Origin of the sequence: Shewanella sp. LC6 (genome assembly GCF_006385735.2) — a bacterium.
GTDB classification, from domain to species: Bacteria; Pseudomonadota; Gammaproteobacteria; order Enterobacterales; family Shewanellaceae; genus Shewanella; species Shewanella xiamenensis.
This window is the reverse complement of the sequence record NZ_CP043902.1, coordinates 2,320,147-2,377,817: the sequence shown is the minus strand read 5'-3', so window position 1 is coordinate 2,377,817 and position 57,671 is coordinate 2,320,147. Positions and strand designations below refer to the sequence as shown.

Genomic DNA, 57,671 nt, shown 5'->3' with positions numbered 1-57,671 from the left:
GCAAATTGAAGGCGTAAAAACCACGCGAGTAGCGGGCCATGAAGACGTGCCCCGTGAACCCATCATTATCGAAAAAGTGACGATTATTGAATGACTTTATCTAATCGGTAAAATTGTTTTGCGTGACTGAGCAATGGTCCAGCAATAACGCCACCATTCCTTGATAAATAACGCTTTGGTTTTAAACTCGAGATAGAAAAAAGGAGCAATCAACCGAAATGGTTAGTTGCTCCTTTTTGTTCATTACTATCTGATATTACAGACAAAAGCTGCTTGAATGGTATTAATCCAGATCTTTAAGCGGCCACAGCACGATATGGTCTTCAATATCCTTAATCCTGCGCTCATCTACCACTTTGCCTTGAATCGACATGCCTGCAAGGTGCATGGCTTCCTTCGACCCCGTAAGTAATGGATGCCAGCTTGGTAAGTCTCTGCCAGATGCCAAACGGCGATAGGCGCAGCTATCGGGTAGCCAGGTGAGTTCATGGACATTTTGCGCAGTAATCACAGTACATTGGGGAACATGGCTAAAACGGTCACTATAATGTTTGCAGCTGGCACTTTGGTGATCGAGTAATAGACAAGCCGCATTGGTGTAATACAGCTCTTCAGTTTCATCATCAATCAATTTGTTTAAACAACACTTACCACAACCATCACAGAGGGACTCCCACTCCTGCGACGTCAGCTCGGTTAACGCTTTATTCTGCCAAAATGCCATGTTTACGCTTATCTTCATATAAAAATCCGCTCAATGCGGGCCATTTTACACCAATTTACAGGGGATGCTTAATTCTCTCCGATACATTCACCACAAAGATGCCTAAATAATCGCACTCATCTAAATAATTCACCGCTTGCCAGCGCATTAAGGCACGGTAATTGTTATAGACGAAAGACCTTGATGACTCAGCGCCATAAGACATGTGAGACGAAGGCATGAATATTTTGATGATTGGGCAAATCACTATTATCGAGATGCCTTACCCCAATGGTTGCCACTTACTAGGGCGTGTTGACATTTAAGGGTTATTTTTGCAGCAATTTGGCTGGCGTTTATGCAAGGCAAAGTCCGTGCTATGTAGTTGTTCTACATCAACGGACGATAACGCAGCAGAAACGTCAGTCAAATGCTGCCCGAAGGGTTCGTCAGGCAAGCTCTTGCTCTTACTTTCTGTCATAAGAGCTGCTCGTCATTTGAGTAGAATAACTACACATCATTCCTCGTTTTGCGAGCACGAGCTTGCCAGAACAAACAAAATCTAATCTCGAAACGTCAACACGCCCTAATGTCTGCGGCTGCTTAAATTTAAGAGGAGAGCATTAAAGAAGGAGACTTGCCCTTACGAATTAAGGGCAAGAGGAGCTTTCTATATGCTGCAACAGATTTAAAGACTGTCTTTGGCATTTACCCTGTGCACAGTTACAGACTAGTCTTGAATCCCAAGGCTTTCTCTGTGCTCGGCCAATAAATTAACCTGCGGTGGCGGAATTTGTAAATAAAATCCCTTTTCCTTGAGTGCTGCTCTGACCTTATGAATATCGGCGATACCGAGTGATTCACGCTTAGCAATCGGGAATACCATCACTAACTGAGGCACACCAAACATATCTAACAACGCCTGAGGAACGTCGTCGAAACAGTCCCTTTTGTTTACAAATAAGTAAGTGTCAGCCTTTCGACTACTTTTATAAACCGCACATAGCATAAGAGTATAAATATCCAATAGTTCAAACTTGCCAGTCAATGGGGCACACTATAACATGGTCGCCTAGTAATTTAATTGCAAATCAGCGAACCGACTGATGATTTCTGGAGAATAGTGCCGGGATGTCAAAACCTAGCTTAGAGTTAAAAGGCGCTTCTTTTACTCTTTCAGTGCTTCATATTAATAACAGCGATTTAAATGCTGTCATGGCTGAATTAGATAGCAAATTGGCACAAGCTCCCCAATTTTTTCTGGGTGCCCCTTTAGTCGTCAATCTCAGCGCCATTCAAGATAACGATTTTAATTTACAGGGCTTAAAAGAGTTATTACTTTCCCGCCAGTTAGTTATTGTAGGAATTACTGGTGCAACTAACGTCCTGAGCAACCAAGCTAAAACACTCGGACTTGCCATAGTCAAAGCGGGTAAACAAAGCGTCGCCCCCCCACCAGCACCGCGTCAAACTAAGATTTTGAAGCAAAATATCCGCTCAGGTCAGCAGGTCTATGCAAAAAATGGCGATTTAATCATATTTGGTGCGGTAGGTAATGGCGCAGAAGTCATCGCCGATGGTAGCATTCATATTTATGGTGCGTTACGAGGAAAGGCCATGGCGGGCGCAGCTGGCGACAGCAGTGCGGTAATCATTGCTCATTCCCTCGAGGCAGAATTAGTTTCAATAGCAGGGCAATATTGGCTCGCTGAAAATCTACAACAACATAGCTCAGATAAAGGCGGCTGCATTCGCTTAAATGGCGAGTCGCTTATCGTTGAATCATTGCCCCTCTAAATGGCACAAAAAAGGATAGAGAGAAACATGGCACAAATTATTGTTGTCACTTCAGGTAAAGGTGGTGTTGGTAAAACCACATCCAGTGCGGCGATTGCAACTGGACTTGCACTACAAGGGCATAAAACTGTTGTTATCGATTTCGATATAGGCTTGCGTAACTTGGATCTGATCATGGGCTGCGAGCGCCGCGTCGTCTATGACTTTGTCAATGTCATCAACGGTGAAGCGAATTTAAATCAGGCACTTATCAAAGATAAACGCTGTGAAAAACTGTTTGTACTGCCAGCCTCGCAAACTCGTGATAAAGACGCCCTAACAAAAGAAGGCGTGGGCCGTGTGCTTGACGATTTAGCCAAAGAATTTGAATTTATTATCTGTGATTCCCCTGCAGGTATTGAGCAAGGCGCGATGATGGCATTGTATTTTGCCGATATCGCCATTGTGACGACCAACCCTGAAGTAAGCTCGGTTCGCGACTCTGACCGTATTCTAGGAATGCTGCAAAGTAAGTCACGCCGCGCAGAACTCAGTTTAGAGCCGATAAAAGAGTACTTACTGTTGACTCGTTATTCTCCAAGTCGGGTAAAATCGGGCGAAATGTTAAGTGTTGACGATGTAAAAGAAATCCTTGCCATTGATTTGCTTGGCGTTATCCCTGAATCACAATCCGTACTCAAGGCATCAAACTCCGGAGTACCTGTGATTATCGATCAAGAAAGTGATGCAGGCGCCGCTTATAGTGACACTGTCGCGCGTTTATTGGGTGAAGATGTCCCAGTACGCTTTATTACGGAAGAGAAAAAAGGTTTCTTACAACGGATATTTGGTAGCTAATTATGTCTTTACTCGACTATTTCAAAAGCAAGAAAAAGCCTAGCACCGCGGTAATGGCAAAAGAGCGACTACAAATTATTGTGGCCCATCAGCGTGGACAACGCGATACACCTGACTATTTCCCGCAGATGAAGCAAGAAATCATCGCCGTGATCCGCAAGTATGTGCAGATTTCGGATGATCAAGTTTCAGTGCAATTAGATCAGAATGACGATAACTTGTCGGTACTCGAACTTAACGTGACGTTGCCAGACAGATAAGTCGAGCGTTGGCGTCATCCTCAAATGGGGATGACGCTTTCTGCTGCGCCTTTCTCCTACCCCCATGCTTTAGCTGGGGTAAAATCAAGGCCTAACATCTTAAATGCAAATTTAGGCATCAAATCTTAGGTCAAAACCGAAATGTTAAAAGCAAAATATTGGCGCCTAATCTGTAAAACTTAAACTTCAAGCTTTGCCAATGACTCGGCCGCAATGTCTCCGCGCCAACCGCTTAATACTGTCGGTAATTCCCCTTGTTGTTTATCCCAACGCCATTGTAAATACTCATGAATATGACGTTTGGAGCCCAGCATTTCCATCGGAATAGCATGCTGTTCGCACAGTTCGGTTAAACAGGTTTTAATGGTCTTAAAGGCGGATTTATAACCCGGTTTAAGCGCTAAAACATCAACTAGCTCCGGCAGATTGTTTAAGTCAGCAGTCTGCATTACCCGTAAAATATCTTTACCGTGGATGCGTTTTTCCTGCTCAGTTAAATCGTTCAATTTAAACAAATCACTTATGCTTTTAGGCTGTTTTTTCGCTAGCGCAATCAAGCCATGATCTTTAATCACAAAGCCTAAGGCTAAATCCCGTGCCAAAGCTTTTTCTAAACGCCATTTAGCCAGCACTTTAAGGTAAGCCAATTGAGGCTCGGTTAATTGAAATGCGTTTTTTACTTTAAGGTATGCAGTCTCGACATCGGGAGGAGCTAAACGCCCTTCAGTCATCCGCTCACCTTCTTCATAAAGCCAATCTAAACGGCCTTGCGCTTTAAGCTTGTCGGCGAGTTGCGGATAAAGTTGATAAAGATACAACACATCATTGGCGGCGTAGCTAAGTTGCGCCTCGGTTAAGGGACGACGTATCCAGTCGGTGCGTGACTCGCCCTTATCAATCACTTCACCTAAGCAGGTTTCGACTAACTTGGCATAACCTAAGCCATGGCCCATACCGCATAATGAAGCCGCAATTTGGCTATCAAATAAGGGCGTAGGTTGGCGCTGGCCATAATGGGCGAAGACTTCTAAATCCTCACTGCAGGAATGTACTAGCTTGATAATGTTTGGATTATCTAACAAAGCCCAAAATGCACCGAGATTGGGTAAAGCCACAGGGTCAATCAAAGCTAAGGTGTTACCATCATAAGCTTGGATCAGGCCAAGCTTAGCGTAATACGTACGTGTGCGCACAAACTCGGTATCTAATACCAGTACTGCGCTCTGTTGATATTGAGCGACGAGGACATTGAGGCTCGCTTCGTCGCTCACATAGTGAAACACTGACAAATTCTTCTCCAGTTCCTGTGGGATAATCACATCCATAAAAACAAAAGCCGGCTTATTGCCGGCTTCAATCTTACGCGCGCTTGACTTCGTCTCTCAGTTCTCGTCGCAAGATCTTACCCACATTGGTTTTAGGTAACTCGTCCCTAAATTCTACCAGCTTCGGCACTTTATATCCCGTTAAATGCACTCGGCAATGCTTAATGATGTCTTCAGCGGTTAAAGATTTATCTTTCGCCACCACAAACACCTTCACTAACTCGCCACTCGCATCATTAGGAACCCCTACTGCCGCAACTTCTATCACCTTAGGATGTAAAGCAACAACCTCTTCCACTTCATTGGGGAAGACGTTAAAGCCAGAAACTAAAATCATGTCTTTCTTACGATCAACAATATAGAAGAAACCCTGTTCATCCATATAACCAATATCGCCCGTGGCGAGCCAGCCGTCTTTATCAATCACTTTGGCTGTCTCTTCTGGACGCTGCCAATAGCCTTTCATGATCTGTGGGCCTTTGCCAAATAGCTCACCTGTCTCGCCTTGGGGCAACACATTACCCGCATCATCACGCACTTGAATGAGTGTAGATGGCGCAGGAAAACCGATAGAACCGTTATAACCGTCTAAGTTATAGGGACAGCATGTTAACAGGGGCGAGGCTTCAGTTAACCCATAACCTTCAAGTAAACGGGTTTTAGTGATGCTCTGCCATTTATCGGCCACGGCTTTTTGCACGGCCATACCGCCACCAATGGATAATTTGAGGCGAGAAAAATCCAGCTCAGCAAAATCACTACTATTCACTAAGGCATTAAACAGGGTGTTAACACCTGTCAGGGCGGTAAAAGGATATTTCTTGAGTTCAGCCACAAACCCTGGAATATCCCGAGGGTTAGTGATTAAGAGGTTCTGACTGCCCTTATGTAAAAACAGTAAGCAATTCACTGTTAAGGCAAAAATATGGTAAAGCGGTAATGCAGTTACAACAAATTCAGTACCATCCCGCAGTGCCGGAGAATAAGCACCGTTGGCCTGCAACACGTTTGCCACCACATTACTGTGGGTTAACATGGCGCCCTTTGAAACCCCAGTCGTACCACCAGTATATTGCAAAAAGGCAAGGTCACCCCCAGTGATTACGGGTTTGACATACTGCATTCTGCGACCTCTTGACAAGGTTTCGCGCATCGAAAGGGCATGGGGTAGATCGTATTTAGGCACCAGTTTTTTAATATATTTAACAACAAAGTTAACTAAGGTGCGTTTTGGCGCACTTAGTTGATCGCCTAAACTAGTGATAATGACACTTTTCACGGGCGTTTGATCGACCACTTCTTCTAAGGTGCGGGCGAAGTTAGACACCACAACAATGGCTTTGGCGCCCGAGTCAATCAACTGATGTTTGAGCTCTCGCGGGGTATAAAGTGGGTTAACGTTAACCACCACCATACCAGCACGTAATACCCCAAATAACGCAATAGGATATTGCAACAGATTGGGCATCATCAGTGCGACACGATCGCCCTTTTGTAGCTTCAATTCATTTTGTAAATAAGCAGCAAAAGCACGGCTACTTTCTTCAAGTTTACGGTAAGTTAGCGTGGCCCCCATGTTGATAAATGCAGGTTGATCCGCATACTTAGCCACCGCGGTCTCGAACATATCGATAAGCGATGAATACTGATCCACATTAATCTCAGCAGGCACATCTTTTGGTAAATGTTTAATCCAAGGCTGATCCACTACTTTCTCCTAAATCCCCACAACTGCGGACACGGTACCCTTACTACCGCTAATACTCGACAAATACCGAGTTAAAATACCGACTTACATTTTATTGTTATTGATTTACCCGGATAAATCATACGGGCGTTTTAATTTTGATCATCATCACATAAAAGAAACAAAAAACCTAGTGTCTTTTTTATGTTAGTAAAAGCAATTATTCGACAAAACGTTGGATTAACTGACTAACCGCTTGCGCATTATCCATATGCACATGATGGTCCCCCTCAAGCATATGTTCAGACAAATTGCTGAACCATTTCCTTGCTTTAGGTAGCGCCGTATGTAATTGGCTAAAACCTTGTTTGCCGCAGATGAGTAAGGTAACCACCGAAATATTTTGCATTAAAGCATCAACCTGCTCAAAGGTCAGTCGCATTGGCGAGTCGAGCCTTAATCTTGGATCACTTCGCCAAACAACTCCATCAGAAGTCGCTTGCATATTGCGGTCAAGTAATAGTCGACACCACGGTTCGGCCAATCCGGTTAAATGCACTCTAGCCTTAACTGCCGTTTCCAGACTATCGTAGACTCTCATCCGTTTATGTTTTTGCGCTAAAAATTTCTCATGTTGGTAAAAGCTTTTCCTCAGCCGCGATTTGGTTTGGGTTGCTGACTCATATAAGGGGCTTAAGGCCTCAATTAAAATCAGCTTATTAACCTTTTCTGGAAATGCTGCCGTATACGCAGAGGCGATAATCCCCCCTAATGAATGCCCAATAATAGCCAGTGGCTTTTGTGGCAAAATCGCCAGTAACGCATCGAGATCGTATAAATAGTCAATCCAGTGTAATGGGTAATGTCCCGGCCGATGCGCCGAAAAACCATGACCGGGCCAATCTATGGCAAGAATTTGGTAATCTGACAAATACTCAGCGAGAGGCTCAAAACTGTTGGCATTGTCTAACCAGCCATGCAACGCGAGCAATAATGGCTTATCTTTCGCTCCCCATAATCGACCACTCAGCTTGATATGGGGTAACACAAACTCGACTTGATTTTTGGGGGCGAAAGATTGCCACATATTGCCTCTAATGTCAGGTGATTAGCGGGATTTTTTGACAAATTTGAGCGTCATGCGATCACTCTCACCAATTGCTTGGTATTTTTCTTTATCTGTATCACCTAAAGCAAAGGAAGGTGGCAACGTCCATACTCCCTTGGCATAGTCCTTAGTGTCTTTCGGATTGGCGTTGATTTCGGAGCTTTCGGCTAAGGTGAAACCGACCTTTTTGGCCAGCGCGATCATCTCGTCTTGATCCATATAGCCCGTGCTCATATTCATGCCTTTATTGGCTCTATGTTCGACGACGCCAAATACACCGCCATCTTTAAGCACTTTGTAAGAAGCGGCAAACACGTTTTCGAGCTGGTCGCTTGAAGCCCAATTATGTAAGTTACGGAAAGTTAATACCAAGTCAGCACTGCCATCGGCACCTAAATTCATTTTGGCTGGAGGGTCGAGAACCACCATTTTCGCATTACCAAATAAGGCTTTATTGGCCGTCATCCAAGTATCGAATTTCACGCCGGCATTGGCTCGATAGCGATTACCAGGGGTGTCCGTGCTGGGGGTAGTTTCGAAACTGGCGGCAATATATTGTCCCTTAGGCGCAAGATAAGGGGCAAGGATTTCAGTGTACCAGCCATTACCTGGCCAAAGTTCAATCACGGTTTGTGTTGGGGTTATACCAAAAAATGTAAGGGTTTCTGCGGGGTGACGATAAATATCGCGGCTAGCGTTTTTGGCTTGGCGAAAATCACTTTTAATGGCTTTATCTAATGCTTCATCTGCATTGGCCATACCGGAACAGAGACCAGCAATCAGCATACTGGCGATGAGTGTGACTTTTTTCATAATAATTCTCCTTGGATACCGAAGACTTAAGCTAGCAGTCTATATAAAAAAATCCAAGAATTAGCCGCATAAGTTGACCATTTAGGCTGTAAATATTTGTGATGCCATAGGAGCATTAATGTGCGATGTATTAACGAGAGATGGCGGAATCCACCCGCCGCCAAGCCATATACAAGGCGCAGATACTGCAAAACAACCAAATGGCGACCCAAATCCACGCTGGTATCCATGAACGATCAGCCAGCAGCACCGCATCGCCCTGCCCTTCGAGTCCGAGCAATACCGTTGGGCTTGCCAGCGCATTGAGCATGATCATCAAACCAATAATGCGTAAAAATTGCGTGAGGATTTTATTTTTGCTGAGTTTTAACGGCAGTAACAACACTATCGTCAGTACCGCTAAAATGGCTAAGGTGAGCAAATCTCGCCCCCACAGCAGGCCACTTAGCACCACTAAACCGCCTAAAAACGCAAAGCTTAGGCGAATGCCCTTAGGCCAAGTCGCCAACAGATAAATAAGGTATCCCCAACAGGCTGCGCCAAAATAGCCCGCAAATCCAATCACCAGTGGCGAGCCACCTTGGCTAAAGCAAAAACCCGCACCATTGGGAAAGAGTTGAATATGACTCACTATGCCGCCACTGAGCACTGTCGCGATCCCATGGGACAACTCGTGGAAATAGCTCTCTAACCACTTAAAAGGTACACTCAGATAAGGAATGCGCGTCAAAATGAGGGCCAGCATCAGCTCGATGATAAACAAACCACGGCTCGGAAGGCCGCCAGTTAAACGAGGTGTAAAACGGGATTGAGAAGACACGGACGCACTATCAGGCATAAATATCCACACCCACCATCTGCTGAATCTCTTCACGTTTGGCGGCATGTTGCGTTTGTAGGTATTGGGCGATAGCCCCTTGATGTCCTCGGGTACTTTGCTCGTATTCGAGTTGGGCACCGAGTCTGGATTGTAGGTTTTGTGATGATCCTTCATCGGTATCGTCAAAGGCTAAGGCAGAAACCGCATCGAGCTCAATCACAGGGCGCGGCGCTTCCGTGGGCGACATTCCCTGTATGATCGCGGGGCGATTACTCGCAACCGCTTGTGTCAAACTCGTTTGAAGCGAATTTACCTGCATCGAAATGCCCAGTTAATATCCTAGTAGTCCTAGTTAGTATTATTAGGCTGTTGTGACAAACGCCTAACTAAGATTTGATGTCTACATCGTGAACCAATGCAGACAGTTTAGATTCTAACGTATCATGGGGAATAATGAACAGTTTATTCACGTCCCGGTAACTTTTTCCATGTCACAGTATCACGAAGATATACAGGCTCGAGTTCATCGACACTGGTGGTTAATCCCGCTTTGATACCCGCTTCGGCCAGCGCTAACATGGCTCGGGCATCGGGATACTTCACCGCCGCTAAGGAGGTAATGCCGCTGCCTAGAGCTAATAACTCGGGATAAGCATCAAACCCAGAGCCACAGCCGACAATGGCTTTATTAAGATCGAATACCAGCTCGACCTGCTCTGGCGCGCTCACTACCTCTTTACCGACTAATGTAGCAATGCCATCGACGGCAACAAATTGGCCCCAATACACTTCTCCCATGCGCGCATCGATACAACAGAGCACTTGCTCGGCAGCGTGCTCAGCAATCGCCATTTGTGCCATGGCCGCTAAGGTGGAAATGCCGATAACGGGTAAGTCTAACCCTAGGGCTAAACCTTGAGTCATGCTGGTGCAAATACGGATCCCCGTAAAACTGCCTGGCCCACGGCCGTAGGCAATCGCATCCAGTTTATCTAAGCCGACATTGGCTTGTTTTAATACTGCTTCCACCATGGGCAATAAACGCTGACTATGCTCCCGAGGCGCATCGGCTAACTCAGCAAAAACCTGTCCTTGATAATACAGGGCAGCCGAACAAGCTTCGGTACAAGTGTCGAGGGCGAGAATACAAACAGAGTCTTGGGGTGTTGTCATATAAAAACCGCGCTGTGGGTATAGTTGGGCAGAAGAATAGCGACTTATTAAAGCCCTGCACTATACCAAGTGTAAATTGGCGCAAATGATAACATCAAATAATCGAAAGCAAAGGCTTTAAAACGGCGGCTAATGGCTCGATTGGCTTAGCGCTGGGTTTGTGATCGCCATCACTAACTCAACAACCTCTTCGGCCTTGGTCCAAATACAGGGAAACTTTTGCCCTATTTTAGGTCTGAGCAAACAGTGCTGAAGCTTTTGTCTCACTTAATCAAGTTCACTAAAGCACCAACAAGTACAACCTAAGCATCGTTTTAACTCTCTCCCTTTGACGCGAAACTTCGCGTGATGCTTTTACACTGTTAATAAGGAAATTCAATGAGCAGTACACAAGAAAAATCCCTCAAACCTCTTCGCCGTTTAAGACGCCTACGCCGCACTGAAGCCATGCGTGATCTCGTGCGTGAAACCCAGATTTCCCTAAGCGACTTAGTTCACCCACTTTTTATTGAAGAGCACATCAACCAAGCCGTACCCATTTCAACCTTACCGGGGATCTGCCGTCTGCCCGAAAGTGCGCTTGCCGATGAAATCCAAAGGCTTTACGCCCTAGGGATCCGCTATGTGATGCCCTTTGGTATTTCCCACACCAAAGATGCACAGGGCAGCGACACTTGGGATGACAATGGCTTACTCGCACGGATGATCCGCACCATCAAAACCGCCGCGCCAGAGATAATGGTGATCCCCGATATTTGTTTTTGTGAATATACCGACCATGGACACTGCGGCGTATTGCACCATGACGAAGTCTGTAACGATCAAACCGTGGCTAACTTAGTCAAACAATCCATTACCGCCGCCAAAGCCGGAGCCGATATGCTGGCGCCATCGGCGATGATGGACGGCCAGATAAAAGCCATTCGCCAAGGACTGGATGAGGCAGGATTTGAACACATTGCCATTTTGGCCCATGCAGCCAAATTCGCCTCCTCCTTCTATGGGCCTTTTAGGGCCGCGGTGGATTGTGAACTTAGTGGAAACCGTAAAGGCTACCAACTCGATTACGCCAATGGTCGCCAAGCCTTGCTCGAAGCGCTGCTCGATGAAGAGGAAGGCGCGGATATTTTGATGGTGAAACCCGGCACGCCCTATTTGGATGTGTTAAGTCGCCTAAGACAAGAAACCCACCTTCCCTTAGCGGCTTATCAAGTCGGCGGCGAATATGCCGGCATTAAGTTTGCCGCACTGGCGGGCGCCCTCGATGAGCGCGCCGTCGTCACCGAAACCTTTATAGGGTTAAAGCGTGCCGGCGCCGATTTAATTGTCAGTTATTACGCAAAACAATATGCCGAGTGGTTAGCGCAATCCCGTTAATGCACTGAGTCTTCAGCCTATCAGGCAAGCAATTAACGGAAACGCCACCCTAATCGGTGGCGTTTTTTATCCGTCATTTTGGTCGCACATTAAGCCTATGCTTGTAGCTCTGCAAAGAGGGCTCTTACCTTTTCAACCTTTGGACGCACCACAATTTGGCAATAGGGCTGCTCGCCATGCAGGGCGAAGTAATCATTGTGGTAATCCTCCGCGGGATAAAAAGACTCAAAGGCCACCACTTGAGTGACGATCGGCGCATCAAATACCCTTGCCTCGGTTAATTTGGCAATCATGGCATTGGTTTCTTCAATCTGCGCCGCATCGTGGGCAAAGACGACGGAGCGATACTGCGGCCCTTTATCATTACCTTGGCGGTTGAGCGTGGTGGGATCGTGACTCTCAAATAACACCTGCAGCAGCGTTGTAAAGCTGATTTGTGCGGGGTCAAACTCGATGTGCACCACTTCGGCATGCCCAGTTAATCCCGAACACACCGACTTATAATCGGCATCGCTAGCATCCCCACCTGAGTAACCAGAGCTGACATTCAGCACGCCCTTCAGGCTCTTAAAAATCGCTTCAACACACCAAAAACAGCCCGCACCAAAGGTGGCAAAGGCCGTTTTATGCGTTAATGTTGTCACCTCATCGGCCGCTTGAAACACCATGGAGACAGAATTAACGCAGTGACGAATATTCTTTGGCGTTAAATATTCTCCTTCAAACACATGGCCTAAATGACCGCCACACTGACTACAGACGATCTCGGTACGGCGACCATCGGCGTCAACATGACGACTCACAGCGCCCGGAATTTCATCATCGAAGGCTGGCCAACCACAGTGGGCATTAAACTTATCTTCTGAGCGATACAAAGGTGCATGGCATTTTTTGCACAAATACACGCCTTTGGCGTCATGTTGATAATACTCACCGCTAAAGGGACGTTCAGTGCCCTTTTCTTCTATGACATAGCGTTCAAAATCAGTCAGTTTGTTCATAAAAGTCTCCTTTAGCTCCTAAGGTATTCGCCTGCATAAGACCGTTTATTCCTTAGGTTTATTGCGCCTCGGCCTGAATTGGCTTTTTGGCATAGTAGCCGCTTTAGTCGATAAAATCCTGTTGATTGAGCCATTGCTTAAATAACTGGAGGAAAATTCAGCAGTAATCTCAGTCCATCGTCTTGAGTGTTTGCACCAAGCAAAGTGCAAAGCTACACTTGCTGCGGGTCAATTCTCTACCCAAATGCTTTCTATTTTGGCCGCTTTGCACTAGGGCTTAGCGCACCATACCGATAATGAGATAAGTGGCAATGACTCCTTACCTTTATCCTTAGAAAGTGTTTGGTTAACAACCATATATAACAAGTAGAAACAATATGAAATTAGAAACCATTGATTATCGCGCAGCCGATAGCGCCAAACGCTTTGTCGAATCCCTACGTGAAACGGGCTTTGGTGTGCTCTCTAACCACCCTATCGATAAAGAGCTGGTCGAAAACATTTACGCTGAGTGGCAAGCCTTTTTCAATTCTGACGCTAAGAACGAGTTTATGTTCAATCGTGAAACCCACGATGGCTTCTTCCCCGCGTCGATTTCTGAAACAGCAAAAGGCCACACGGTTAAAGACATCAAAGAGTATTACCACGTGTACCCTTGGGGTCGTATTCCAGATTCACTGCGTTCCAATATTCTGGCTTACTATGAAAAAGCTAATGCGCTGGCCGCTGAACTGTTAGAGTGGATTGAAACCTACTCGCCAGACGAGGTTAAAGCTAAGTTCTCGATTCCGCTGCCAGAAATGATTGCCGACAGCCACAAAACCCTGCTGCGCATTCTGCATTACCCACCGATGACGGGCGATGAAGAAATGGGCGCTATTCGCGCAGCGGCCCACGAAGATATTAACCTTATCACTGTGCTGCCCGCGGCCAACGAGCCAGGGTTGCAAGTCAAAGCCAAAGACGGCTCTTGGTTAGATGTGCCAAGTGATTTTGGCAATATTATCATCAACATTGGTGATATGTTGCAGGAAGCCTCGGGTGGTTACTTCCCATCAACCTCACACCGCGTAATTAACCCAGAAGGCACGGATAAGACTAAGTCGCGTATTTCACTGCCCTTATTCTTACACCCTAAACCTTCGGTCGTGCTGTCTGAGCGTTATACCGCCGACAGCTACCTAATGGAAAGATTACGCGAGCTAGGCGTACTTTAAGCAATACATGCTCAAATTCGCATCAAGATTAAGCAATTAAGCGCCTTCGGGCGCTTTTTTTATGACATTCGTCGCCTTCAAGGTAGAATAAGCGTCTTTAGGTCATTTAGAACAAGGCGCTATCATGGCAATTCAATGGTATCCGGGGCACATGCACAAGGCACGCAAAGAGATCGAAGAGGCTATGCCTCAGGTCGATCTAGTAATTGAGGTGCTGGACGCCCGTATTCCCTACAGTAGTGAAAACCCCATGGTGTCAAAGCTTCGCGGCGACAAACCTTGTATTAAGCTACTGAATAAATCCGACTTAGCCGATCCCGACATTACCGCCCAGTGGATTGAATATCTTGAGCGTGAACAAGGGGTAAAAGCCACAGCGATTACCACATTGCAACCGGGTATGTTAAAAATGCTGCCGGATCTTTGTCGTAAGTTAGTACCGAGTCGCGATAAAACTGAAAAAGATATTCGCACTATGATCATGGGGATCCCAAACGTGGGTAAGTCCACCATTATCAACACCTTAGCCGGTCGCGTTATCGCCAAAACCGGTAACGAACCCGCCGTCACCAAAACCCAGCAGCGCATTAACCTGCGCAACGGTATTGTGCTCTCGGACACGCCAGGGATTTTATGGCCTAAGGTTGATAACGAAGCTAGTAGCTATCGCCTTGCCGTCACGGGTGCCATTAAAGATACCGCTATGGAATACGAAGATGTGGCGCTGTTTGCCGCAGGTTATTTCTTAAAGGCCTATCCGAAGGAAATTTGCGAGCGTTATAACATCAGCGAGTTACCTAAGGATGATATGGCGTTACTCGAAGAAATCGGCCGTAAACGTGGCGCCCTGCGTCCCGGTGGTCGCATCGATTTGCATAAAGCCTCGGAAGTCGTATTACACGATTACCGCTCAGGTCGAATTGGCCTGTTATCCCTTGAAACGCCTGCGATGGCTGAAATCGAAAAAGCCGAAGTGGAACGCATTCTGGCTGAAAAGGCCGCCGAGAAAGCCGCGAAGCTAGAAGCTGAAAAACTGAAACGCTCTGGCAAACGTCATAACGTTTAATATTAGGTTGAACACTCTTAAATATCAGTGAATTCCATTGGTAAATGCTCTACCGCCCCGTTAATGGGGCGGATGTTCATTAAAGATAACCAGTGGTCATTTTTATCATTAGCGCGACCAATCGATTTTGCCATATAGGACATTCTTTAAGACATTCAGAATTAAATTGTTAGTTCTAGGGCGTGTTGACGTTTCGAGATTAGATTTTGTTCGTTCTGGCAAGCTCGTGCTCGCGAAACGAGGAATGATGTGTCGTTATTCTACTCAAATGACGAGCGGCTCTTATGACAGAAAGTAAGGGCCAGAGCTTGCCATTTCTGCTGCATAATCGTCCGGTAAAAAAAGTGAGGCTGTCCATAATTGAACAGCATCACCTTAGCTGTGCATGCGTTAAGTGTTAGCTTGCTTGGTTTTGTTTTTCTCTGCAGCTTGTTTGCGCAGTGCTTCTTTCTTTTGTCGACGGGCTTCAATCACATGATTCACATCACTACCAATATGAGCCTCATTACGGGATTTAGCTAAATTCACTTGGCGTTCACGTTCAACAAAACGCTTTCGCTGCTCCTCAGAAATCTTATCAATACAATGTGGGCAACTCACGCCTTGCACATAAGCTGGGGATAGTTTTTCCGCTTCAGTGATTGGCATACGACAAGCATTGCATTGATCGTATTGGCCTTTCTTTAAATCATGGTCGACCGCCACACGATTATCGAAGACAAAACATTCGCCTTCCCACAGGCTTTCTTCCTGTTTGACTTCTTCAAGGTATTTAAGGATGCCACCTTCGAGGTGATACACTTCTTCAAAGCCTTGCTCTTTTAAATAAGCGGTTGATTTTTCGCAGCGAATACCGCCAGTACAGAACATCGCCACTTTTTTATGCTTGGCAGGATCGAGATTCTGCTTAACATACTCAGGGAATTCTCTGAAGGTTTCGGTCACGGGGTTAATGGCATTTTTAAAGGTGCCGATTTGCACCTCATAGTCGTTACGGGTATCCACTAGGATGACTTCAGGATCGGAAATCAGCGCGTTCCAGTCCTGTGGCTTAACGTAAGTGCCCACCACTTTAAGCGGATCGATACCCTCGACGCCCATGGTGACGATTTCTTTTTTCAGCTTCACCTTGGTGCGGTAGAAAGGCATTTCGTCGTCAAAGGATAACTTGTAAACGATGTTTTCAAGGCCATTTTGGTTATTCAGCCAAGCCAGCAGTGCGTCGATAGCCGCTTGAGTGCCGGCCACAGTGCCGTTAATCCCCTCACTTGCCAGCAACAATGTGCCTTTAATCTCGGCCTGTTCCATCATGGACAGGAGTGGCTCACGCAGCGACTCAAAATGCGGTAATGAAACAAACTTATATAAAGCACAAACAACAACATTAGACATAACACCCTCAACTGCTGGCTGGAACTTAATTTCCAGTGCATTAACCAATAATCACCCAAGCCTAAGCTAGGTCGCAAAAATAGGGCGAAATTCTACCTGAGTCACAGTCGGATAAACACAGACAAAAACCAAGGTCATTGCTTATTTACAGGCAAACGGTGGAAAAATCAGTAATAAACGCAGTATTTCTGTTTTAAAGTCACTACTATTGCCAACTTTTAACCCACAGTCGTGACTAAATCGTTTTTATCATTGCATTAAGGAATAAGACTATGCCCTTACCCATACTCTACAGTTTTCGCCGCTGTCCTTATGCTATGCGCGCTAGACTTGGGCTATTGCTCGGCCAATGCCAAGTGGAAGTGAGAGAAATCACCCTTAAAGCGAAACCCGCAGAGATGTTAGCCATCTCCCCCAAGGGCACAGTGCCCGTATTGCAGCTCCCTACTGGAGAGGTGATTGCTGAGAGCTTGGATATTATGCTCTGGGGACTGCATAAGGCTGACTCGCCAGCCGCACAGCAGTTACTCGGACAAACCACCTCAGCGCAAAGCCTGATTAATGAGCTTATTGTGCAGAATGATGTTGAATTTAAACCTTGGCTGGATAAGTACAAATATGCAGATCGGTATCCTGAATACTCGCAGGCGGATTATTTCGCCAAGGCCAGCACTTTTCTGGTACGGCTCGAAGCACAGCTTCAGCAACATCCTTATCTTATCAGCCCTGCGTTAAGCCTTGCTGATTTTGCCATTGTGCCTTTTATCCGCCAATTTACTGCGGTGGATGCCAAACGGGATTTGAACGGTGATTTCCCACGGCTTATGGCATGGTTAACTGAGCTAACAAGCACTGACATATTTCAACATGCCATGACTAAATATGTGATCTGGCAGACTGGTAATACCCCAAATTACTTGTTAGGAACGTCTATAAGTAAATAAGAATTAACGTTTATTTTTATATACCCTATAGAAATCGGTAAAATGTTCACGTAAAGTAGCTCTCACTTAGGTAAAGTGAGTAAATCCTTTTTAACATTTTATGCTAAATCATCACGATGAATTACAGGGATAAAGTACTTGGATAATACGGATATTATAATCATAGCGATGCTCATCGGTTTAGCCCTACTGCATTGCTTATTCGCAGCTCGAGTATTTAAGAGCCAAGTTAACCTCAGCACTAACAAAAAATGTTTATGGTGCCTGCTAAGCTTATTTTTAGGACCCATAGGCTACTATGCCTATCATGGTTTAATCCCTTTAGATAAACTGCAAAATGACTAGAACGGGTTGATGTTTAAGCGTTAGATGTTGCGCAAGCTCGCGAAACGAGGAATGACGCGTAGTTATGATACTCAAATGACGAGCGGCTCTTTACGCCACAACCATCATACTTTTGAGGCATCAAGTATAAAGTGCATAACTCTATGCACTTGAACAATAAACCAAAAAGCGCGGTAATGTCCGCGCTTTTTCGTTAAAATAGCATCCTATAAATGACTATGAAGTAGCACATCATCCTCAGGCGCTTTTTTGATAACAGGTGCTTGGCCTTCTGCTAGCGCTTGCTTGTAACTTTGGTTCATTTTCAGCGCAAGATATAAATCTGGCCGAATTAAAATGCCGCCTTCGCCTGACGGGATCCCCGCCTGTTCAAACCAGCCAAGCATCTGCCTTTTACGCCCCGCCAAGACTAAACGTATCCCACGCTTCTTCAATAATTGATGGAGATCTGCAAGCATGGCCATCACACTTAAATCCAAGTGGGTAAAACACGGCACGGCATCAATAATGATGCAATCGACGGGTTCAGGCTCACGGATAAACTTCTCCAGTAACCGACGTTTAAAGTAAGTGGCATTGAAGTAGGTTAAGGGTGAATTAAAGCGGTAGATAAACACCCCAGGCACAGACTTAGCCTTGCCCGAATCATCTACACTGCGGATAACCCCTTTATGATCAAGCCCTAACACTTGATCCGTTGGCCGCATCACAGTCGCTAAAAACTGGAATAAACCCAGTAACACCGCCAAGGTAATCCCAGGGATAACGCCAATAAACAGTACTGAAAACAATGTGGTACAAGCAAGCAAGAAGGCTGAGCGGTCTCTGACGCGCAGATTCCACAGCGCCTTTAAATCAATCAATGAAATTGAGGCAATCACCAACACGACCCCAAGCGCAGAACTGGGGATATATTTCAATGGTGCAGTAAAAAACAACGCGACGATCGCAATCAATAACGCCGCGATGATTGATACAAGCTGACTTTTACCGCCGTTAGCATCATTGACAGCTGTACGCGAATCAGCACCGCTGACCGCAAAACCTTGTGATAAAGCTGAAGCAATATTGGCAATGCCGAGGGCTCGAAACTCCTTGTCCGCATCGATATCATAGCCATTTTTAGCCGCAAAACTGCGTGCAGTAAGCATCATACTCACAAAACTCACCATGGCTAAGTTAAGCGCAGGCACAACTAGTTCACGGGCAATACCAATATTAAAAACCGGCGCTTGAAACGAAGGTAAGCCTGCACTCACCTCGCCCACCACATTGATATCGAAGCTGGTTAAGTTAAAGGCCCAAACCAAAAATGCAGCCATTGCCATTGCACACATTGAAGCAGGCCATTGTGGACGATAACGTTTTATTAAGGCATAGGTGGCTAAGGTCACCAATCCCATCAATAAGGTGGGCCAGTGTGTTTTGGTGAGATAGGAAGGCGCACCGGATAAGCGCTCAATCAAATAACGCTCATCGAAGGTGAAACCAAAAATCTTTGAGAATTGACCGACGATAATAGTGATCGCCACACCATTAAGTAACCCCATTAAAATCGGTTTTGAGAGAAAGTCCGCCAAGACGCCAAGGCGAAAACGGCTGGCGATTAAACACCAAAAACCGGTCATGGCCGTCATGGTCATCACGAGTTGCCAGTGCTTCATGCTGTCGCCAGCAGCAAGTGGCGTCACAACTGCGGCAATCACGGCACAAGTCGCGGCATCGGGACCAACGATTAATTGTCTAGAAGTACCAAACAATGCATACACTAACATTGGCAACACACAGGAGTATAAACCGACAGCGGCATTAACCCCTGTAAGTTGTGCATAGGCAATGGCTACAGGTAAAGCGACCGCCGCCACGGATAATCCGGCTCGAACATCATCCCTGAGCCATTGCTTCTCGTACTGCAGCATCTGCGCCAAACCAGGCATAAATGATACTAAACTGGGAAACTTCACGCGCTAACCTCCATATACTCCCAAGTCAATTGCTAACTTGTTATGGTTAGATAACTCACCTTATATCGGTGCAATACCCACGGCACCAACTTCTTCAGTTTATTTAGGTATATAAAACCGTTATCTAAAAAAGCCATCAATATTATGTTGGTTATGGCATAAAGCCAATCATTAAGCGAGTCAGTATCCCAGAATATTTAAGCTTTTAGCCTAATGAGCTCTGCTTACCGCAGGATCATAGGTAAGGACACCAACAATAAACTGCCCATAAACCAGTTAAAATGGCGTCGACGTTTATCCGTATTCAGTTTTTTACTGATTGTTGCACCAACAAACACCCAAGTGAAGGACGCGGGAAATCCCACCAGATTAAACACTAACACGCCTAGTAATGCACTGAGCCAAAAACCATCGCCCCCTAAGGTAAACGCACTACAAAGGGTAATGGTCGACATCCAAGATTTAGGATTAATCCACTGAAACAGCGCCGCCTCCATCACACTCATCGGCTGACGCCCGTCATCCAAATGCGCCGCCTTAACAGGAGTGGTGACTAATCGATAGGCAAGGTGCAACAAATATAGTAACGCTGCGTACTTTAGCACTTGATGCAACACGGGAAACGCCTCGAATAAAGCGCCAAGACCCAATAACACCGACAGATGCAAAGAGGTCGAACCTAAGCGGATCCCTGCAATATGTGGAATGGTACGCATCACCCCGAAATGAGCGCCGGAGCTGGCGAGTAAAATATTATTCGGCCCCGGAGTCATGGTCATGGTTGCACAAAAAAGTGCCGCTGAGGCCATTAAAGTCCAGAGTTGTGGATCATTAAAAAGTTGAATATCCATAAACACCTAAATTGCATGCATACAATGTTTGACAATAAAAGATACAATAAATAATATAGGGAGATTAGCGGAGATCAATGGATTTATTGTTATGGGTACAATTTGGACGCCGGATCTAGAAGCATTTATAGGTCCTAAATATCAACGTCTGGTCAGTGCGATCGAACAAGGCATTTTGTGTAAGACCCTGCCCCATGGCACAAAACTCCCACCACAGCGGCGTTTAGCCGATGCACTTGGAGTGACCATAGGCACTGTCACTCGGGCCTATGCTCTAGCGGAGCAACGCGGTTATGTGGAAGCGCGTATCGGTGATGGTACCTATGTCAACGCCTCTCCCGTGCCAGAGCTCAGTCATTTGCAGCTCAATATGGCAACTTGTCAGCAACCGCTGACGGATCAAATAAGTACGCTGAGTGATTGCCTAAGCCAACTGGCTAAGGATCCAGCGAAACTGAGTCAACTCCTTGGCTATCGCGCCAGCCCCTTAGATCAACATCAACAGATATTTCACCACTGGCTTTTACAACGCGGTATTGAACAGCAACCCGAGCAACTGATCTTTACACATGGTGGGCAACAGGCCATTTTTGCCTGCCTTAATGCCTTCCTCACCAAGGGCGAGGTGCTACTGCACGAGCAGTACAGCTATCCCGGTGTGCGTATTTGCGCGAAACAATTGGGTATCAATAGCATTGGCGTGCCATTAACCGCTGACGGAGTCGATCTGGCAAGATTCGAGGCTTTAGTACAAATCCATCAACCTAAATTGGTGTACTTAACCCTCAACAATCAAAACCCCACCTGCATTCAATACAGTGAGCAACAGAGAGAAAAACTGTTGGCACTCGCGGAGCAGTACCAGTTTTATATCATTGAAGATGATGTGAATTATTCTCTCCCCGAGGAATGGCACCCTCCACTGTGGCAGTTAGCACAGACGCTGAATGTGCCGAGGGTCATTTACATTTCAAGCCTTTCTAAGCTGTTTTCAGGGGGCTTAAGGCAAGGTTTTATCCTAGTACCCGAGCCGCTTATCGCACCATTGCGCCTCGCCATTCATAGCCAATGTTGGATGGTTTCACCGCTCAATGTGGAGCTCGCCTGTCAGCTGATTAAGCGTGGGCACATCACGGCCAATCGCGATGCAATTATTCGCGCGCGTCAGCAGCAATGCATAGCACTGGGCGACAAGCTGGGGTTAACTCAGCGCTGGCGGGGTTTAAATGGCTGGATCCAGTTACCCGAAGACATTAAAGCCCATCATCTGGTGACCGCCTTAGCAGCTAAAGGTGTACTGATCCGCAATGGGGATGACTTTAACTGTCATGATAACTTTATCCGTTTAAGTTTAGGTGGCGCCGAAAACGATACCCAATTCCAGCTTGCGCTCGAATGCATCGAATCCACCTTTAGCGCACTCAAGCAAAACGCCTATTCAGTCGTTTAACCTTGCATTTTTATCGCGAGAAAGAAGCAAAAAGAAACGCCAGAGTGATGCTCTGGCGTTTTAAGCTTACTTACAAGCATTTAAGATGTTGAGATCTAAAGTTATCGCACCTTGAACACAAGCTATGGCTATTGCACCTTGATTTGGTACACGCTGGTTGTGCCACTGACTTCATTACCAATGATCAACAGAGGCTGACCATTAGGACTCTTCTCGGCACTCACAAACTTCATGCCTTCTGGCCCTAAATCGCCCGCTAAACTGGCATCACCTTTCACTTCACCTGTATCTGTATTAATGCTGAAACTCGAGTCAAAATCACGGTTTACTACATAATCCACAAAATGCACGTCAAAAGGATTTGTCACGTCGTACATCATAAAACCAGAGGTACGTTCAAGCCCGATAAAGGCATAGCGTTTTTGGCCAATTTTGCCTAGAACTAAGGCTTCTGGCTCGGGTCCTTTATCATCACTGCGGCTATCGCCTTTGTTTTCTTCATTGTTATTGTTGAAGTTATTGCCTAACAAGGCTGCGGTGAACCGCTCAAAATCGCTGCCACTGTCAAACACCTGTTGACCATCGGCGGTCCAGATTGAGAAAGAACGCGCGCCGAAGCTCACAATTTTGTCATAATCGCCGTCGTTATCGTCATCACCCATACTCTTAGTCACTTTCAAACGGGCTAATTGGGTCTTATCTTTTGCGGCAGCAAATTGTGGATGATTAGGATCTAAAGTTAAGTCACCGGCACGGGCTTCCTCCGAAAACCCAGCATAATCACGGGAATCTCCTTCGTTTGCGGTAACAATAAAATCAGCATTATTCCAACGGTAACTCGCAATGGTATCGGGTTGATACATGCCATACACGCCCGCATAGGCCTGAAGGTTGACCATATCGTCCTTGTCACTTGCATCAATTTTATTCACATCAAGACCATAATCCTTCAGTCCTAAGGGTAAAATTTTCGTTACTTTGGCATTGGCGATATCAATCACCGCGATGGCATTGTTCTCCTGCAAGCTCACAAAGGCTCGGCTGTTATCGGGGCTGACACTAATATACTCAGGCTCCAAATCTTGCGCGACAGTGGCCATAGGGCCATTGATTTTAATGTCCTTGGTGATTTCATTATAGCGAGCATTGCCCTGATTAAACTCGGTGAATGTCACTAGCGTCGCCGTTGCTGCGGGTTTACCATCCGCAATGGCGATAATGGCTACACTACCCTCAGGATCGATACTATAGTCTTGATTTGGTTCACCTTCATTCGCAACGAGTACCGTTTTGCCATCATGACTAAAGACTACGTTATCTGGTAATGCACCGACTTCAACCGCGCTGAGATACTGCGGTGTCTCATTGCCATTGAGTTGGTAGAAAGCCACATAGCCATTGGCTTGAGTCTTATTGCCCGCTGCATCGCCGCGCTCAATGGCCGCCGCTAACAAGTTACCATAAATACTGACACTGTTAACGCTGCCCATAAAACTCAAGCCCACATCTTTGGCGACATCCAGTTCGCCGAGCTTATCAAGATTATTCAAGGCTAATGGCGCAGTTGCCTCAGCAGCGTTGCCAAGTAAGTTGGCATCGATAATGTCGACTTTACCGCTTCTCGCATTGACCACAAAAATACGCTGAGAAGCACTGTGGTATTCAACAATCTCAGCAGCGCTCAGGCCATAAACGCCCGTTTGATGACGACCAATAAGCTCCGCCTTGACTCCAACTGCTTGGGGTTGGCAAATAAATTGCGTTTGCGCCGCATCGATTTCAGTCTCTTCCAACTTACCATTACGATTCGCATCAAGCCCGGTATCGATACGTTGACCACCGGCGGGGCAGTTTGCATCACCAATAGAGAGTGGAGTCACGTTCACTAATGAATTTAAGCCGTTATCCCCCTGCTCACCATTGGTACCGTCATCACCATTACAGGCACTAAGGAGTAAACTTGCCAGTATCGCACCAGCCAGCGGCAGTCGTTTTGTGTTCATTGCTTCATTCCTGAATGTGTTGTTATAAGTCGTAGGGTTAAACTAAAGCCCAATAAACTAATTCGCATTCAAGACGGTTAGATGACATATAGATGACGGTGACGTGACAATCCCAGTCGAAGGAATGACGCTCAGGCGTACATTGGTGCATCAATGCAATAAAAAGGCAGTAAATCGATTTTGGTTACAATTTAAGTGTAAAGATATCGTCATCGAGATTGGCTTATTCGCCTGAGCGTTTTACTATGTTATGGCTTAATATCCTTATACTCGATGACAAGACCAATCACTCAGTTCAACTGTTGGTTGGGTCTACGCTGGTCACTCATTTCTCCCCTATACTCCTCCAATGCTCATGGCACGATATGCTATGTCAATCGAGGCGAAATGAGTCGCCAATAAGCAAAATTGTTACCCTACAATTTTGATTTTCGAGTGACATAACACTTTATATCGCCTTCTTTCGCCACTCGAGGTAACTGTGGACCTACAATCGTCAAGTAATTCAACCACACAGCGTAATATTCCCCATTTGGCCTTGCTTATCCCAATGCTTGCCGCCATTGTCGCGATCACGCCGCTCGCGATTGACATGTATTTGCCCGCTATGGCAACACTCGCCCATAGCTTTCATACCGATATCACCTTAGTGCAACAATCCTTGAGTGTTTACTTAGGCGGCTATGCCCTCGGCATGCTGTGCTTTGGGCCGCTTGCTGACCGTATTGGCCGTCGTCCCATGGTGATTATGGGACTATCAGGTTTTATGTTAGCTAGCCTGTTGTTAGGCTTAGCCGAGCAGATTGAAGTGTTTTTGGGCCTGCGCTTTTTACAAGCTTTTATCGGCGCAGCGGCCACAGTGGTTGTCCCTGGGTATATCAAAGAAGTCTATGGTGAAAACACGGCTAAAGGTATGTCTTATGTCAGTTTAATCATGATGTTAGCGCCATTATTAGCCCCCAGTATTGGTAGTCTTATCCTCGAACTTGGCGAATGGCATTTGATCTTCTTTATCCAATCAGCCTATGCCCTGTTATTACTGATGTTGGTCATTACGCTGCTGAGAATGCCCAGCGATAAAGATCAAAGTAGCCGCAGCCAAAAATCTTTTTTGGGCGCCTATGCCACTGTGTTTTCACGCCCAGGCGTCAAAATGAATATTGCCAGCGGTGTGCTCACCTCCTTTGCCTTTTTCTGTTATTTAACGGCATCGCCCTTTGTCTATATGGAGGTTTTTTCATTAGATAAATCCTTATTTGCCCTACTCTTTAGTACCAATGTGGGCGCTCTGATGCTGGCAAATATCATCAATACCCGAATTGTGGGCCGTTATGGCTCGTTAAGGATGTTGCACGTGTCGACTTTCTTAGGAGCGCTCGCAGCTGCAGGTTTACTGGGAGTGAATTTATTGGGTTTCAGTTACCACTTTACCGTGTTGATGCTTATTCCACTGATGGGTTCTCTTGGCATTATGTCTGTTAATGCTGATGCCATTGTGTTAATGAAATTTAAGCAGGAAACAGGCACTGCAACGGCGGTGATTGGCACCTTAAGATTCGGCTTTGGCGCCCTTGCAGGACCATTACTCGCGCTGTTTTACAATGGCACCGCAGTGCCCTTCTCGGCATTAATGTTGACGGCGGTATTATTGGTGGGATTCTGTCAATTTAACCGACAGACTCATCAAGCCAAACCAAAGCAATAATCTGCGCCTTTATGCCGCGTAAGCGAAGCAATCATAGTTTTCATCGCTTTTGTGGTTGATTTGTAACAAATTAAGCCTTCCCTAAACAAACGGCGCTCAGGTGCCGTTTTTCATTATAAACCACCTAACCCATTCTAATTAAAGTGATTAAATAAAATCACCCCACACAAAAACTCCCGTTTCATAAGCATTTATCGCGCCTAAACATGAAATTGTCTCAAGTTGGTTATTTTTTACAGAAAACCCTTGAAATGTGTTCTTTTTTGAATATGATGAAATTCTGTTCATTGCAACAGCTGCTGCATCCAAAGGGATGAGCACTTGAAATCGATGATTTCAAGTTCAGCAAACGGAGTCTGAATTACCCTTCAGGCTTATTTTTAGAGCGATTACCGTCGCTGTAACAAGATACTGTTTACCGTAACGGTACTATGCAATAGGAGTTTCACATGGAGAAGTTATCCGGCGCCAGCATGATTGTGCGTTCCCTTATTGATGAAGGGGTAAAGCACATATTTGGTTATCCTGGCGGCTCAGTGTTAGATATCTACGACGCCCTGCACCTTATCCCCGGTATTGAACACATCCTGGTTCGCCACGAACAGGCCGCCGTGCATATGGCCGATGGTTATGCCCGCGCCACGGGTAAAGTGGGCGTAGTACTCGTGACCTCAGGCCCAGGAGCCACCAATGCCATTACTGGCATCGCCACTGCCTATATGGATTCGATTCCATTAGTGGTGTTATCTGGCCAAGTGCCGAGCAATCTAATCGGTAACGATGCGTTCCAAGAATGCGACATGATTGGGATTTCACGCCCAGTCGTCAAACACAGCTTTTTAGTCCAAGATCCCACTCAAATTCCTGAGATCATAAAAAAAGCCTTTTATATTGCCTCCACGGGTCGTCCTGGCCCCGTCGTGGTAGACTTGCCCAAGGATTGCCTCAATCCGGCATTACTGCACGACTATATTTACCCCGAGAGCATAAAAATGCGCTCCTATAATCCAACGACATCGGGCCATAAAGGTCAAATTCGTCGAGGATTACAGGCATTATTAGCAGCGAAAAAACCCGTGCTTTATGTGGGTGGCGGCGCGATTATTTCTAGCAGTGAAAAGCAGATCTTAAGCCTAGCAGAAAAGTTAAATATCCCCGTTGTCAGCACCTTAATGGGCCTTGGCGCCTTCCCTGGAACCCATAAAAACAGCTTAGGTATGTTGGGGATGCACGGTCGCTATGAAGCTAACATGACCATGCATAACTGCGATCTTATCTTCGGGATTGGCGTGCGTTTCGATGACAGAACCACCAACAACATCGAAAAATACTGCCCTAACGCCACCATCTTACATATTGATATCGACCCCTCATCGATTTCAAAAACCGTACGAGTGGATATCCCGATCGTTGGCTCGGCCGATATTGTATTAGACAGCATGTTAGCCCTGCTTGAAGAATCGAAGGAGAGCAATGATAGCGAGGCGCTCAATCAATGGTGGCAAGAAATCACTGTGTGGCGCGAGCGTAACTGCTTGGCATACGATAAGGAAAGTCATCGGATCAAACCACAGCAAGTGATTGAAACTCTCTACAAACTCACTAATGGTGAGGCCTATGTCGCCTCGGATGTGGGCCAGCATCAAATGTTTGCCGCACTCTATTATCCCTTTGATAAACCCCGCCATTGGATTAACTCCGGTGGCCTTGGCACCATGGGCTTTGGTTTACCCGCTGCAATGGGTGTCAAAATGGCGATGCCGGATGAAACCGTCGTATGCGTCACGGGTGATGGTTCAATTCAAATGAACATTCAAGAGCTATCTACAGCGCTGCAATACGATACGCCGGTTAAAATTATCAACTTAAACAACCGGTTCCTCGGCATGGTTAAGCAGTGGCAGGATATGATCTACTCGGGTCGCCATTCCCATTCCTATATGGATTCGGTACCCAACTTCGCCAAAATTGCCGAAGCCTATGGCCATGTTGGCATGACGATTAGCGATCCCGCAGAGCTTGAATCTAAGATGGCCGAAGCCCTCGCCATGAAAGACAGATTGGTATTTATCGACATTATGGTGGATGAGACTGAGCACGTTTATCCGATGCTTATCCGCGGCGGCGCGATGAATGAAATGTGGTTAAGCAAAACGGAGAAATGCTAATGCGTCGAATTATATCTGTATTACTCGAAAACCAATCCGGCGCCCTATCCCGTGTTGTCGGCCTGTTTTCCCAGCGCGGTTACAACATTGAAAGTTTAACTGTGGCACCAACCGATGATAACACCTTATCGCGCCTCAATATAACCGTGGTGGCCGACGAGAAAGTGCTAGAGCAAATCGAGAAACAGCTGCATAAGTTAGTCGATGTGCTTAAGGTATCGAATGTCACCGAATCGGCTTATATTGAGCGGGAGTTGGCACTGGTTAAAGTCCGCGCCCAAGGAGAATTACGGGAAGAAATTAAGCGCACCGCCGATATCTTCCGTGGGCAGATTGTCGATGTCACCGCCAATCTCTACACCATTCAATTGGTGGGCACGACCGAAAAACTTGATGCCTTTATTCACTCCATGGGTGAAGTGACCAAAGTCGTTGAAGTATCACGCTCGGGCGTTGTCGGCTTAGCTCGCGGCGAAAAAGCGATGAAAGCCTAAAGAACTTTTATAAAGATAACGCTTAGAAAACATCTCCAATTCGAGCCAGACAAAAAATAACAAGAAGGGGAGCATTTAGCTCCCCTTCTTTATCCGCGCGATGCTGGATTAGGATTGACTATCTAATAAGCGCGAGGTGGTGATTTCAATCTTGCGTGGTTTTAACGCTTCTGGGATCTCACGCACTAAATCAATGTTCAATAAACCATTCTCTAAGCTGGCACCCAATACGGTCACATAATCAGCCAGTTGGAAGGTGCGCTCAAAACCGCGCTCGGCAATACCTTGGTATAGGTATTTACGCTCAGTTTGGCTTTCGGCCTTATTGCCTTTAACCAGTAATTTCTCACCTTCGCTACTGATCTCAAGCTCTTCCATCGAGAATCCTGCCACGGCCATCGTAATGCGATAACGATTTTCGCCGAGGAGTTCAATATTATATGGAGGATAACCTGAGTTGCCATTATTCGCGGCAGCATGTTCTGCCATCTGGGCTAAACGATCAAAACCAATAGCACTACGGTAAAGAGGAGTTAAATCATAAGTACGCATATTCATATCCTTATCTTAAGCAATATGGGAAATTGGCGAACGGTTTTCAGGTTGAAAACACACATTTGTTTCGCCTAAATTAACTTCTGTCCTAACGGCACAGAATCGATTGGGATCCTCATCGAGCGATCCTGCAATAGATATAAGGATAGGAAAGCGGATTTCAAGGAAGAAATTTAAAAAAATTTAAAAACCAAATAAAAATAGTGCATTACAAACACGCCAACGCGATTCCGTTAGCCAATTCCAGCCAATAAAAAAGGAGCACTAAGGCTCCCTTCTTCGGTCCGCACTCAAATTAACGAGTACGTGGACACAGTTCTTCAGCACTGAAGAAGTAAGCAATTTCACGTTCTGCAGATGCTAAAGAATCTGAACCGTGAGCTGCGTTTTCGTCGATGCTTTGAGCGAAATCAGCACGGATAGTACCAGGAGCCGCTTGAGCTGGGTTAGTTGCACCTAAAATTTCGCGGTGAGCTAAAACAGCGTTTTCGCCTTCTAATACTTGAACCATGATTGGGCCAGAAGTCATGAAAGCAACCAGAGCACCGAAGAAGCCACGCTCGCTATGCTCAGCATAGAAACCTTCAGCTTGTTCTTTAGTCAGGTGTAACATTTTAGCTGCAACGATCTTCAGACCAGCAGTTTCAAAACGGTTGTAGATTGCACCGATGTGGTTTTTAGCAACAGCATCAGGCTTAATGATAGAAAATGTGCGTTCGATCGCCATAACAAGCTTCCTTTGTCAGCAAGTTTGAAAAAATTCGCGCGGATTATACGAAATTTAAAAAGTAAATCCTATCTTTAAAGCACATAAGTCTGAGATATTGCGCACATTGGCTGGATTTGTAACCAGATTGATCACACAAAAAAACGCCAGTTGTCATTTAAAGGCAACTGGCAATTTATTATCGAGATATCTCTAAGGAGATGAATACAGGAGTAAGCATTATCAAATTAGCTTACTTTCTATTTTTTGCCCAAATTCCTGCCCAAGCAATTAAAGCAACCAAAATAACCGCTGGCGCTAAATCGAGCAAATGATGGAATAAACCGACACCGCCATGACCAGGATGAGCCCATGCCAACGCGGGTAACAGTGTGAATAACATAGCAAACAAAAGTTTCATGTGAACATCCTTGCGTTGCGAGAATAATATTAAGCGGTTAACTGCTTAACCGATAAGTAACAAGGTACGTTATTCAATAAAAAGGAATTTGATACTGATCAAACTCCGACTAAAATCCCATTTCACAGCCAAATAAGTGTGATAGATGTCACACCAATTAGTTTTTTCGTGGACAAGTTGCCGCAACAACAAGGTGAGTAACTGATGTTATTTTTCCTCGATCCAGCATTGTTGAATAGCTTCTAATACCTTTTCATTGCAATGTTTAGGATCGTCATCAAAATCCTCTAGCGCTAACACCCACTCATACAACTCGGTAAAATGCAGTTTGCGGGGATCAACATCTGAATGTTTTTCCAGTAATTCCAAGGCGATATCTAATGAATCAATCCACTTTAATGACATCCTCTTTCCCCTATGCAAACGGACACTTCAACGCATTTCACCTGAGTTTAGCTTAATCACCACTCACTTTACGCTTGAGTTGTTTTTTTTGTCTTAATTGCGTTTTTCTCAACAAACTCGATTATCGCCCCAGCGACATCCTTAGCTGTAGCACCTTCGATCCCTTCAAGGCCTGGTGAAGAATTCACTTCCATCACTAATGGGCCATGGTTGGAACGCAATAAATCCACACCCGCAACGTTCAGGCCCATGGTCTTAGCGGCACGAATAGCCACTGAGCGTTCTTCTGGCGTGAGTTTAACTAAACTTGCCGTACCACCACGGTGGAGGTTTGAGCGAAATTCCCCAGGCATGGCTTGGCGCTTCATCGCGGCGACTACTTTATCACCAAGGACAAAACAACGAATATCCGCACCGTTAGCTTCTTTGATATATTCTTGTACCATGATATTAGCCTTTAATCCCATAAAAGCTTCAATCACGCTTTCGGCCGCTTTACGGGTTTCAGCCAAAACAACGCCAATACCTTGAGTGCCCTCAAGCAATTTAATCACTAACGGTGCGCCACCGACCATATCAATTAAATCAGGAATATCGCTTGGTTTGTTAGCAAACCCAGTGATAGGTAAACCAATACCACGACGTGACATCAACTGCATTGAGCGCAGCTTGTCGCGGGAGCGCGAAATGCCAACAGAATCATTGAGTGCGTAGACGCCCATCATCTCAAACTGGCGCAATACCGCAGAGCCATAAAAGGTAATTGATGCGCCTATGCGTGGGATCACCGCATCAAAGGGCGGTAATTCTTCACCACCAATATGAATGCTCGATTGGCGCATATTGATGTTCATATAGCATTCGAGCGGATTGATCACTTTGACTTCGTGACCACGTAATGTCGCAGCCTCAACGAGTCGCTTTGTGGAATATAGCTCAGGCCCTTGCGATAGGATCGCGATTCTCATTCTGGTCTCCGACAACCATTTCATTTTGAGCGCATAATACGCTTGCTTAAGGATAAATCAATCATGGCTATTATTGCTTGCGCAAATGCTAGTCTACAAAAGCCAAAAACCAGTCACTAGGACTGGTTTTTGGCGATTTCAGCACAAAAGTGACTTAGCCTTCGCTCACCATATTGACAGTGTATTTAGGCATTTCAATCACCAGATCGCAATCAACCACTTTAGCCTGACAGGATAAGCGGCTCTCAGGCTCGAGTCCCCAAGCTTTATCAAGCATATCGTCTTCAAGTTCATCACTTGGCTCTAGCTCATCAAATCCTTCACGCACAATGCAATGGCACGTAGTGCAAGCACAGGATTTTTCACAGGCATGTTCGATATTGATGCCATTGCGCAGCGCCACATCGAGAATCGTTTCACCTACTTCAGCTTCCAATACTGCGCCATCGGGACACAACTCAGCATGGGGAAGAAAGACTAACTGGGGCATCACATCACCTATATCTTGTCAATTGACTGACCTTTAAAGGCCACTCGAATAGAATTATCCATACGTTTTGCGGCAAAATCTTGAGTATGTTCATCAAGAGTTTCGATCGCATTTTTAATTGCATCAGCATCATCACCGCCAGCGACGTGAACCAGCTGAGCCATCACAATATCAATCTGCTGACGCTCATCGCTTGTAAGTAAGTCACCATCTTTAGAGAGCGCCGCATTCAAGGACTCAAGCACCCTCGCCGCCTCAACTTGCTGCTCAGCCAGCATACGGCGGCTGATATCTTCTTTAGCATGCTTCATCGAGTCTTTGAGCATAGTCGCGATCTCAGTATCCGATAAACCAAACGAAGGCTTGACCTGAATGCTCGATTGCACGCCAGTGGATTTCTCCATGGCCGTCACACTTAATAATCCATCGGCATCCACTTGGAAGGTCACCCGAATATGGGCTGCACCTGCCGCTAACGGTGGAATACCTTTTAGGGTAAAGCGTGCTAGAGAGCGGCAATCGTCAACTAACTCGCGCTCACCCTGCACGACATGGAACGCCATCGCCGTTTGCCCATCCTTGAAGGTGGTAAACTCTTGGGCGCGTGCCACGGGGATAGTCGTGTTACGAGACACCACTTTCTCCACTAAACCGCCCATGGTTTCAATCCCTAACGACAAGGGGATCACATCGAGCAGTAATAATTCAGATTCGGGTTTGTTACCGACCAAAATATCAGCCTGAATCGCCGCGCCAATGGCGACAACACGATCAGGATCGATTGAGGTTAATGGCGCTTTACCAAAAAAGGCTTCAACTTGCTCACGTACTAAAGGCACGCGGGTAGAGCCGCCAACCATGACGGTTTCAAGCACTTCATCAGCCGTTACGCCCGCATCACGTAGGGTGCGGCGACAACTTGCGATGGTTTTCTTAACAAGCGCAGCGATGAGGCTCTCAAATTGCGCCTTAGTAACCACTTGTTTGAGCACCGAACCATCGGCAAGGGTAAGACTAGCCTCAGTATCACTCGAATCGGTTAAGGCTTCTTTCACCCGGCGCGCTTCAATCAATAGCTGGCGACTTAACTGAGAGTCGATATCAGTCAGTTGCCACACTTGCTGCATATGTGCTTGTAAAAGATGATCAAAATCATCACCACCGAGCGCAGAATCGCCGCCCGTAGCCAGTACTTCAAATACGCCACGGTTTAAACGCAAAATAGAAATATCAAAGGTGCCGCCACCGAGATCGTAAATGGCGATAACACCTTCTTGCTTAGAGTCTAAGCCATAGGCAATCGCAGCCGCAGTGGGTTCATTTAATAGGCGTAAAACATTAATACCCAATAACGATGCTGCATCCTTAGTTCCCTGACGCTGGGCATCATCGAAATACGCAGGCACAGTGATCACTGCGCCTTGCAGCTCACCGCCAAGGGTTTTTTCGGCGCGCTCAATTAGGGGACGTAAAATTTCGGCAGAAACTTGCACCGGATTCACTCGACCTTGGGGCGTCACAAACAGCGGTAAACCATTTTCACTGGCATCGAATTGATATGGGAAAGATTGCTCACCAGCTTGGATGTCCGCAAGACTACGCCCCATGAAACGTTTAACGGAAACGATAGTGTTTTTAGGATCCTGCGCTGAACTTAACGCCGCCACATAACCCACTTCAATTCCATCATGAGTGTAACGAACTATCGAAGGTAAAGAATGCTGTCCGTTTTCATCAGGCAAGGTTGCCGTTACGCCACTGCGTACAGCAGCCACAAGTGAATTGGTTGTACCTAAATCGATGCCAACGGCAAGTCTATGTTGGTGCGGCGCGGCACTTTGTCCGGGCTCAGCAATCTGCAAAAGGGCCATATGTATCCAACTTAGTAACGCCGACTCAAATCAATCGGAATCGGCAAAATAACTGCAATAAGGAAAATTAATCGAGCAACGCGTCTTCGATACGCGTCAGTTCATCGTGTAATTTTGCCATAAATTTAAGTTTGCGAACTTGATCTGCCGCTAACAAGGCGTCTTCGTCACTGCCACTGCTCAGCTGTGAAGCCAATACTTTATTCAACTGAGCGCGGTAAGTCGCAAAAGAATCGTACAGTTCATCAATGCTGGCTTGGGGATCGGCGCTATCACGAATATCTTCAAGTGCTTCACGCCATTCCATCTGCTGCATTAAAAATGCAGTATCTTTCACTGTCGTAGTCTCATGACTTAAATCAATACCACGCAGGGAGAGCATATGCTCAGCACGGCGGATGGGATCTTTTAGGGTTTGATAACCGTCGTTGACTTGTGCGGTGCGTTGCACTGACAACAACCGTTGTTGCTCGGTATCATTGGCAAACTTATCGGGATGAACCGCACGTTGCAGGTCGCGGTAGCGTTCTGCAAGCAATGCGGTGTCAATATCGAAGCTAGGAGAAAACTTAAACAGCTCGAAATAATTCATGCGTCAATTCGGCAATTAAACAGTGAAACTCTCACCGCAACCGCACTCACCTTTTGCGTTCGGGTTGTTAAATTGGAAACCTTCGTTCAGTCCTTCTTTAACAAAATCCAATTCAATGCCCTGAAGATAGATAAAGCTTTTCGCATCGATAATGATTTTTACACCATCAATATCATATACTTCATCGTCATCGTTCAGTGCATCAACAAACTCAAGCACATAAGCCATACCTGAACAGCCTGACGTCTTTAAGCCGAGGCGCAGACCAATTCCCTTGCCTCGATTTGCTAAGAAAGACCTGACGCGTTCAGTTGCCGCTGGGGTCATTGTAATTGCCATCTTAACTCCAGATGTTACTTAGCTTGTTTAGATTTGTACTCGTCAATCGCCGCTTTAATGGCGTCTTCAGCCAAAATAGAACAGTGGATTTTTACGGGTGGCAGAGCTAACTCTTCAGCTATATCAGTGTTTTTGATCGCCGCAGCTTGCTCAATTGTCTTGCCTTTAACCCACTCAGTGACCAGTGAGCTTGATGCAATCGCACTACCACAACCATAGGTTTTGAACTTAGCATCTTCGATAATGCCGTCAGCACCGATTTTCAGTTGTAACTTCATCACGTCACCGCAAGCTGGTGCACCCACCATACCGGTTACGACTGAAGGATCGTTTTTATCGAAAGAACCAACGTTACGTGGGTTCTCGTAATGATCTATCACTTTTTCACTGTAAGCCATGATACTGCTCCAAAATTATCTATTGTCATTAGTCGAATTAATGATGGGCCCACTGCACCTGATTCAGGTCGATGCCATCTTTAAACATTTCCCACAATGGAGACATTTCTCTTAATTTATCAATAGATTGAGTAATAACTTCAATAGCGTGGTCGATTTCTTCTTCGGTGGTAAAACGGCCGATAGAGAAACGAATCGAGCTATGCGCCATTTCATCATTTAAGCCCAGTGCACGTAACACGTAGCTCGGTTCTAAACTGGCTGAGGTACAAGCCGAACCCGATGAAACCGCTAAATCTTTTAAGGCCATCATCAGTGACTCACCTTCAACATAGTTGAAACTAACGTTGAGACTGCCACTCACACGCTGAGTCATATCACCGTTGATATAGGTTTCTTCAATGTGTTTGATGCCATTCCATAATTTGTCACGCAGCTTAGCAATACGCGCGTCATCTGTTGCCATTTCAGCTTTTGCAATCGCCGCAGCTTCACCTAAACCGACGATTTGGTGAGTTGGCAGAGTACCACTACGCATACCCCGCTCATGACCACCACCGTGCATTTGCGCTTCTAAGCGGATACGGGGTTTACGACGAACATACAAGGCACCAATCCCTTTAGGACCATACATTTTGTGGCCAGAAATGGAGATCAGATCTACTTTAGTGCGTTGCACATCAATCGGTACTTTACCAGCACTTTGCGCCGCATCCATATGGAAAATAATGCCTTTTGAACGGCATAACTCACCGATTGCATCGATATCGTGGATCACACCGATTTCGTTGTTGACGTGCATAATACTGACGAGAATAGTATCGTCACGCATAGCCGCTTCTAAGCGCGCCATCGGAATAATGCCGTTAGATTCTGGTTCTAAATAGGTGACTTCAAAACCTTCACGTTCAAGTTGACGGCAAGTATCTAACACAGCTTTGTGTTCAGTCTTACTGGTGATAATGTGCTTGCCTTTCTTATTGTAGAAATGCGCAACGCCTTTAATGGCGAGGTTATTCGACTCAGTTGCACCAGAGGTAAACACGATTTCACGGTGATCTGCATTGATAAGATCAGCCACTTGGTTGCGAGCGACATCTACCGCTTCTTCAGCTTGCCAACCATAACGGTGAGAACGTGATGCTGGGTTACCGAAAATGCCATCCATCGTCATGTATTGGAACATTTTTTCCGCAACTAGCGGATCAACAGGCGTGGTGGCGGCATAATCTAAATAGATAGGAAGCTTCATAACACACTCCGTACTTAGCAGTCTCTGCCGAGGCTACATACAACGTACAAAAATAATTTTTATCGTATAACAAAAAGCCTATAAGCTGACTCTTTGCTCCTTTTGCATAGTGTCTTGCTTAAGCGAAATAAATTGCACATCTCGTTTCTGCATTAAGCCCGCAAGACTGATACCATCTAAAAAATCTGAAATTTGTTTGCTTAAATCGCCCCAAAGCGAGTGCGTTAAGCAGCGAGTTCCACTCTGGCAATTGCCTAATCCTTGACAACGAGTCGCATCGACAGACTCGTCAACGGCATGAACCACCATGCCAACAGAAATATCATTTGCCTCTAGGCCTAAACGGTAACCACCACCAGGACCTCGGACACTTGCCACTAGGCCATGTTTGCGTAACTTTGCGAAGAGTTGTTCCAGATAGGAAAGCGAAATCCCTTGTCTTTCAGAGATATCCGCCAAGGGAACTGGTCCTGAAGCTGAGTGGATAGCCACATCAAGCATTGCGGTTACTGCATAACGACCTTTAGATGTAAGTTTCATAACTACCATAGCTCCCGAACAGGTATGGAGCTATTTCAACATACCCGAGTAAATCAGTCAAGTATAAAACCGAGTAAAACACTCAAGTATTTAAGCGTGCCGTTAACCAATACCCTTTCATCTTGGTGGGGTATTTAACCTTTTTCTGCCCTAAGATTCAATGCCAAAGGGGCAATTAATCACCCAAATTGGCCTGATATCGGGATCTAACGCACTATCTTCAAATGAAAGCAGAGCACACATGCCCAAAGTGTTCAAAAGCTATGCAATGGGATTTGCACTGTCGAAATAAAAGCGTTAGCAGAGTGGTGACACTCTAAAAGAAATTGCATCTACTCTGCTATTTTCAGGACTATATACTTGGATCAAACTCATCAAGCGCACTTTGCCGCTTATCAGCAGCCGCCTTTTCGACATCGTTAAAATCGCCAACATTCAGCTCTGGCAATCTTTCGGTGCACACATCGCCACCTAAACGCTGGATAGCTTGACACAATTCCTGCACCTTTGAGTCCATTAAATGCATATGGTCCAGCATTTGACCAATCGCGTTAGCAACGGGATCGGGATTATCAGGTGAGACCGCGTAAGCATCGAAACCATACTTCTTAGCCATAGCACTTCGGCGTTCGGATTTTTCTTTTGATTGTGGTGAGGGTGTTGCTACCACACGCCCAGGAATACCAACCACTGTCGTATCCTTAGGCACATCTTTTACTACAACAGAATTTGAGCCGACACGCGCCCCATCATGCATAGTGATAGGACCTAAGATTTTGGCGCCAGCACCGACAACGACGTTATTACCCAGTGTTGGGTGACGCTTACCTGCTTGCCAGGTGGTGCCGCCCAATGTCACGCCGTGATACAAGGTGCAATCATCGCCAATTTCAGCGGTTTCACCGATCACCACGCCCATACCATGGTCGATAAAGAAACGATCGCCAATAGTAGCACCAGGATGGATCTCCACTCCCGTCAACCAGCGCGAAAAAGTCGATAAACAACGAGCCATTAAGCGCCAATCACGCTTCCATAACTTATGGCTTATCCGGTGCAGCCAAATGGCGTGCATGCCAGGATAATTAACCAAGATCTCAAAGGCGCTACGCGCCGCGGGATCACGGTGATATATAGATTCAATGTCTTCTTTTAGCCTAGCTATCACACCCATTACTCAATCCTTCGCGATTACCGTTATGTACCAAATTTGCTTTGGCTATTTTTGTTTATTACCCACCACTTTATCAATCGAAGTCAAAATTCCCCGAAGAATATTCATCTCTTGACTTTCGATACGTGCACGGCTGAATAGACGGCGTAACTTTGTCATCACTTGGCCGGGATGGTTTTTAATAATAAAGCCTGTGGATGATAAGGTACTTTCAAGATGTACAAAGAAACGCTCAAGATCGGCAGAGAGTGGATATTCTTCAAACGCTTGCGGTGCTTCCATTTGAGCCAAATGTGCTACCCGCGTCTCATAACAAATGATTTGCACAGCCTGCGCGAGGTTCAATGAGCTGTATTCAGGGTTAGCAGGAATCGCCACATGGTAAGTACATTGCTGTAATTCTTCATTAGTTAACCCATGATTTTCACGACCAAAGACGATGGCGACAGGCCCTGCTAAACCTTCTGTCACCAGCTTTTGTCCCGCTTCTCGCGGATCGAGCATAGGCCAATCCAAGGTACGGCTACGGGCACTGGTGGCAATCACCAAACTGCAATCGGCGATGGCTTCTTCTAAGGAATCCACTTTAACCAGATGTTTTAAAATGTCCGAAGCGCCTGCGGCCAAGGCAATGGATTGACCGTCCACTTCACATCTTGGTTCGGCAAGATACAGGGTCGATAACCCCATCGTCTTCATCGCTCTGGCAGTTGAGCCAATATTGCCGGGGTGCGATGTCCCCACTAAAATCACCCGAATATTACTTAGCATGAAACGACTTAATTTAATTCACAAAACACAGGGAGCGAATACTATCACAGGCGTGCGCGAATGCTTATATGAAAATCGGTATTTGATATAACAATCAAATCGAGTATAATGCCGCCCGCTATTTTTAACGTTCTTTAACATCCAGGGGATTGCAATGCATCCGATGCTGACGATTGCTGTTCGCGCTGCTCGCGCGGCCGGCCAAACTATTATGCGTGCCTACACTGAACTTGACCGAGTTGAAGTCAGTGCTAAAGGTATCAACGATTTTGTTACCAGTGTAGACAAGGAAGCAGAAGCCGCTATTACCTATCAAATTCGTAAATCTTACCCGGATCACACTATCGTGGGTGAAGAAAAAGGCGAAAACCGCGGTGAAAACAAAGACTATATTTGGATAGTCGATCCTCTGGATGGCACTAACAACTTCGTTAGAGGCATTCCCCATTTTGCGGTTTCTATCGCACTCCAATACAAAGGCAAAACTGAAGTTGCCGTTGTTTATGATCCAGTTCGTGAAGAATTATTTACCGCTATCCGTGGTAAAGGCGCCAAATTAAACGATTTCCGTATTCGCGTGACCAATGTTAACGAACTAGCACCAACCATTATCGGTACAGGTTTTCCATTTAAAGCCCGTCAACATACCGAAACCTATATGGCCATTTTCGGCGAAGTGTTTGGTCATTGTTCAGACTTACGTCGCACAGGTTCTGCAGCATTAGATTTAGCCTATGTGGCCGCAGGCCGTTTAGACGGTTTCTTTGAAATTGGCTTAAAGCCATGGGATATCGCTGCTGGCGATCTGTTATGTCGTGAAGCGGGTGGCACAGTCACTGACTTTACTGGCGGTCATAACTATCTGATCTCTGGCAATATCGTTGCGGGTTCTCCGAAAGTGACGACCGAATTAGTAAAAACCATGCGTCCTTTACTAAACGAAGGCTTAAAGCGTTAATCACGTTTAGCGCAAAACAAGACCAAAAAGGCCAGTGATATTATCACTGGCCTTTTGTTTTTGAGCTTTTAAGTGCAGAACGGTAGCGCCAGTTATCTGCCCGCCAATGCCTGTGCAGGACCAATTTGACTTGCTTTCCATGCAGGATACAGGGTTGCAATCAGGCTCATTATAAACGCGGTGGCAATCACTAAACCGGCATCCGCCATATGCAGTTCGGAGGGAAGAAAATCCACAAAATACACATCCGCAGATAACAATTGGATCCCAAGTAATTGCTCAATGCCACGAGCAATAGCACTGAGATTAATGGCTGTCGCAATACCAATCACCCCTCCGAGCGCACACCCCACTAAACCGTTTAATGCTCCCTGCACCATAAAAATGCCCATTACCGATAAACGACTCAGTCCCATGGTCATCAGGATCGCAATTTCACTGGCCTTATCGCGCACCGCCATCACCAAGGTCGAGACAATATTGAAACAGGCCACACCGATCACCAGTACTAATACGAGGTACATTATGGTGCGAACCAATTGAATATCTTGATATAAATGACCTTGTGTTCGAGTCCAATCACTAATATACACTGACTGATTCAACGCATAACCTAACTCGCGAATTTTCGCTGGCGCCTCAAACACCTGCGCCACGCTGATGCGAACCCCCGTCACGCCTTGATGTAAATTAAGGATATTTGCCGCATAACGCATGGGAATATACGCGGTGGTTAATTCAAGCTCTCCACCTAAGCGATACACACCTGACACCACAAAGCGATGGCTTTTTGCAGCACGTAAGCTTCCCGCATGTTCAGGGTCAAGATCTTGTACATACAGCGCCAGCGTATCGCCGACTTCGAGGCCTAATTTTTTCAGCAAACTTTCACCAAGGACGATGTGATTATCATCTTCACTCAAGCTCTGCCAAGTCTCGGGATTCATAAATTGCGACAATGTAGAGACTTTTGCCTCTTGTTCAGGATCAATGCCAACGACAGCAAGCCCCTGAAAACCACCGGGCTTTTGCACTAAACCCTGCATACGAATAAAAGGTGCCGCCGCCGTAACGCCTTCAATCTGCAACGCGGTTTGCTCAACAGCGCGCCAGTCAGCAATCGGCTCATTCACGCCTACCACATCGGCTTGGGAGATCACCCCGAGTAAACGTTGCTCCAGCTCGCGCTCAAATCCATTCATCGCCGAGAGCACGATAATCAATACGGCGACGCCTAAGGCGATACCCGCTGTCGATGCAAAGGAAATAAAGCTAATAAAACTATTGGATTGGCGCGCACGGTAAAAGCGCCAACCAATCGAGAGGGCTAATGGTCCTTTCATTGGGCGCTATCCGGTACTTGTAGATAACCATTTTTCATGGTGAGTTGTCTGTCCATCCGCGCAGCCAATTTAGGATCGTGGGTGACCACCACAAACGCGGTACCGAGTTGATTGGCCAATTCGCGAATGAGTTCATACACGGCCTCGCCGCTCTTCGCATCGAGATTTCCCGTAGGTTCATCGGCCAGTACGAGTTTGGGTTTATTGATAAGCGCCCGGGCGATTGCCACTCGTTGCCGTTCACCGCCCGAAAGCTCAGCAGGAATATGGCTCATTCTGTGCCCAAGACCCACTCTCTCGAGCAAAACCTTGGCATCGGCTTGCGCTTGACTGCGATCACGACCTTGGATAAATGCCGGCATTGCCACGTTTTCCAGGGCGGTAAATTCAGGCAATAAATGATGGAATTGATAAATAAAGCCTAAATCCTGATTACGGATCTGCGCCTGACGCGCACTGCTCACCTGATATAAATCCTCACCTGCCAACAACACTTTGCCCGATGAAGGTTTATCAAGCGTCCCCATAATATGCAGTAACGTACTTTTGCCGGAGCCAGAAGTGCCCACAATCGCCAGTTGCTCGCCCTTAAATACCTGTAAATCGACGTCGGATAACACTTGCGTGGTCACATCGCCATCGTGATAACTCTTACTCACCGCCTGCACTTGCAGTAACACATCTTGCATTGAGATTCTCGCTATTGATTCTATATGACATGGGTTAAGTGCCACGTCTAAATTCGACTTTTACTTTGGCGCAATTTTTTTAGTCGTTGAAAACACCGTTATTCATAACGCAGCGCTGTGGCTGGTTGCACCCTTGCAGCCCGTAGCGCAGGGTAAAGAGTTGCCACTAGGGTCACCACTAAGGTACCGACAATAATCAGCGACAATTGCCCAAGCGCCAGTTTTACCGGCAACATTTGCCCTGCCCCTAAAATCGAGATCCCAAGGGTTGCCATAAGACCATTGAGATTAAGGGTAATTAGAATACCGACCACTAAGCCCAGCGCTAAACCTAACACCGCATTCAATAAACCTTGCACCACAAAAATGCCCATCACAGCTGAGGTTCTTAAACCTTGGGTTTTAAGCACCGCCACATCGGTGGTTTTATCGACAACCATCATCACCAACGCCGAGACGATATTGAATGCCGCTACCGCGACAATCAGGCTGAGCATCAGCGACATCATGTTTTTTTCCATCTTCACTGCGCTAAATAGATGCCCATAAGTGTCACGCCAATCGCTCGTGGTCGCCTCAATGCCCTGCGCGGTCAAGATTTGCTGCACATCCTTGGCAAGCGCAGGCGCGTTAAAAGGATCGTTTAAATACAGCCTTAGCTGGTTGATTTCATCACTGGGCTGACGCATTAACCGCTTTGCATCTTGATAATGAACGTAAGCCACGCCCGCATCCACTTGTGAGCCCATCTCAAACACCGCAGACACTAAAAACTTGCGTTGGCTGGGCACAGGGCCAAGCGGCGAGTACACCACGCCATCGCCACTTAATAAGCGTACCGTATCCCCAGGGCTGACTTTTAATTGACGGGCAAGCTCGCTGCCCAATATGACCTTATACTGGCCACTGGTTAACTCGTTAAACGCGCCTGAATAGGTATGTTGCGCCACCGCGGAGAGTTTTTCGGCAAGCTCTGGAAACACCCCAAACACTTGCACGGCGCGGATATTCGCCGCCGACTGCACCATGGCTTGCGTCGACACACTGGGCGTCACCCCTTGCACGCCGGGCAGCTTAGTTAGCTTTTCTGCCGCAATAGTCCAATCGCTTAACGGAGCTTTAGTATAAACAGTCAATTGCGGTACAGCGCCGAGGATGCGCTGCTTTAATTGCCCTTCGAGGCCATTCATCACCGAACTGACCACGATCAAGGCGGCAACCCCTAAAAAAATGCCCGAAACGGCAAATAAGGTAATAAAAGAAGCAAATGCGTTTGCTTTTCTGGCCCGCCAATAACGGTAACCAACGTAGAGAGGGAATCGAAGATCCATTGAAAGAGGGCTGCGTCCTGTGTGCTGAACTTGCTAAATCATAAAGATGGGCACGATAATAGGGGTTTAGGTTCTATAAATAAAGAGGCAAGCCTTGTTCACTGACACCAATCCGTATTTTAGTGTGCCTCATCCCTTTACCGCTTACTTAAGCCTCTGGGACGAAAATCGACCTCTACCCAATGAAATGGCTTTAAGATCAATGCAATCCTTAGGGATCCAGCTATTGAGTGAAGTAAAAGCCCTCGAAGCGAGCTGTTTGTTACAATTGCGGCATTTAGATAATGAAGCCAAGGTGGTGGTGGATTTTCTCAAGCTACAATCGCGCAAGGTGGATTTAGTCCTGCAACACGTGCTCGAAAAAGAAGTCCAAGAGGGTGATAAATATGATGGTTGTCAGTTTGGTGGTAGCGGTATTCGCATAATCAGCACGACCGAATTACCTCTAGGGCGCCATTTTAAAGTGACCTTATTTATCCATGACGAACTGGTCGCTATTTTATGTTTTGCCAAAGTCACCGCTTGTATGCTCTCACAGGAAGCCCAATCAACTGCGCAGCAAGCACAACAGCACAACGCCTCGTCGCCCTATCTAATCGACCTCGAATTTAGCCAAATACTGGATTCGGATGTGGAGCAACTGGTCAAAGCGAGCCTCAATGTTCAACAAAAACAACTTAAACTGCGTAAACAAGCTAGGGACGAACGCCAATAAAGACGAGAGTTTTCACTAGCACCCTCGCGCCCAAGTCACTACAATAAATGCAACTTTTTGTGAATGAATCCGTTTATCCCACGCCAATGACACATATTTCAGCCCTAACACCGCCCGTTGTAAAAAATGGCACTCAAATGCAAACTCTGTCGTGTATCGCCGGAGTGGGTCAAGCGGTCACCCTCGCCAGCTTGATACGCCAACACCCAGGCACCACGCTCATTGTCACCAGTGACACACCAACGGCATTGAGTCTCGAGTTAGAGCTTAATTATTTATTAGCGAACACCACCATTAAGGTGCGGCTATTTCCTGACCGTGAAACCCTGCCCTACGACAGTTTTTCACCCCATCAGGATTTGATCTCCCAGCGTTTAGAAACCCTATCGCAAATATCCCATGCTGAGCACAGCGTGGTTATCGTGCCGGTGACAACACTGATGATGCGCTTGCCGCCGAAATCCTATTTAAGCTCCAATGTATTTGTGCTTAAAAAGGGCGATAAATATCAGCTCCATGATGTACGCCAGCAATTAACCGATACGGGCTATCATTTAGTTGAGCAAGTTTACGAACATGGCGAGTTTGCCATTCGGGGCTCAATTCTCGATATCTTCCCTACCGGCGTGAATATGCCGCTGCGTATCGAGCTTTTCGATGATGAAGTTGAAACTATTCGCCATTTCGACCCAGAGACCCAGCGCTCATCCACACCCGTCGATGCGGTGCGATTATTACCGGCAAAAGAATTTCCAACCGATAGCAGTGCTATCGAAGGCTTTAGACAACGCTATCGCCGCCGTTTTGAGGTGATCGTTAAAGAGCCAGAGTCGGTTTATCAATTGGTGAGCCGAAATTTGATGCCCGCTGGGATTGAAAACTATCTGCCACTGTTTTTCGATGAGGTCGCGACGCTATTTGATTACCTGCCGAAGGACACTCAGTTAGTCACCTTGGGCGATATCGAAAAATCCGCTCGCGCCCATTTGCATGAAGTGGAAACACGGTATGAAGACCGACGGGTCGATCCGCTACGACCACTGCTTGCCCCTAAAGAACTGTATTTACTGATAGAAGAATTATTTGCCGCCTTTAAGCCGCTACCTCGCTATCAATTTGTGGCCCCAAATCCTGACACCAATGGTGTTGCGGCGCAAATTGATGCCAGAGCCTTGCCTGAGGTAAGCGCCAATCACAAATTAAAGCAGCCGTTAATCGCACTGCAGGATTATGCTGAGCAGGCGCCGCGCATATTATTTAGCGCAGAATCTGAAGGTCGCCGTGAAGCGCTGCTCGAACTCTTAGGTAAAATCCAGTTAAAGCCTACGGTATTTAGTCATTTTGATGAGTTTATTAAAACTGATACCAAACTTGGCTTGATCGTTTCGCCCTTATCCCGTGGTTGTGTACTGGGACTCGGCGCACAAACTGCCGTCAGCATCATCTGCGAAACTGAGCTCTTCGGCCAGCGGATTTCACAGCAGCGTCGCCGCGAAAAACAGCGTCAGATCAGTAACGATACCTTAATCAAAAACTTAGCCGAGCTGAAAGTTGGCCAGCCGATCGTACACTTAGAGCACGGTGTTGCCCTTTACCAAGGTTTAGTCACCCTCGATACTGGCGGCATTGTTGCTGAATATTTGCAACTTGAGTACTCAGGTGGCGATAAGCTCTATGTCCCCGTTTCCAATTTACATTTAATTAGCCGCTATAGTGTTGGCGCCGATGGGGAAACGCATCTTAATAAACTCGGTAACGACACTTGGGCTAAGGCAAAAAATAAAGCCATTGAAAAAATCCGCGATGTGGCCGCAGAACTTCTCGATGTCTATGCACGTCGCCAAGCTCGTCCGGGTGAGAGCTGCGAAATCAATGACGAAGAATACGCCCAATTCGCTCAAGGTTTCCCCTTTGAAGAAACCGTCGATCAAGAAAGTGCAATACATGCCGTGCTCGCCGATATGCAATCGCCAACCGCAATGGACAGATTAGTTTGTGGTGATGTGGGCTTTGGGAAAACCGAAGTCGCGATGCGCGCCGCCTTTGTGGCGGTGAATGCGGGTAAACAAGTGGTTGTGTTGGTACCCACCACGTTACTCGCCCAGCAGCACTACGAAAACTTTAAGGACAGATTTGCCGACTGGCCGGTAGTGATTGAAGTGATGTCACGCTTTAGAACCGCCAAAGAGCAGACTCAAGTGCTGAAACAGCTCGAAGAAGGCAAAGTCGATATCGTGATTGGCACCCATAAATTGCTGCAATCCGAGGCTAAATTTGAGAACTTAGGCCTACTTATCATCGACGAAGAACACAGATTCGGTGTCAGACAAAAAGAGAAAATTAAAGCACTACGGGCCAATGTGGATATTTTGACCCTCACCGCCACACCAATCCCCCGCACCTTAAATATGGCGATGTCGGGAATGCGCGACTTATCGATTATTGCCACACCTCCCGCTAAGCGTTTGGCGGTGAAAACCTTTGTACGCGAATCCGATCCCGCGACGGTGCGCGAGGCTATATTGCGTGAAATCCTCCGTGGTGGCCAAGTCTATTACCTGCACAATAATGTCGAAACCATTGAAAAATGTGCCCAAGACATTAGTACCTTGTTACCTGAAGCGCGGGTGGTGGTGGCCCATGGCCAAATGCGTGAGCGGGATCTTGAGCGGGTGATGTCGGACTTTTATCACCAAAGATTCAACGTGTTAGTCTGTACCACTATTATCGAAACCGGTATCGACGTTCCCAGTGCAAACACCATTATTATCGAACGCGCCGACACCTTTGGTTTAGCCCAGTTGCATCAGCTACGTGGCCGTGTGGGTCGCTCTCACCATCAAGCCTATGCGTATTTGATGACGCCACATCCTAAACGTATGACTAGCGATGCTCGCAAACGTCTCGAAGCCATCGATGCCCTTGAGGATTTAGGTGCCGGTTTTATGCTCGCCACCCAAGATTTAGAGATCCGCGGCGCAGGCGAACTCTTAGGTGATGAGCAAAGCGGCCATATCTCAAAAATTGGCTTTAGCCTCTATATGGAAATGCTTGAATCGGCGGTCAAAGCGCTTAAGCAAGGCAAAGAGCCATCTCTGGCACAAATGCTCAATCAGCAATGTGAAATGGAGCTCAGAATTCCGGCCCTATTACCTGAAGACTATGTCGGTGATGTGAATATTCGTCTGTCGCTCTACAAGCGGATCGCCAGTTGTGACAGCGAAGAAGCCTTAGACGAACTTAAAGTTGAGCTTATCGACCGCTTTGGTTTACTACCCGAGGCCACTAAAAACTTGATGGAAATGACTCTGTATAAACATCAGGCAACTCGGCTAGGGGCAACTAAAATTGAGGTACACGCCAAGGGTGGCAGTATCGAATTTAGCCAAGATCATAATATCGACCCAGGCTTTATCATTGGATTACTGCAAAGTCAGCCACAAATCTATCGAATGGACGGGCCGAATAAGTTAAAGTTCATGCTCAGCGCCGAAACGGCAAAAGAGAGGCTCGCGTTAGTCAAGCTCTTGCTCGAACAACTATCTCAACATCAATCGCAACATCGTCTTGGAGATAAATAGTGTTACGTCAACTCGCGGTCTCTATCGCTACACTTATTGCACTTTCACACAGTTCACTTGCCCGTGCTGAGGCGTGGTTCGAGGTTGAAGTCTATATTTTCGAACGCCAAAGCCAGTCAACTGAACAATGGCCTATGGCCCCAATTGAGACGAAAACCAATAGTGCAATCGACCTAATCTCACCGGTTGTAGGTCAGGCTGTGGTCTCCATGAGTAATGAGTCTGCGCCTTGCACACTTGTTTATGATGCCGATGCCAATAGCCATTGCGCAGAAAACACAAATACGAATGCCACTAATAACACCGATAATAGCACTAGTGGCGGCTTAAGGATCACAGGCCCAAGCACAACGACCACCCAGTACCGTTACCCAAGCATGATCCCATCGGAAATCGGCAGTAGCAGCCAAACCTACGCCAAACTTGGCAGTGGCCCGGTATTACTCGCAAGCAACCAAGGTCAGTTTGCAAGTATCGTTAATAGCTTATCCAGAGAACGTGGTAATCGCAGTCTACTGCACATGACATGGCAGCAACCTATGACGGGTAAAAGCGGCTCAGTGCCTGTTCGCCTATTTGCTGGTAAGGATTTCTCCGCCAACTACCACTTCGATGGCCGCCAAATTGTGCAACAAGCGTTAAACAGTTCGATACAAAATACTCAAGGCTCCCAAGGAATGGCTTTAGAAAGTTCGGCACCATTGCTACCCTCTCCTGTTTGGCAACTTGATGGCACGCTGAATATTTACCTCAGCCACTACCTCTATATCGAAACGGCCTTAAATCTTCGCAAAGAAGGACGTAAGTTAATGCCTGTGCTGACCGATGAAACCAGCACAAATACTAATGCGACGCCTGTTAAAGTGATGACGCCTTACCTGATGTCTATTCCGCTGGAACAGAATCGCCGAGTGAAAAGTGATGAAATTCATTATCTCGATCATCCCGAAATGGGCATGGTGATCCAGATCCGTAAAATGGCGCAACCTAGCGCATAAAACGCCAGCCGATCAATGCTAAATAAAAAGCGGTAATACGAGTGTAATTACCGCTTTTTATCACCAATAGCCCCATGACCATTCAAGACTCACCCAGACTGAATTTAGCAGCAAGTCAGCGCACTATTGAAAAATCCAAATAAATATCATCGCCTTGGTCTTCTTCCACCTGCACCATTAATCCATCGGTGCGAGGCACGCCTAACTCACACCAGGCAATAAGATTATCTACAGCAGGATTACTGCCCTGTGCGAGCACTTCGACACTTCCATCGACGCAATTAGTCACATAACCTGTCACGCCCAAGGCTCGAGCCTTTGTCAGTGTCGCATGCCGACAGCCCACACCCTGTACGGTTCCCGTTAATTTGATTAGCACCCGTTTCATTTAAGACTCCTGAACAAGGTTAGCTTGTTATTCTCATGCGAGTTTAAGCATAGCCGAGATTTGAGCTTAGTTACGTTATAAATGTGTTAAGTGATGGATTTACTGAGTGAAACAAATGAAATGAAACGCATAAAAAAACAGCTAACAAGACCGCTGTTAGCTGTGTCGGGCGACATACGCAAAAGGTTGTCCATAAATGGACTAATGGCATAAAAGTTTGTAGCATTTTGTAACAAACTATTAAGACGCGCTACTTTACACAATTAATTACAAATTTCAACAAAATGATAGATAAATCCACTCTTACAGTACTTATTTAATGCTTTTTACTGAAATAGCCAACCAAACCAATAATATATACCGTCAACCATTCCAAATATGAAATATATCGATATACCAATACATGACGCTCGGTAGCATAAGCAGCAACCCCGTACATATAACGAACTGAAATATGGAAATGAGCGAAGGCTAAGGCTGGCAATCACACGAAAACCAAACCTATTCCCCTACAAATGAGTAGCGATGCGCGGTCTAATGATGAGTCTGCAAACGAGTATTAACCGTTTAGCTTAAAAGCTTTGATTTTAGGCAAATGGGCCGCTAATTGGGGGAATTTATGGGGTTGAGTTTCATCCCATTCGATAGGGTAAAAACAACTGAGTTCACTGGACGTTGCTTGACTGTCGAGCACTTCATCAAGACGAGACAGAATGCACATCGCTTTGTGGGTATTCTTCAACCTAAACTCTGAAACACACTTATTGGCGATGTCGGCATACTCTTCCGGGCGATCAATTTTCCCTTGCATTGTCTCTTCTGGATGAAGATTGGGATTGATCAACACCGACTTTAACCCATTTAAAAAGCCAATTCGCTCAGCCCAATACGCCCCCAAACCGACGCCCACCATTAACGGCGTGGGATCGTCGCTATACTGCATTTGCTTGGCGACCTCTTTCAATAAATGCTGCATATCATGCTTGGGATGCAAAGTGCTATAGCTGATAAGCCTTACATCTGGGTCAATAAACTGCAACTGACGCATTTTTTCGTGATTACCAGGGCTAGTCGCATCGAATCCATGAAGATAAAAAATCATATTGAGACCTTTTAACAATCTGCCAAACACGGCGCATGCCACTAACCCTAGCAAATATTCATTGCAGAACCTTGCGCTACATCAAACTTTTGCCTGTTGTGCGAGCTGTATTTGCTCGGCCAGCTGCTTAGCATTTTCCCAACGAGCACTATTTTCTAATGCGATAGCAGTCTGCGCCGCATTAGGTTTAAGTAAACTCGCCGGATGTTTCGGTGCAGCAGAAGGCCATACAAAACCGTTTAAGAGTGACATAACACCTGGATTATCATTACAAACCAAAATCATATCGCAACCCGCATCCAACGCAGCTTGAGCGCGGCCTATATAATCTCCCGCAAAAGATGCGCCCTTCATCCCCAGATCGTCGGAGAAAATCACCCCATTAAAACCCAGATCTTGGCGAAGGATCTGATTTAACCAATAGGTTGAAAAGCCCGCAGGATTGGGATCAACTTTAGGGTAGATCACATGGGCAGGCATAATGCCTGATAATTTACCTTGAGCGATCAACTCCTTAAACGGCAGAATATCTTGATTAAAAATCGCCTCAGCCTCACGTTCATCGATAGGTTGCGCAATATGGGAATCTGCCGCCACACTGCCATGACCTGGGAAATGCTTACCCACGGCACCCATGCCCGCCTCGGCCATACCCTCAATAAAACTCTGCGCTAACGCAATCACTTCATCGGGCTTTGCACTAAAACTACGTTTGCCAATGACTTGGCTAATGCCGTTAAGATCGAGCACAGGCGCAAAGCTTAAGTCGATGTCACAGGCGAGTAACTCAATGGCCATTAAAAAACCCAGCTCACAGGCCCAACGTTTCGCCAATGCCATCTCGCCCTTAGCCGCTGGCAAAATATCCCCCATGGCCGGAATAAGCGTAAAACCTTCGCGAAAACGTTGTACTCGTCCGCCCTCATGGTCGACGGCAATCAAAATCTCGGGACGAATTTGGCGGATCAGCTGCACCAAGGCAATTAATTGCTCACGGCTAGTAAAGTTGCGGGAAAACAGGATCAAACCGCCCACTTGCGGATGGCGCAGCATCTCAGCTTCAGCCTCACTGACCTCTAAAGACAGCAGATCCAGCATTAGATAACTCATAATTCTCCCTAAAATTTCTTATTCATACTCAAAAAATAACCATAGCGATACTGGCTACAGGGTTCACAAAAATCCCCAAAAAGCGAGCCATTTACCGTCAAATTTTACCCAAAACCGATAATGTAGGCCATTAAATCGACATTAATGATCCGCTAATTAAGCTCAGCTTATCCGAAGACTTTCTAATAAAAAAAACTAATGTGAATCTTGATACTGATTTATGGGATACTGAACATAAGCGTATCACACAAGCCTATTTTTACGTGGATAATGCCTGCAGTTTGCCAGAGTTGATGCCCTAAAAACCAGCGTATTAACACGATAACTGCAAAGTTCATCCGCACACACTAAAATAAAAATCGAGACACAACAGGACTTCAATCATGATTAGCGTATTCGATATGTTCAAGATCGGCATTGGCCCTTCGAGTTCACACACTGTTGGCCCCATGAAAGCGGGCAAAATTTTTATGCAGCACCTTGCTGATTCGGGCCAGATTGCCCAAGTGGATGAATTAAGAGCCGAACTCTTTGGTTCCCTCGGCCAAACCGGCAAAGGCCACGGCACAGGTAAGGCGGTCATCTTAGGCTTGATGGGTGAAGATCCTGAAACCGTCGATACCGACAGCATCGATGGCATTCTTGAGCAAGTGTCTAAAAATGAGACCCTTACCCTCAGCTGCGGCAAAGTAGTCAAGTTTACCCGTGAAGACGGCATTACCTACCACAGACGTAAAACCCTTCCCGCCCATGCGAACGCCATGACACTGTATGCCTACAGCAAAGGCGAATGTATTTTTGAGCGCACTTACTACTCTGTCGGTGGCGGATTTATCTTAGATGAAGATGAAATCAACCAACGTAATGCCTCACCAGCATCGCAAATTGAATCAGCACCTTATGATTTTAACAGCAGCGCCCAATTACTCGAACTTTGTACTGAACATGGCTTAAGCATTTCATCCTTAATGATGGCCAACGAACTTAGCCTAGCCAGTGAAGAAGAAGTCAAAGCCAAGCTGTGGAATATTTGGCAAACCATGAAAACCTGTATTGAACGTGGTTACCAAAAAGAAGGCATTTTGCCAGGCGGTTTAAAACTTCGTCGCCGTGCGCCAGCACTCTATCGTCGCCTCAAAGCCGAAGGCCGTAACAACGTCGATCCATTAACCGCAATGGATTGGGTCGATTTATTCGCCCTCTCGGTAAACGAGCAAAACGCAGCAGGCGATCGCGTTGTGACTGCACCAACAAACGGCGCCGCAGGTATTATTCCTGCCGTGCTTTGTTACTACGATACCTTCGTGCAAGAAGTCGATATCGACGTTTGTGCCCGTTACCTGTTAACCGCCGCTGCAATTGGTATCTTGTATAAGAAAAATGCCTCGATCTCAGGCGCTGAAGTTGGCTGTCAAGGTGAAGTCGGCGTAGCCTGCTCGATGGCGGCTGGCGCCTTAACCGAAATTATGGGCGGCACAGTGGAACATGTTGAAAACGCGGCCGAAATCGGTATGGAACACAACCTAGGTTTGACCTGCGATCCCGTTGGCGGTCTAGTGCAAGTGCCCTGTATTGAACGTAATGCAATGGGCGCAATCAAGGCCATTAACGCCTCACGTATGGCGCTGCGCGGCGACGGTAACCACAAGGTATCACTGGATAAAGTGATTAAAACCATGATGGATACAGGTAAAGATATGCGCAGTAAATACAAAGAAACCGCCAAAGGCGGCCTTGCGGTGAACATTGTTGAGTGTTAATCCACTCAAGCTGTTAATTAACTTAAGTCTTTAGCACTGTCATGCCGCACTTAACCGTTCAAACCTAAACGATTAAGCGCGGCATTTGTTTATCTTAAAACGAGTACAACGTTTAGTTCGTCGCCTTCATTGATGAATTCACATATTGCGAAATCACTCCCGACCATGTTTTTTCAATTTCAGGAATAAGCTGCGAAAACGCTTGTTTTTCAGTCTCTCGGCGCAAATCATCGACTGCATCAGAGGTGCTCCATACCGATGCGTTTCGACTTTCCTTTGCCGTCGACTCCGCTAATCCATACAAATATTCGGTGCGTACATCAAACAGAGCCGCCGAGACGGTTGTCGTCACGCTCACTTCTTTATTTTTTAAAAACCCAAGGGAAATGACATTCAGTGGCGCAAATTGCTGCTCACCCGCATGGAAAGAGGTATCAAAGGTATAAATCAGTAAGATATCCGCTTTGAGTCTTGCCGCAGCTTCCCGCAATGATTTGATGGAATCTAACTGCTCCGGCAACAAAATACGATTTAACGGTGCAATCCCTGCCACCTGCGGCATTTTACCTAATTGAGCAAAATCGGCTTCGGTTTCGACTTCACGAGTAGTGACCACGCTGTAACGGCCTGTGCCAAAACTGCTTAAACGGTAGGATGCATAACCCGGCGCCTGAATACGTGCCACGGCAAAATGTGCAGGGAATGTTGCAGCCGCTTGCACCGACATCAGCGCATTAATATCCGAATCTGCTAAGCTGCCGATAGCCACACTGCCACCAGGCGTAGTGTAAGAAGCACAACCGCCCAACAACATTAAACTCAAAAACGCCACAAGCTTTATCTTTTTCATTATCCCTCCATTAAACACACTTCATTCCCATGAATAGAAAAATAACTTACTGTTTAAAATAAATTTTTACTATCTAATCACTAAAATACATTGTTTCAAATTATTCCTCAAAACACGACAGGCTCACTTATCCAAACAATTAAATAAACGAAATATGATGCTCTTCAAAAAGTAAATTAACCTGAACTCGGGGTAACGAGTGTCGAAAAAATCTAAATTTAACTAGGGCGTGTTGACGTTTCAGGGTTATTTTTGCAGCAATGTGGCTGGCTTTTATGCAAGGCAAAGTCCGTGCAGTGTAGTTATTCTACATAAACGGACGATAACGCGGCAGAAAAGCCAGCCAAATGCTGCCCGAAGGGTTCGTCTGGCAAGCCCTTGCTCTTACTTTCAGTCATAAGAGCCGCTCGTCATTTGAGTAAACTACACATCATTCCTCCGAGCACATGCTTGCCAGAACGAACAAAATCTAATCTCGAAACGTCAACACGCCCTAACTAAATCAATGCCATAAATGATTCTTTTGAAAGAAAAATATTTTTTCTGACTGAATGCGCAGATTTTTTGTGTATATCAAGGCGCTCTGTCGTATGCCATAGCGAGCGATGGTGAGACAGAGCAACGCAGAGAGGCCAGAAAAGATGCCTATTCAGCGGCTCTACTTATCCCGAGCTCAGGTTAAATTAGGCCAAACTCACCGATGTACACATCCGTTTTTATGAGAGCAAACAATAGAGAGTAGTGAAATAGCGGCAATTTATCGCAAAAGTACAATCTAATACCTTAATCAGGACAGATTTCTGGCGATATCCCTGATATCTTCCAAAGTGTTTTCTCAATCCAATCCCTGAAATAGGAAATGCGTGAGTAATGCTCAATCACGCCATACTTGCCTTCTTCCCAATTGGTTGACTCAGCATTTTGCCATGAGCTGACACCGATAAGACAAACTGAATCGGTGGAGACGAGATACGCTGGACCACCTGAATCTCCTGGGCCACTTATCCCCTCCAATGGTAAGGCATTCGCGTCGCGGTCAAAGATAAATTGCAGCCATTGCTCCTGCACTCCGACCACGGCATTGTGTGCCGCACGCAACTGTTTATCGGCCCCCGCAACGCCCACTAGCCCATTACCATAATCGCCACGTCCGACGAAGGTGGCGATTTTGCCCGTTTCGGTTGTGGCATGATTCAATTTAGCGAGTGTTGCATCCTCAATGGAAGAAGCCAATTGAACCAAGGCAATATCGTAGGGAAAGTGCCTCTCTTTCCAAAGTGGATGTTTTATCACGTCTTTAATCGGGTAAAAATGCGTTTTAAATTGCACCTTATTGCCGACCGTTAGCTCATTAGCCACGTGCGCCGCCGTCACAATCCATTGCTTATCGATAAGGCTGCCAGTGCCAAGCACGATTTCATCACCTTTATAAAGTCCTAAAAAGGTGACCGTCGAATTATCGCTTTGCGCCGCCGCTTGATATTTCGCGTCATCGACATCATGCCTAATAATCATGGCATTGGCGGTACTCATTATCGCCAGTAACAGTACAAACATCCATTTCATATTGAACTCCTATCCTTGCGTATATTTATTCACCAATATTGTTCGATGAGAATATAGAGAATGAATCATCATTAATTTCGAGAACTTAACAGTTTTTTTTCATTTCAGATATAGCCGCTGCATTCAAATCATTCAGGCGCAATGGACCAACATGACATGCTGAATGACATCACGATTTATCCGTAGAAAACAAAAGCGCAGCGAACTTGATGTTCACCGCGCTTTTTAATATTTAACCCTAGGCTTTAACTCTGAGGTTTAATCCTGAAAGGGGTTAACGATTGGCAACCTTATTTAAAATACAAGCTATGGAATTTAAGGTGTTCTTCAATAAAGCTCGCAATAAAGTAATAGCTATGGTCGTAGCCCGCCTGCATACGCAAATCTAAGGGATAGCCTTTCGTTTTGGCGATATCACTGAGCGTGTGTGGCATTAATTGTGTTTCTAAAAAGCTGTCGGCATCGCCTTGGTCGACTAAAATAGGCACTTCGCTGATCGCCAATTTGAGTAACTCACAGGCATCATATTGGCGCCAGTGCTCACGATTTTCCCCTAAATACTCGGTAAAGGCTTTAATCCCCCAAGGCGCATTGCTTGGATTGCTGATAGGGCTAAAGGCCGAAATGGAGCTATATCTGTGGGGATGGGTTAATCCAATGACTAACGCGCCATGCCCGCCCATGGAGTGGCCAGAGATAGCGCGCTGTCCGGTTACGGGGAAATTCGCTTCAATCAGCGCTGGCAGCTCATGCACGATATAGTCGTACATTTTATAATGGCGATTCCAAGGTGCTCTGGTCGCATTCACATAAAACCCTGCGCCAAGACCTAAGTCATAGGCTTTATCCGGTGCATCGGCAACATCATCACCACGAGGACTGGTATCGGGAGCGACGATAGCCATTCCCAACTGCGCCGCAATACGCTGCGCGCCCGCCTTCTGCATAAAGTTTTCATCGGTACAGGTGAGTCCAGATAGCCAATACAACACAGGCACTGATTTGTTGGCCGCCTCGGGTGGCAGGTAAATCGCAAAGCGCATCTCGCAGTTCAGCGCCTGAGATTGATGGCGATACTGTTTGTGCCAACCACCAAAACTCTTATTACAGCTGATATTTTCTATGGTCATGTCAATCCCTTTCCTGTTCACTTTCAGTGGTTAGCTTGCCGTTCAAGACCCTATCACAAGCTTAAAACACATAAGCAGCAGATAAGTCGTTAGCGGTTATCTGCTGCTGTGATGCCAAAGAGCGCAATTATTTATCGAAATGGATCACGCTGCGAATGCTCTTGCCTTCATGCATCAAGTCGAAGGCTTCGTTGACTTGCTCAAGTCCCATAGTGTGGGTGATAAAGTCATCTAGCTTAAACTCACCTGCAAGGTATTGTTCAACGATTTTAGGTAATTGCGAACGTCCTTTTACGCCACCGAAGGCAGAACCGCGCCATACACGGCCCGTCACCAGTTGGAATGGACGGGTTGAGATCTCCTGCCCTGCGCCCGCAACACCAATGATCACTGATTCGCCCCAGCCCTTGTGGCAACACTCAAGCGCGCTGCGCATCACATTGACATTACCGATACATTCGAAGGAATAATCCACGCCGCCATCGGTCATCTCGACAATCACCTCTTGAATGGGTTTGTCGAAATGTTTCGGATTAATACAATCGGTTGCACCTAATTTACGGGCAAGTTCGAATTTAGATTCGTTGATATCAATGGCAATAATCCGGCTGGCTTTAGCCATGGTCGCACCAATAATGGCCGAAAGACCAATACCACCTAGGCCAAAAATCGCCACGGTCGCGCCTTCTTCCACCTTAGCGGTGTTCATTACGGCGCCCATACCTGTCGTCACACCACAGCCGAGCAGACAGATCTCTTCTAATGGCGCAGTTTTATTAACCTTAGCCAATGAAATTTCAGGTAATACCGTATATTCAGAGAAGGTAGAACAGCCCATATAATGGAAAATTGGCTGACCATCTTTATAGAAACGCGTGGTGCCATCTGGCATTAAACCTTTGCCTTGAGTCGCGCGGATCTTCTGGCACAGGTTTGTTTTACCCGATAAACAGAATTTACATTCACCGCATTCAGGCGTGTAGAGAGGGATCACATGGTCGCCCACCTGCACGCTGGTCACGCCTTCGCCCACTTGCTCAACAATACCACCGCCCTCATGGCCGAGGATCGCTGGGAACACGCCTTCTGGATCGTCACCACTTAAGGTAAACGCATCGGTATGGCACACCCCAGTCGCCACGATGCGAACTAATACTTCGCCGGCTTT

Annotated in this window: 56 protein-coding genes (2 of these 56 only partly in view); 17 read left to right on the top strand and 39 right to left on the bottom strand. The window is 46.3% G+C overall.

All coding sequences use genetic code 11. From position 1 onward, the window contains the following. Window positions 1-94: the end of a peptidylprolyl isomerase gene (locus tag FJD32_RS10820; RefSeq protein WP_037419214.1), read on the top strand. 401 nt of this gene lie to the left of the window's left edge; only the last 94 of its 495 coding nucleotides appear in the window; its start codon lies beyond the left edge, outside the window; it ends in the stop codon at window positions 92-94. 189 nt (window positions 95-283) lie between these two features. Here the strand turns inward: FJD32_RS10820 and FJD32_RS10815 are convergent, their stop codons facing one another. The 3 genes from FJD32_RS10815 to FJD32_RS10805 all read right to left on the bottom strand — a co-directional run bounded on the left by FJD32_RS10815 (window position 284) and on the right by FJD32_RS10805 (window position 1,712). Next, the gene (locus tag FJD32_RS10815) at window positions 284-724 is read right to left on the bottom strand and encodes a YcgN family cysteine cluster protein (protein ID WP_037419163.1); all 441 of its coding nucleotides are present in this window, start codon (window positions 722-724) and stop codon (window positions 284-286) included. Window positions 725-1,025: 301 nt separating this feature from the next. Next, a complete protein-coding gene (locus FJD32_RS10810) occupies window positions 1,026-1,184 on the bottom strand; it encodes a hypothetical protein (RefSeq protein WP_181159821.1) in 159 nt (52 codons plus the stop codon). Between the two features lie 249 nt (window positions 1,185-1,433). Beyond that, a complete protein-coding gene (locus FJD32_RS10805; protein ID WP_037430455.1) occupies window positions 1,434-1,712 on the bottom strand; it encodes a YcgL domain-containing protein in 279 nt (92 codons plus the stop codon). 122 nt (window positions 1,713-1,834) lie between these two features. On the opposite strand from FJD32_RS10805, the gene minC reads away from it, so the two are divergent. From minC to minE, 3 genes are read left to right on the top strand one after another with little or no spacing between them, the layout of a single operon-like run. Beyond that, complete coding sequence (gene minC / locus FJD32_RS10800; RefSeq protein WP_037419169.1) at window positions 1,835-2,500, top strand: septum site-determining protein MinC; 666 nt, start codon at window positions 1,835-1,837, stop codon at window positions 2,498-2,500. Between the two features lie 27 nt (window positions 2,501-2,527). Beyond that, on the top strand, window positions 2,528-3,337 hold the full coding sequence (gene minD, locus FJD32_RS10795) for a septum site-determining protein MinD (RefSeq protein ID WP_037419172.1): 810 nt from the start codon (window positions 2,528-2,530) through the stop codon (window positions 3,335-3,337). 2 nt (window positions 3,338-3,339) lie between these two features. Next, window positions 3,340-3,597 (top strand): cell division topological specificity factor MinE, encoded by a 258-nt coding sequence (minE, locus tag FJD32_RS10790; RefSeq protein WP_007648439.1) that lies wholly within the window; start codon window positions 3,340-3,342, stop codon window positions 3,595-3,597. 179 nt (window positions 3,598-3,776) lie between these two features. Here minE and rnd read toward each other — a convergent pair whose 3' ends face one another. From rnd to tsaB, 7 genes are all read right to left on the bottom strand, one after another. Continuing rightward, complete coding sequence (gene rnd / locus FJD32_RS10785; protein ID WP_181159823.1) at window positions 3,777-4,886, bottom strand: ribonuclease D; 1,110 nt, start codon at window positions 4,884-4,886, stop codon at window positions 3,777-3,779. 70 nt (window positions 4,887-4,956) lie between these two features. Beyond that, window positions 4,957-6,630, bottom strand: a complete 1,674-nt coding sequence (gene fadD, locus FJD32_RS10780) for a long-chain-fatty-acid--CoA ligase FadD (RefSeq protein ID WP_037430423.1) — start codon at window positions 6,628-6,630, stop codon at window positions 4,957-4,959. Window positions 6,631-6,829: 199 nt separating this feature from the next. Next, window positions 6,830-7,696 carry an alpha/beta hydrolase gene (locus FJD32_RS10775; protein WP_140907014.1) on the bottom strand — a complete coding sequence of 289 codons (867 nt, stop codon included), beginning with the start codon at window positions 7,694-7,696 and terminating at the stop codon, window positions 6,830-6,832. 21 nt (window positions 7,697-7,717) lie between these two features. Beyond that, a complete protein-coding gene (locus FJD32_RS10770; RefSeq protein WP_037430429.1) occupies window positions 7,718-8,530 on the bottom strand; it encodes a class I SAM-dependent methyltransferase in 813 nt (270 codons plus the stop codon). A gap of 130 nt (window positions 8,531-8,660) precedes the next feature. After that, window positions 8,661-9,368, bottom strand: a complete 708-nt coding sequence (locus tag FJD32_RS10765) for a M50 family metallopeptidase (RefSeq protein WP_037419184.1) — start codon at window positions 9,366-9,368, stop codon at window positions 8,661-8,663. Continuing rightward, complete coding sequence (locus FJD32_RS10760) at window positions 9,361-9,669, bottom strand: hypothetical protein (RefSeq protein ID WP_047533683.1); 309 nt, start codon at window positions 9,667-9,669, stop codon at window positions 9,361-9,363. Before FJD32_RS10760 ends, FJD32_RS10765 begins: the two co-directional genes overlap by 8 nt. A 143-nt stretch (window positions 9,670-9,812) precedes the next feature. Then, on the bottom strand, window positions 9,813-10,523 hold the full coding sequence (gene tsaB / locus FJD32_RS10755; RefSeq protein WP_140907015.1) for a tRNA (adenosine(37)-N6)-threonylcarbamoyltransferase complex dimerization subunit type 1 TsaB: 711 nt from the start codon (window positions 10,521-10,523) through the stop codon (window positions 9,813-9,815). 378 nt (window positions 10,524-10,901) lie between these two features. On the opposite strand from tsaB, the gene hemB reads away from it, so the two are divergent. Next, window positions 10,902-11,900: a porphobilinogen synthase gene (gene hemB / locus FJD32_RS10750; RefSeq protein WP_140907016.1), complete on the top strand. Its 999-nt coding sequence runs from the start codon at window positions 10,902-10,904 to the stop codon at window positions 11,898-11,900. A 95-nt stretch (window positions 11,901-11,995) separates the two neighbouring features. Here hemB and FJD32_RS10745 read toward each other — a convergent pair whose 3' ends face one another. Next, the gene (locus FJD32_RS10745) at window positions 11,996-12,901 is read right to left on the bottom strand and encodes a bifunctional methionine sulfoxide reductase B/A protein (protein WP_140907017.1); all 906 of its coding nucleotides are present in this window, start codon (window positions 12,899-12,901) and stop codon (window positions 11,996-11,998) included. Window positions 12,902-13,278: 377 nt separating this feature from the next. On the opposite strand from FJD32_RS10745, the gene FJD32_RS10740 reads away from it, so the two are divergent. Together FJD32_RS10740 and ylqF are read left to right on the top strand one after the other, a co-directional pair. Further along, complete coding sequence (locus FJD32_RS10740) at window positions 13,279-14,118, top strand: 2OG-Fe(II) oxygenase family protein (RefSeq protein ID WP_140907018.1); 840 nt, start codon at window positions 13,279-13,281, stop codon at window positions 14,116-14,118. 124 nt (window positions 14,119-14,242) lie between these two features. Further along, window positions 14,243-15,184, top strand: a complete 942-nt coding sequence (gene ylqF / locus FJD32_RS10735; protein ID WP_037419203.1) for a ribosome biogenesis GTPase YlqF — start codon at window positions 14,243-14,245, stop codon at window positions 15,182-15,184. Window positions 15,185-15,574: 390 nt separating this feature from the next. Here the strand turns inward: ylqF and FJD32_RS10730 are convergent, their stop codons facing one another. Next, on the bottom strand, window positions 15,575-16,576 hold the full coding sequence (locus FJD32_RS10730; RefSeq protein WP_037418375.1) for a rhodanese-related sulfurtransferase: 1,002 nt from the start codon (window positions 16,574-16,576) through the stop codon (window positions 15,575-15,577). A gap of 272 nt (window positions 16,577-16,848) precedes the next feature. On the opposite strand from FJD32_RS10730, the gene FJD32_RS10725 reads away from it, so the two are divergent. Further along, on the top strand, window positions 16,849-17,520 hold the full coding sequence (locus FJD32_RS10725; protein WP_037418325.1) for a glutathione S-transferase: 672 nt from the start codon (window positions 16,849-16,851) through the stop codon (window positions 17,518-17,520). Between the two features lie 551 nt (window positions 17,521-18,071). Here the strand turns inward: FJD32_RS10725 and FJD32_RS10720 are convergent. Together FJD32_RS10720 and FJD32_RS10715 are read right to left on the bottom strand one after the other, a co-directional pair. Continuing rightward, window positions 18,072-19,829: a SulP family inorganic anion transporter gene (locus FJD32_RS10720; protein ID WP_037418330.1), complete on the bottom strand. Its 1,758-nt coding sequence runs from the start codon at window positions 19,827-19,829 to the stop codon at window positions 18,072-18,074. 224 nt (window positions 19,830-20,053) lie between these two features. Beyond that, the gene (locus FJD32_RS10715; RefSeq protein ID WP_037431083.1) at window positions 20,054-20,680 is read right to left on the bottom strand and encodes a LysE family transporter; all 627 of its coding nucleotides are present in this window, start codon (window positions 20,678-20,680) and stop codon (window positions 20,054-20,056) included. 91 nt (window positions 20,681-20,771) lie between these two features. On the opposite strand from FJD32_RS10715, the gene FJD32_RS10710 reads away from it, so the two are divergent. Then, on the top strand, window positions 20,772-22,130 hold the full coding sequence (locus FJD32_RS10710; RefSeq protein WP_140907019.1) for a PLP-dependent aminotransferase family protein: 1,359 nt from the start codon (window positions 20,772-20,774) through the stop codon (window positions 22,128-22,130). A gap of 128 nt (window positions 22,131-22,258) precedes the next feature. Here FJD32_RS10710 and FJD32_RS10705 read toward each other — a convergent pair whose 3' ends face one another. Then, window positions 22,259-24,133 (bottom strand): choice-of-anchor I family protein, encoded by a 1,875-nt coding sequence (locus tag FJD32_RS10705; protein ID WP_140907020.1) that lies wholly within the window; start codon window positions 24,131-24,133, stop codon window positions 22,259-22,261. Window positions 24,134-24,683: 550 nt separating this feature from the next. Between FJD32_RS10705 and FJD32_RS10700 the strand changes: the two genes are divergently transcribed. The 3 genes from FJD32_RS10700 to ilvN all read left to right on the top strand — a co-directional run bounded on the left by FJD32_RS10700 (window position 24,684) and on the right by ilvN (window position 28,500). Continuing rightward, window positions 24,684-25,838, top strand: a complete 1,155-nt coding sequence (locus FJD32_RS10700; protein ID WP_240200014.1) for a multidrug effflux MFS transporter — start codon at window positions 24,684-24,686, stop codon at window positions 25,836-25,838. A 449-nt stretch (window positions 25,839-26,287) separates the two neighbouring features. Continuing rightward, window positions 26,288-28,006, top strand: coding sequence for an acetolactate synthase 3 large subunit (locus FJD32_RS10695; RefSeq protein ID WP_140907022.1), 1,719 nt, complete (start codon window positions 26,288-26,290; stop codon window positions 28,004-28,006). Beyond that, window positions 28,006-28,500 carry an acetolactate synthase small subunit gene (gene ilvN, locus FJD32_RS10690; RefSeq protein ID WP_055646616.1) on the top strand — a complete coding sequence of 165 codons (495 nt, stop codon included), beginning with the start codon at window positions 28,006-28,008 and terminating at the stop codon, window positions 28,498-28,500. Before FJD32_RS10695 ends, ilvN begins: the two co-directional genes overlap by 1 nt. Before the next feature lie 108 nt (window positions 28,501-28,608). Here ilvN and FJD32_RS10685 read toward each other — a convergent pair whose 3' ends face one another. The 14 genes from FJD32_RS10685 to trmJ form a co-directional block, all read right to left on the bottom strand. Then, window positions 28,609-29,052: an Hsp20 family protein gene (locus FJD32_RS10685; protein ID WP_037430809.1), complete on the bottom strand. Its 444-nt coding sequence runs from the start codon at window positions 29,050-29,052 to the stop codon at window positions 28,609-28,611. Window positions 29,053-29,350: 298 nt separating this feature from the next. After that, window positions 29,351-29,782, bottom strand: a complete 432-nt coding sequence (gene ndk / locus FJD32_RS10680; protein ID WP_011072285.1) for a nucleoside-diphosphate kinase — start codon at window positions 29,780-29,782, stop codon at window positions 29,351-29,353. A gap of 232 nt (window positions 29,783-30,014) precedes the next feature. Beyond that, on the bottom strand, window positions 30,015-30,182 hold the full coding sequence (locus FJD32_RS10675) for a hypothetical protein (RefSeq protein WP_037418345.1): 168 nt from the start codon (window positions 30,180-30,182) through the stop codon (window positions 30,015-30,017). A 207-nt stretch (window positions 30,183-30,389) separates the two neighbouring features. After that, entirely contained in the window at window positions 30,390-30,587 is a 198-nt protein-coding gene (gene iscX, locus FJD32_RS10670; RefSeq protein ID WP_037418347.1) for a Fe-S cluster assembly protein IscX, read from the bottom strand. A 68-nt stretch (window positions 30,588-30,655) separates the two neighbouring features. Beyond that, complete coding sequence (gene rimK / locus FJD32_RS10665) at window positions 30,656-31,555, bottom strand: 30S ribosomal protein S6--L-glutamate ligase (RefSeq protein ID WP_037418350.1); 900 nt, start codon at window positions 31,553-31,555, stop codon at window positions 30,656-30,658. A gap of 154 nt (window positions 31,556-31,709) precedes the next feature. Beyond that, on the bottom strand, window positions 31,710-32,045 hold the full coding sequence (gene fdx, locus FJD32_RS10660) for an ISC system 2Fe-2S type ferredoxin (RefSeq protein WP_037418353.1): 336 nt from the start codon (window positions 32,043-32,045) through the stop codon (window positions 31,710-31,712). An 8-nt stretch (window positions 32,046-32,053) separates the two neighbouring features. Next, the gene (gene hscA, locus FJD32_RS10655) at window positions 32,054-33,916 is read right to left on the bottom strand and encodes a Fe-S protein assembly chaperone HscA (RefSeq protein WP_140907023.1); all 1,863 of its coding nucleotides are present in this window, start codon (window positions 33,914-33,916) and stop codon (window positions 32,054-32,056) included. A 67-nt stretch (window positions 33,917-33,983) separates the two neighbouring features. Further along, complete coding sequence (gene hscB / locus FJD32_RS10650) at window positions 33,984-34,508, bottom strand: co-chaperone HscB (protein ID WP_055646618.1); 525 nt, start codon at window positions 34,506-34,508, stop codon at window positions 33,984-33,986. Window positions 34,509-34,523: 15 nt separating this feature from the next. Beyond that, entirely contained in the window at window positions 34,524-34,847 is a 324-nt protein-coding gene (gene iscA, locus FJD32_RS10645) for an iron-sulfur cluster assembly protein IscA (RefSeq protein ID WP_011072278.1), read from the bottom strand. A gap of 14 nt (window positions 34,848-34,861) precedes the next feature. Further along, window positions 34,862-35,245, bottom strand: coding sequence for a Fe-S cluster assembly scaffold IscU (gene iscU, locus FJD32_RS10640; RefSeq protein WP_011072277.1), 384 nt, complete (start codon window positions 35,243-35,245; stop codon window positions 34,862-34,864). Window positions 35,246-35,282: 37 nt separating this feature from the next. Beyond that, the gene (locus FJD32_RS10635; protein WP_140907024.1) at window positions 35,283-36,497 is read right to left on the bottom strand and encodes an IscS subfamily cysteine desulfurase; all 1,215 of its coding nucleotides are present in this window, start codon (window positions 36,495-36,497) and stop codon (window positions 35,283-35,285) included. Window positions 36,498-36,575: 78 nt separating this feature from the next. Continuing rightward, window positions 36,576-37,037, bottom strand: coding sequence for a Fe-S cluster assembly transcriptional regulator IscR (gene iscR, locus FJD32_RS10630; RefSeq protein WP_006081858.1), 462 nt, complete (start codon window positions 37,035-37,037; stop codon window positions 36,576-36,578). A 352-nt stretch (window positions 37,038-37,389) separates the two neighbouring features. Then, window positions 37,390-38,211, bottom strand: coding sequence for a serine O-acetyltransferase (gene cysE / locus FJD32_RS10625; RefSeq protein ID WP_037418369.1), 822 nt, complete (start codon window positions 38,209-38,211; stop codon window positions 37,390-37,392). 45 nt (window positions 38,212-38,256) lie between these two features. Further along, window positions 38,257-38,982 (bottom strand): tRNA (cytosine(32)/uridine(32)-2'-O)-methyltransferase TrmJ, encoded by a 726-nt coding sequence (gene trmJ / locus FJD32_RS10620; protein WP_140907025.1) that lies wholly within the window; start codon window positions 38,980-38,982, stop codon window positions 38,257-38,259. A gap of 154 nt (window positions 38,983-39,136) precedes the next feature. Between trmJ and suhB the strand changes: the two genes are divergently transcribed. Further along, window positions 39,137-39,940, top strand: a complete 804-nt coding sequence (suhB, locus tag FJD32_RS10615) for an inositol-1-monophosphatase (protein WP_011072272.1) — start codon at window positions 39,137-39,139, stop codon at window positions 39,938-39,940. Window positions 39,941-40,032: 92 nt separating this feature from the next. Here the strand turns inward: suhB and lolE are convergent, their stop codons facing one another. The 3 genes from lolE to FJD32_RS10600 form a co-directional block, all read right to left on the bottom strand. Then, a complete protein-coding gene (lolE, locus tag FJD32_RS10610; protein ID WP_140907026.1) occupies window positions 40,033-41,283 on the bottom strand; it encodes a lipoprotein-releasing ABC transporter permease subunit LolE in 1,251 nt (416 codons plus the stop codon). Beyond that, window positions 41,280-41,972: a lipoprotein-releasing ABC transporter ATP-binding protein LolD gene (gene lolD / locus FJD32_RS10605; RefSeq protein WP_037418293.1), complete on the bottom strand. Its 693-nt coding sequence runs from the start codon at window positions 41,970-41,972 to the stop codon at window positions 41,280-41,282. The genes lolE and lolD overlap by 4 nt, the downstream gene beginning before the upstream one ends. Window positions 41,973-42,070: 98 nt before the next feature. Beyond that, the gene (locus FJD32_RS10600) at window positions 42,071-43,303 is read right to left on the bottom strand and encodes a lipoprotein-releasing ABC transporter permease subunit (RefSeq protein ID WP_140907028.1); all 1,233 of its coding nucleotides are present in this window, start codon (window positions 43,301-43,303) and stop codon (window positions 42,071-42,073) included. A gap of 94 nt (window positions 43,304-43,397) precedes the next feature. Here FJD32_RS10600 and FJD32_RS10595 point away from each other — a divergent pair, with 94 nt between their 5' ends. From FJD32_RS10595 to FJD32_RS10585, 3 genes are all read left to right on the top strand, one after another. Then, window positions 43,398-44,018, top strand: a complete 621-nt coding sequence (locus FJD32_RS10595; RefSeq protein ID WP_037429792.1) for a hypothetical protein — start codon at window positions 43,398-43,400, stop codon at window positions 44,016-44,018. Window positions 44,019-44,104: 86 nt separating this feature from the next. After that, window positions 44,105-47,599, top strand: coding sequence for a transcription-repair coupling factor (gene mfd / locus FJD32_RS10590; protein ID WP_140907066.1), 3,495 nt, complete (start codon window positions 44,105-44,107; stop codon window positions 47,597-47,599). Beyond that, window positions 47,599-48,597, top strand: coding sequence for a peptidoglycan binding protein CsiV (locus FJD32_RS10585; RefSeq protein WP_140907029.1), 999 nt, complete (start codon window positions 47,599-47,601; stop codon window positions 48,595-48,597). Before mfd ends, FJD32_RS10585 begins: the two co-directional genes overlap by 1 nt. A gap of 115 nt (window positions 48,598-48,712) precedes the next feature. Here the strand turns inward: FJD32_RS10585 and FJD32_RS10580 are convergent, their stop codons facing one another. The 3 genes from FJD32_RS10580 to nagZ form a co-directional block, all read right to left on the bottom strand. Then, the gene (locus FJD32_RS10580) at window positions 48,713-48,985 is read right to left on the bottom strand and encodes an acylphosphatase (protein ID WP_140907030.1); all 273 of its coding nucleotides are present in this window, start codon (window positions 48,983-48,985) and stop codon (window positions 48,713-48,715) included. Window positions 48,986-49,544: 559 nt separating this feature from the next. Next, a complete protein-coding gene (gene ycfP / locus FJD32_RS10575) occupies window positions 49,545-50,087 on the bottom strand; it encodes an alpha/beta hydrolase YcfP (RefSeq protein WP_140907031.1) in 543 nt (180 codons plus the stop codon). Window positions 50,088-50,168: 81 nt separating this feature from the next. After that, complete coding sequence (nagZ, locus tag FJD32_RS10570) at window positions 50,169-51,197, bottom strand: beta-N-acetylhexosaminidase (RefSeq protein WP_140907032.1); 1,029 nt, start codon at window positions 51,195-51,197, stop codon at window positions 50,169-50,171. A gap of 383 nt (window positions 51,198-51,580) precedes the next feature. Between nagZ and FJD32_RS10565 the strand changes: the two genes are divergently transcribed. Further along, window positions 51,581-52,957 (top strand): L-serine ammonia-lyase, encoded by a 1,377-nt coding sequence (locus tag FJD32_RS10565; protein ID WP_037429797.1) that lies wholly within the window; start codon window positions 51,581-51,583, stop codon window positions 52,955-52,957. Window positions 52,958-53,069: 112 nt separating this feature from the next. Here FJD32_RS10565 and FJD32_RS10560 read toward each other — a convergent pair whose 3' ends face one another. The 4 genes from FJD32_RS10560 to FJD32_RS10545 all read right to left on the bottom strand — a co-directional run. Continuing rightward, window positions 53,070-53,807: a hypothetical protein gene (locus FJD32_RS10560; protein ID WP_140907033.1), complete on the bottom strand. Its 738-nt coding sequence runs from the start codon at window positions 53,805-53,807 to the stop codon at window positions 53,070-53,072. Between the two features lie 783 nt (window positions 53,808-54,590). Further along, window positions 54,591-55,373: a S1 family peptidase gene (locus FJD32_RS10555; protein WP_140907034.1), complete on the bottom strand. Its 783-nt coding sequence runs from the start codon at window positions 55,371-55,373 to the stop codon at window positions 54,591-54,593. A gap of 290 nt (window positions 55,374-55,663) precedes the next feature. After that, window positions 55,664-56,503 (bottom strand): S-formylglutathione hydrolase, encoded by an 840-nt coding sequence (gene fghA, locus FJD32_RS10550; RefSeq protein WP_140907035.1) that lies wholly within the window; start codon window positions 56,501-56,503, stop codon window positions 55,664-55,666. A 127-nt stretch (window positions 56,504-56,630) separates the two neighbouring features. Beyond that, a protein-coding gene (locus FJD32_RS10545; RefSeq protein ID WP_011622557.1) for an S-(hydroxymethyl)glutathione dehydrogenase/class III alcohol dehydrogenase crosses the window boundary here: on the bottom strand, window positions 56,631-57,671 show its 3' portion. It continues 99 nt past the right edge of the window; only the last 1,041 of its 1,140 coding nucleotides appear in the window; its start codon lies off the right edge, out of view; its stop codon occupies window positions 56,631-56,633.

Excerpts from the sequence above, each read along its gene's own strand:
- hscA (WP_140907023.1), bottom strand. The coding sequence starts at position 33,916 with ATGGCCCTTTTGCAGATTGCTGAGCCCGGACAAAGTGCCGCGCCGCAC.
- FJD32_RS10710 (WP_140907019.1), top strand. The coding sequence starts at position 20,772 with ATGGGTACAATTTGGACGCCGGATCTAGAAGCATTTATAGGTCCTAAA.
- minE (WP_007648439.1), top strand. The coding sequence starts at position 3,340 with ATGTCTTTACTCGACTATTTCAAAAGCAAGAAAAAGCCTAGCACCGCG.
- iscX (WP_037418347.1), bottom strand. The coding sequence starts at position 30,587 with ATGTCATTAAAGTGGATTGATTCATTAGATATCGCCTTGGAATTACTG.
- FJD32_RS10695 (WP_140907022.1), top strand. The coding sequence starts at position 26,288 with ATGGAGAAGTTATCCGGCGCCAGCATGATTGTGCGTTCCCTTATTGAT.
- tsaB (WP_140907015.1), bottom strand. The coding sequence starts at position 10,523 with ATGACAACACCCCAAGACTCTGTTTGTATTCTCGCCCTCGACACTTGT.
- FJD32_RS10740 (WP_140907018.1), top strand. The coding sequence starts at position 13,279 with ATGAAATTAGAAACCATTGATTATCGCGCAGCCGATAGCGCCAAACGC.
- fdx (WP_037418353.1), bottom strand. The coding sequence starts at position 32,045 with ATGCCCCAGTTAGTCTTTCTTCCCCATGCTGAGTTGTGTCCCGATGGC.
- FJD32_RS10600 (WP_140907028.1), bottom strand. The coding sequence starts at position 43,303 with ATGGATCTTCGATTCCCTCTCTACGTTGGTTACCGTTATTGGCGGGCC.
- FJD32_RS10685 (WP_037430809.1), bottom strand. The coding sequence starts at position 29,052 with ATGCGTACTTATGATTTAACTCCTCTTTACCGTAGTGCTATTGGTTTT.
- FJD32_RS10555 (WP_140907034.1), bottom strand. The coding sequence starts at position 55,373 with ATGAAATGGATGTTTGTACTGTTACTGGCGATAATGAGTACCGCCAAT.
- cysE (WP_037418369.1), bottom strand. The coding sequence starts at position 38,211 with ATGGGTGTGATAGCTAGGCTAAAAGAAGACATTGAATCTATATATCAC.
- FJD32_RS10715 (WP_037431083.1), bottom strand. The coding sequence starts at position 20,680 with ATGGATATTCAACTTTTTAATGATCCACAACTCTGGACTTTAATGGCC.
- FJD32_RS10675 (WP_037418345.1), bottom strand. The coding sequence starts at position 30,182 with ATGAAACTTTTGTTTGCTATGTTATTCACACTGTTACCCGCGTTGGCA.
- rimK (WP_037418350.1), bottom strand. The coding sequence starts at position 31,555 with ATGAGAATCGCGATCCTATCGCAAGGGCCTGAGCTATATTCCACAAAG.
- FJD32_RS10635 (WP_140907024.1), bottom strand. The coding sequence starts at position 36,497 with ATGAAGCTTCCTATCTATTTAGATTATGCCGCCACCACGCCTGTTGAT.
- minC (WP_037419169.1), top strand. The coding sequence starts at position 1,835 with ATGTCAAAACCTAGCTTAGAGTTAAAAGGCGCTTCTTTTACTCTTTCA.
- FJD32_RS10705 (WP_140907020.1), bottom strand. The coding sequence starts at position 24,133 with ATGAACACAAAACGACTGCCGCTGGCTGGTGCGATACTGGCAAGTTTA.
- hemB (WP_140907016.1), top strand. The coding sequence starts at position 10,902 with ATGAGCAGTACACAAGAAAAATCCCTCAAACCTCTTCGCCGTTTAAGA.
- suhB (WP_011072272.1), top strand. The coding sequence starts at position 39,137 with ATGCATCCGATGCTGACGATTGCTGTTCGCGCTGCTCGCGCGGCCGGC.
- FJD32_RS10580 (WP_140907030.1), bottom strand. The coding sequence starts at position 48,985 with ATGAAACGGGTGCTAATCAAATTAACGGGAACCGTACAGGGTGTGGGC.
- lolD (WP_037418293.1), bottom strand. The coding sequence starts at position 41,972 with ATGCAAGATGTGTTACTGCAAGTGCAGGCGGTGAGTAAGAGTTATCAC.
- FJD32_RS10730 (WP_037418375.1), bottom strand. The coding sequence starts at position 16,576 with ATGTCTAATGTTGTTGTTTGTGCTTTATATAAGTTTGTTTCATTACCG.
- minD (WP_037419172.1), top strand. The coding sequence starts at position 2,528 with ATGGCACAAATTATTGTTGTCACTTCAGGTAAAGGTGGTGTTGGTAAA.
- ndk (WP_011072285.1), bottom strand. The coding sequence starts at position 29,782 with ATGGCGATCGAACGCACATTTTCTATCATTAAGCCTGATGCTGTTGCT.
- nagZ (WP_140907032.1), bottom strand. The coding sequence starts at position 51,197 with ATGAGTTATCTAATGCTGGATCTGCTGTCTTTAGAGGTCAGTGAGGCT.
- FJD32_RS10805 (WP_037430455.1), bottom strand. The coding sequence starts at position 1,712 with ATGCTATGTGCGGTTTATAAAAGTAGTCGAAAGGCTGACACTTACTTA.
- FJD32_RS10815 (WP_037419163.1), bottom strand. The coding sequence starts at position 724 with ATGGCATTTTGGCAGAATAAAGCGTTAACCGAGCTGACGTCGCAGGAG.
- FJD32_RS10565 (WP_037429797.1), top strand. The coding sequence starts at position 51,581 with ATGATTAGCGTATTCGATATGTTCAAGATCGGCATTGGCCCTTCGAGT.
- ilvN (WP_055646616.1), top strand. The coding sequence starts at position 28,006 with ATGCGTCGAATTATATCTGTATTACTCGAAAACCAATCCGGCGCCCTA.
- fghA (WP_140907035.1), bottom strand. The coding sequence starts at position 56,503 with ATGACCATAGAAAATATCAGCTGTAATAAGAGTTTTGGTGGTTGGCAC.
- FJD32_RS10770 (WP_037430429.1), bottom strand. The coding sequence starts at position 8,530 with ATGAAAAAAGTCACACTCATCGCCAGTATGCTGATTGCTGGTCTCTGT.
- FJD32_RS10700 (WP_240200014.1), top strand. The coding sequence starts at position 24,684 with ATGCTTGCCGCCATTGTCGCGATCACGCCGCTCGCGATTGACATGTAT.
- FJD32_RS10745 (WP_140907017.1), bottom strand. The coding sequence starts at position 12,901 with ATGAACAAACTGACTGATTTTGAACGCTATGTCATAGAAGAAAAGGGC.
- FJD32_RS10775 (WP_140907014.1), bottom strand. The coding sequence starts at position 7,696 with ATGTGGCAATCTTTCGCCCCCAAAAATCAAGTCGAGTTTGTGTTACCC.
- trmJ (WP_140907025.1), bottom strand. The coding sequence starts at position 38,982 with ATGCTAAGTAATATTCGGGTGATTTTAGTGGGGACATCGCACCCCGGC.
- FJD32_RS10725 (WP_037418325.1), top strand. The coding sequence starts at position 16,849 with ATGCCCTTACCCATACTCTACAGTTTTCGCCGCTGTCCTTATGCTATG.
- FJD32_RS10810 (WP_181159821.1), bottom strand. The coding sequence starts at position 1,184 with ATGACAGAAAGTAAGAGCAAGAGCTTGCCTGACGAACCCTTCGGGCAG.
- iscR (WP_006081858.1), bottom strand. The coding sequence starts at position 37,037 with ATGAAACTTACATCTAAAGGTCGTTATGCAGTAACCGCAATGCTTGAT.
- ylqF (WP_037419203.1), top strand. The coding sequence starts at position 14,243 with ATGGCAATTCAATGGTATCCGGGGCACATGCACAAGGCACGCAAAGAG.
- FJD32_RS10760 (WP_047533683.1), bottom strand. The coding sequence starts at position 9,669 with ATGCAGGTAAATTCGCTTCAAACGAGTTTGACACAAGCGGTTGCGAGT.
- mfd (WP_140907066.1), top strand. The coding sequence starts at position 44,105 with ATGACACATATTTCAGCCCTAACACCGCCCGTTGTAAAAAATGGCACT.
- iscA (WP_011072278.1), bottom strand. The coding sequence starts at position 34,847 with ATGGCAATTACAATGACCCCAGCGGCAACTGAACGCGTCAGGTCTTTC.
- ycfP (WP_140907031.1), bottom strand. The coding sequence starts at position 50,087 with ATGATTTTTTATCTTCATGGATTCGATGCGACTAGCCCTGGTAATCAC.
- FJD32_RS10560 (WP_140907033.1), bottom strand. The coding sequence starts at position 53,807 with ATGAAAAAGATAAAGCTTGTGGCGTTTTTGAGTTTAATGTTGTTGGGC.
- hscB (WP_055646618.1), bottom strand. The coding sequence starts at position 34,508 with ATGAATTATTTCGAGCTGTTTAAGTTTTCTCCTAGCTTCGATATTGAC.
- iscU (WP_011072277.1), bottom strand. The coding sequence starts at position 35,245 with ATGGCTTACAGTGAAAAAGTGATAGATCATTACGAGAACCCACGTAAC.
- FJD32_RS10765 (WP_037419184.1), bottom strand. The coding sequence starts at position 9,368 with ATGCCTGATAGTGCGTCCGTGTCTTCTCAATCCCGTTTTACACCTCGT.
- lolE (WP_140907026.1), bottom strand. The coding sequence starts at position 41,283 with ATGAAAGGACCATTAGCCCTCTCGATTGGTTGGCGCTTTTACCGTGCG.